Annotated in this window: 57 protein-coding genes and 1 tRNA gene (1 of these 58 cut by a window edge); 25 read left to right on the top strand and 33 right to left on the bottom strand. The window is 59.6% G+C overall.

What is annotated here, in order from left to right:
* Window positions 1-282: 282 nt before the first annotated feature.
* The 7 genes from KTN04_RS06755 to KTN04_RS06785 all read right to left on the bottom strand — a co-directional run bounded on the left by KTN04_RS06755 (window position 283) and on the right by KTN04_RS06785 (window position 6,280).
* On the bottom strand, window positions 283-1,146 hold the full coding sequence (locus tag KTN04_RS06755; protein WP_254262423.1) for a hypothetical protein: 864 nt from the start codon (window positions 1,144-1,146) through the stop codon (window positions 283-285).
* Between the two features lie 27 nt (window positions 1,147-1,173).
* Entirely contained in the window at window positions 1,174-2,691 is a 1,518-nt protein-coding gene (locus KTN04_RS06760; RefSeq protein ID WP_217334462.1) for a molybdopterin-dependent oxidoreductase, read from the bottom strand.
* 13 nt (window positions 2,692-2,704) lie between these two features.
* Window positions 2,705-3,232, bottom strand: coding sequence for a hypothetical protein (locus tag KTN04_RS06765; protein ID WP_217334463.1), 528 nt, complete (start codon window positions 3,230-3,232; stop codon window positions 2,705-2,707).
* A gap of 949 nt (window positions 3,233-4,181) precedes the next feature.
* Window positions 4,182-4,258, bottom strand: a tRNA-Met gene (locus KTN04_RS06770).
* A 53-nt stretch (window positions 4,259-4,311) separates the two neighbouring features.
* Window positions 4,312-4,683 (bottom strand): PilZ domain-containing protein, encoded by a 372-nt coding sequence (locus KTN04_RS06775; RefSeq protein ID WP_217334464.1) that lies wholly within the window; start codon window positions 4,681-4,683, stop codon window positions 4,312-4,314.
* Complete coding sequence (locus KTN04_RS06780; RefSeq protein ID WP_217334465.1) at window positions 4,683-5,483, bottom strand: OmpA/MotB family protein; 801 nt, start codon at window positions 5,481-5,483, stop codon at window positions 4,683-4,685. Before KTN04_RS06780 ends, KTN04_RS06775 begins: the two co-directional genes overlap by 1 nt.
* Window positions 5,480-6,280: a motility protein A gene (locus tag KTN04_RS06785; RefSeq protein WP_217334466.1), complete on the bottom strand. Its 801-nt coding sequence runs from the start codon at window positions 6,278-6,280 to the stop codon at window positions 5,480-5,482. The genes KTN04_RS06780 and KTN04_RS06785 overlap by 4 nt, the downstream gene beginning before the upstream one ends.
* Before the next feature lie 72 nt (window positions 6,281-6,352).
* On the opposite strand from KTN04_RS06785, the gene KTN04_RS06790 reads away from it, so the two are divergent.
* Entirely contained in the window at window positions 6,353-7,219 is an 867-nt protein-coding gene (locus KTN04_RS06790; RefSeq protein ID WP_217334467.1) for a DUF72 domain-containing protein, read from the top strand.
* Window position 7,220: 1 nt separating this feature from the next.
* Here the strand turns inward: KTN04_RS06790 and apaG are convergent, their stop codons facing one another.
* Genes apaG through KTN04_RS06815 form a run of 5 tightly spaced genes read right to left on the bottom strand, consistent with a single transcriptional unit; the run spans window position 7,221 to window position 13,126 of the window.
* The gene (gene apaG, locus KTN04_RS06795; protein ID WP_217334468.1) at window positions 7,221-7,607 is read right to left on the bottom strand and encodes a Co2+/Mg2+ efflux protein ApaG; all 387 of its coding nucleotides are present in this window, start codon (window positions 7,605-7,607) and stop codon (window positions 7,221-7,223) included.
* A 16-nt stretch (window positions 7,608-7,623) separates the two neighbouring features.
* Window positions 7,624-8,451 (bottom strand): 16S rRNA (adenine(1518)-N(6)/adenine(1519)-N(6))-dimethyltransferase RsmA, encoded by an 828-nt coding sequence (gene rsmA, locus KTN04_RS06800; protein WP_217334469.1) that lies wholly within the window; start codon window positions 8,449-8,451, stop codon window positions 7,624-7,626.
* A 4-nt stretch (window positions 8,452-8,455) separates the two neighbouring features.
* Entirely contained in the window at window positions 8,456-9,448 is a 993-nt protein-coding gene (gene pdxA / locus KTN04_RS06805) for a 4-hydroxythreonine-4-phosphate dehydrogenase PdxA (protein ID WP_217334470.1), read from the bottom strand.
* 2 nt (window positions 9,449-9,450) lie between these two features.
* Window positions 9,451-10,740: a peptidylprolyl isomerase gene (locus KTN04_RS06810; RefSeq protein WP_217334471.1), complete on the bottom strand. Its 1,290-nt coding sequence runs from the start codon at window positions 10,738-10,740 to the stop codon at window positions 9,451-9,453.
* A complete protein-coding gene (locus KTN04_RS06815) occupies window positions 10,727-13,126 on the bottom strand; it encodes an LPS-assembly protein LptD (protein ID WP_217334472.1) in 2,400 nt (799 codons plus the stop codon). Before KTN04_RS06815 ends, KTN04_RS06810 begins: the two co-directional genes overlap by 14 nt.
* Window positions 13,127-13,745: 619 nt before the next feature.
* Here KTN04_RS06815 and KTN04_RS06820 point away from each other — a divergent pair.
* From KTN04_RS06820 to djlA, 3 genes are read left to right on the top strand one after another with little or no spacing between them, the layout of a single operon-like run.
* Window positions 13,746-14,780 (top strand): aminoglycoside phosphotransferase family protein, encoded by a 1,035-nt coding sequence (locus KTN04_RS06820; protein ID WP_217334473.1) that lies wholly within the window; start codon window positions 13,746-13,748, stop codon window positions 14,778-14,780.
* The gene (gene murU / locus KTN04_RS06825; RefSeq protein ID WP_217334474.1) at window positions 14,780-15,478 is read left to right on the top strand and encodes an N-acetylmuramate alpha-1-phosphate uridylyltransferase MurU; all 699 of its coding nucleotides are present in this window, start codon (window positions 14,780-14,782) and stop codon (window positions 15,476-15,478) included. The genes KTN04_RS06820 and murU overlap by 1 nt, the downstream gene beginning before the upstream one ends.
* Window positions 15,475-16,296 carry a co-chaperone DjlA gene (gene djlA / locus KTN04_RS06830; RefSeq protein ID WP_217334475.1) on the top strand — a complete coding sequence of 274 codons (822 nt, stop codon included), beginning with the start codon at window positions 15,475-15,477 and terminating at the stop codon, window positions 16,294-16,296. The genes murU and djlA overlap by 4 nt, the downstream gene beginning before the upstream one ends.
* On the opposite strand, the gene KTN04_RS06835 is transcribed toward djlA, so the two are convergent.
* Window positions 16,271-17,263, bottom strand: coding sequence for a DUF3530 family protein (locus KTN04_RS06835; protein ID WP_217334476.1), 993 nt, complete (start codon window positions 17,261-17,263; stop codon window positions 16,271-16,273). The genes djlA and KTN04_RS06835 overlap by 26 nt on opposite strands.
* A gap of 88 nt (window positions 17,264-17,351) precedes the next feature.
* Between KTN04_RS06835 and rpe the strand changes: the two genes are divergently transcribed.
* The 4 genes from rpe to KTN04_RS06855 all read left to right on the top strand — a co-directional run bounded on the left by rpe (window position 17,352) and on the right by KTN04_RS06855 (window position 21,300).
* Window positions 17,352-18,026: a ribulose-phosphate 3-epimerase gene (gene rpe, locus KTN04_RS06840; RefSeq protein ID WP_217334477.1), complete on the top strand. Its 675-nt coding sequence runs from the start codon at window positions 17,352-17,354 to the stop codon at window positions 18,024-18,026.
* Window positions 18,026-18,706 (top strand): phosphoglycolate phosphatase, encoded by a 681-nt coding sequence (locus tag KTN04_RS06845; RefSeq protein WP_217334478.1) that lies wholly within the window; start codon window positions 18,026-18,028, stop codon window positions 18,704-18,706. The genes rpe and KTN04_RS06845 overlap by 1 nt, the downstream gene beginning before the upstream one ends.
* A gap of 122 nt (window positions 18,707-18,828) precedes the next feature.
* A complete protein-coding gene (locus KTN04_RS06850; protein WP_217334479.1) occupies window positions 18,829-19,326 on the top strand; it encodes a DUF3015 family protein in 498 nt (165 codons plus the stop codon).
* A gap of 78 nt (window positions 19,327-19,404) precedes the next feature.
* Window positions 19,405-21,300, top strand: coding sequence for an Lnb N-terminal periplasmic domain-containing protein (locus KTN04_RS06855; RefSeq protein ID WP_217334480.1), 1,896 nt, complete (start codon window positions 19,405-19,407; stop codon window positions 21,298-21,300).
* A gap of 242 nt (window positions 21,301-21,542) precedes the next feature.
* Here the strand turns inward: KTN04_RS06855 and gatB are convergent, their stop codons facing one another.
* From gatB to gatC, 3 genes are read right to left on the bottom strand one after another with little or no spacing between them, the layout of a single operon-like run.
* Window positions 21,543-22,997: an Asp-tRNA(Asn)/Glu-tRNA(Gln) amidotransferase subunit GatB gene (gene gatB, locus KTN04_RS06860; protein ID WP_217334481.1), complete on the bottom strand. Its 1,455-nt coding sequence runs from the start codon at window positions 22,995-22,997 to the stop codon at window positions 21,543-21,545.
* A 2-nt stretch (window positions 22,998-22,999) separates the two neighbouring features.
* Window positions 23,000-24,457: an Asp-tRNA(Asn)/Glu-tRNA(Gln) amidotransferase subunit GatA gene (gene gatA / locus KTN04_RS06865; protein ID WP_217334482.1), complete on the bottom strand. Its 1,458-nt coding sequence runs from the start codon at window positions 24,455-24,457 to the stop codon at window positions 23,000-23,002.
* A gap of 26 nt (window positions 24,458-24,483) precedes the next feature.
* Window positions 24,484-24,771, bottom strand: a complete 288-nt coding sequence (gene gatC, locus KTN04_RS06870; protein ID WP_217334483.1) for an Asp-tRNA(Asn)/Glu-tRNA(Gln) amidotransferase subunit GatC — start codon at window positions 24,769-24,771, stop codon at window positions 24,484-24,486.
* A gap of 199 nt (window positions 24,772-24,970) precedes the next feature.
* On the opposite strand from gatC, the gene KTN04_RS06875 reads away from it, so the two are divergent.
* From KTN04_RS06875 to KTN04_RS17270, 6 genes are all read left to right on the top strand, one after another.
* Entirely contained in the window at window positions 24,971-26,008 is a 1,038-nt protein-coding gene (locus KTN04_RS06875; protein ID WP_217334484.1) for a rod shape-determining protein, read from the top strand.
* Window positions 26,009-26,132: 124 nt separating this feature from the next.
* Window positions 26,133-26,930, top strand: a complete 798-nt coding sequence (gene mreC, locus KTN04_RS06880; protein ID WP_256449068.1) for a rod shape-determining protein MreC — start codon at window positions 26,133-26,135, stop codon at window positions 26,928-26,930.
* Window positions 26,923-27,408, top strand: a complete 486-nt coding sequence (gene mreD / locus KTN04_RS06885; RefSeq protein WP_217334485.1) for a rod shape-determining protein MreD — start codon at window positions 26,923-26,925, stop codon at window positions 27,406-27,408. Before mreC ends, mreD begins: the two co-directional genes overlap by 8 nt.
* A gap of 5 nt (window positions 27,409-27,413) precedes the next feature.
* Window positions 27,414-27,992, top strand: coding sequence for a Maf family protein (locus tag KTN04_RS06890; RefSeq protein WP_217334486.1), 579 nt, complete (start codon window positions 27,414-27,416; stop codon window positions 27,990-27,992).
* Window positions 27,993-28,047: 55 nt separating this feature from the next.
* Window positions 28,048-29,517: a ribonuclease G gene (gene rng, locus KTN04_RS06895; RefSeq protein WP_217334487.1), complete on the top strand. Its 1,470-nt coding sequence runs from the start codon at window positions 28,048-28,050 to the stop codon at window positions 29,515-29,517.
* A 12-nt stretch (window positions 29,518-29,529) separates the two neighbouring features.
* Entirely contained in the window at window positions 29,530-33,132 is a 3,603-nt protein-coding gene (locus KTN04_RS17270) for a YhdP family phospholipid transporter (RefSeq protein WP_217334488.1), read from the top strand.
* 48 nt (window positions 33,133-33,180) lie between these two features.
* Here KTN04_RS17270 and yjgA read toward each other — a convergent pair whose 3' ends face one another.
* From yjgA to KTN04_RS06960, 12 genes are all read right to left on the bottom strand, one after another.
* Window positions 33,181-33,696, bottom strand: a complete 516-nt coding sequence (yjgA, locus tag KTN04_RS06905; RefSeq protein ID WP_217334489.1) for a ribosome biogenesis factor YjgA — start codon at window positions 33,694-33,696, stop codon at window positions 33,181-33,183.
* A gap of 11 nt (window positions 33,697-33,707) precedes the next feature.
* On the bottom strand, window positions 33,708-35,057 hold the full coding sequence (gene mgtE / locus KTN04_RS06910; protein WP_217334490.1) for a magnesium transporter: 1,350 nt from the start codon (window positions 35,055-35,057) through the stop codon (window positions 33,708-33,710).
* Window positions 35,058-35,120: 63 nt separating this feature from the next.
* On the bottom strand, window positions 35,121-35,390 hold the full coding sequence (locus tag KTN04_RS06915; protein WP_217334491.1) for an HPr family phosphocarrier protein: 270 nt from the start codon (window positions 35,388-35,390) through the stop codon (window positions 35,121-35,123).
* The gene (gene rapZ / locus KTN04_RS06920; protein WP_217334492.1) at window positions 35,383-36,267 is read right to left on the bottom strand and encodes an RNase adapter RapZ; all 885 of its coding nucleotides are present in this window, start codon (window positions 36,265-36,267) and stop codon (window positions 35,383-35,385) included. The genes KTN04_RS06915 and rapZ overlap by 8 nt, the downstream gene beginning before the upstream one ends.
* Window position 36,268: 1 nt before the next feature.
* Window positions 36,269-36,730: a PTS sugar transporter subunit IIA gene (locus tag KTN04_RS06925; protein ID WP_217334493.1), complete on the bottom strand. Its 462-nt coding sequence runs from the start codon at window positions 36,728-36,730 to the stop codon at window positions 36,269-36,271.
* Between the two features lie 21 nt (window positions 36,731-36,751).
* Window positions 36,752-37,042, bottom strand: a complete 291-nt coding sequence (gene hpf / locus KTN04_RS06930) for a ribosome hibernation-promoting factor, HPF/YfiA family (RefSeq protein ID WP_217334494.1) — start codon at window positions 37,040-37,042, stop codon at window positions 36,752-36,754.
* A gap of 52 nt (window positions 37,043-37,094) precedes the next feature.
* Window positions 37,095-38,609: an RNA polymerase factor sigma-54 gene (locus KTN04_RS06935; RefSeq protein WP_217334495.1), complete on the bottom strand. Its 1,515-nt coding sequence runs from the start codon at window positions 38,607-38,609 to the stop codon at window positions 37,095-37,097.
* 48 nt (window positions 38,610-38,657) lie between these two features.
* Window positions 38,658-39,395 carry an LPS export ABC transporter ATP-binding protein gene (gene lptB, locus KTN04_RS06940; protein ID WP_217334496.1) on the bottom strand — a complete coding sequence of 246 codons (738 nt, stop codon included), beginning with the start codon at window positions 39,393-39,395 and terminating at the stop codon, window positions 38,658-38,660.
* Window positions 39,395-39,901: a lipopolysaccharide transport periplasmic protein LptA gene (lptA, locus tag KTN04_RS06945; protein WP_217334497.1), complete on the bottom strand. Its 507-nt coding sequence runs from the start codon at window positions 39,899-39,901 to the stop codon at window positions 39,395-39,397. The genes lptB and lptA overlap by 1 nt, the downstream gene beginning before the upstream one ends.
* Window positions 39,891-40,454, bottom strand: a complete 564-nt coding sequence (gene lptC / locus KTN04_RS06950; RefSeq protein ID WP_217334498.1) for an LPS export ABC transporter periplasmic protein LptC — start codon at window positions 40,452-40,454, stop codon at window positions 39,891-39,893. Before lptC ends, lptA begins: the two co-directional genes overlap by 11 nt.
* On the bottom strand, window positions 40,448-40,993 hold the full coding sequence (locus tag KTN04_RS06955; protein WP_217334499.1) for a KdsC family phosphatase: 546 nt from the start codon (window positions 40,991-40,993) through the stop codon (window positions 40,448-40,450). The genes lptC and KTN04_RS06955 overlap by 7 nt, the downstream gene beginning before the upstream one ends.
* Window positions 40,993-41,964 carry a KpsF/GutQ family sugar-phosphate isomerase gene (locus tag KTN04_RS06960; RefSeq protein WP_217334500.1) on the bottom strand — a complete coding sequence of 324 codons (972 nt, stop codon included), beginning with the start codon at window positions 41,962-41,964 and terminating at the stop codon, window positions 40,993-40,995. The genes KTN04_RS06955 and KTN04_RS06960 overlap by 1 nt, the downstream gene beginning before the upstream one ends.
* A 189-nt stretch (window positions 41,965-42,153) precedes the next feature.
* Here KTN04_RS06960 and KTN04_RS06965 point away from each other — a divergent pair, with 189 nt between their 5' ends.
* From KTN04_RS06965 to hisD, 9 genes are all read left to right on the top strand, one after another.
* The gene (locus KTN04_RS06965; protein ID WP_217334501.1) at window positions 42,154-42,963 is read left to right on the top strand and encodes an ATP-binding cassette domain-containing protein; all 810 of its coding nucleotides are present in this window, start codon (window positions 42,154-42,156) and stop codon (window positions 42,961-42,963) included.
* A gap of 2 nt (window positions 42,964-42,965) precedes the next feature.
* Window positions 42,966-43,748, top strand: coding sequence for a lipid asymmetry maintenance ABC transporter permease subunit MlaE (mlaE, locus tag KTN04_RS06970; protein WP_217334502.1), 783 nt, complete (start codon window positions 42,966-42,968; stop codon window positions 43,746-43,748).
* A 1-nt stretch (window position 43,749) separates the two neighbouring features.
* The gene (gene mlaD, locus KTN04_RS06975) at window positions 43,750-44,208 is read left to right on the top strand and encodes an outer membrane lipid asymmetry maintenance protein MlaD (RefSeq protein ID WP_217334503.1); all 459 of its coding nucleotides are present in this window, start codon (window positions 43,750-43,752) and stop codon (window positions 44,206-44,208) included.
* Between the two features lies 1 nt (window position 44,209).
* Complete coding sequence (locus tag KTN04_RS06980; RefSeq protein ID WP_217334504.1) at window positions 44,210-44,872, top strand: MlaC/ttg2D family ABC transporter substrate-binding protein; 663 nt, start codon at window positions 44,210-44,212, stop codon at window positions 44,870-44,872.
* A complete protein-coding gene (locus tag KTN04_RS06985) occupies window positions 44,853-45,149 on the top strand; it encodes an STAS domain-containing protein (RefSeq protein WP_217334505.1) in 297 nt (98 codons plus the stop codon). The genes KTN04_RS06980 and KTN04_RS06985 overlap by 20 nt, the downstream gene beginning before the upstream one ends.
* 98 nt (window positions 45,150-45,247) lie before the next feature.
* Complete coding sequence (locus KTN04_RS06990; RefSeq protein WP_217334506.1) at window positions 45,248-45,487, top strand: BolA family protein; 240 nt, start codon at window positions 45,248-45,250, stop codon at window positions 45,485-45,487.
* Window positions 45,488-45,506: 19 nt separating this feature from the next.
* Entirely contained in the window at window positions 45,507-46,769 is a 1,263-nt protein-coding gene (gene murA, locus KTN04_RS06995) for a UDP-N-acetylglucosamine 1-carboxyvinyltransferase (protein WP_217334507.1), read from the top strand.
* Between the two features lie 16 nt (window positions 46,770-46,785).
* Entirely contained in the window at window positions 46,786-47,436 is a 651-nt protein-coding gene (gene hisG / locus KTN04_RS07000) for an ATP phosphoribosyltransferase (protein WP_217334508.1), read from the top strand.
* The gene (hisD, locus tag KTN04_RS07005) at window positions 47,433-48,737 is read left to right on the top strand and encodes a histidinol dehydrogenase (protein WP_217334509.1); all 1,305 of its coding nucleotides are present in this window, start codon (window positions 47,433-47,435) and stop codon (window positions 48,735-48,737) included. Before hisG ends, hisD begins: the two co-directional genes overlap by 4 nt.
* A 79-nt stretch (window positions 48,738-48,816) precedes the next feature.
* Here hisD and KTN04_RS07010 read toward each other — a convergent pair whose 3' ends face one another.
* Complete coding sequence (locus KTN04_RS07010; protein ID WP_217334510.1) at window positions 48,817-49,965, bottom strand: trypsin-like peptidase domain-containing protein; 1,149 nt, start codon at window positions 49,963-49,965, stop codon at window positions 48,817-48,819.
* 83 nt (window positions 49,966-50,048) lie between these two features.
* Here KTN04_RS07010 and KTN04_RS07015 point away from each other — a divergent pair, with 83 nt between their 5' ends.
* Entirely contained in the window at window positions 50,049-50,810 is a 762-nt protein-coding gene (locus tag KTN04_RS07015; protein ID WP_217334511.1) for a Nif3-like dinuclear metal center hexameric protein, read from the top strand.
* Between the two features lie 42 nt (window positions 50,811-50,852).
* Here the strand turns inward: KTN04_RS07015 and KTN04_RS07020 are convergent, their stop codons facing one another.
* A complete protein-coding gene (locus KTN04_RS07020) occupies window positions 50,853-51,413 on the bottom strand; it encodes a YhcB family protein (RefSeq protein WP_217334512.1) in 561 nt (186 codons plus the stop codon).
* 273 nt (window positions 51,414-51,686) lie between these two features.
* Here KTN04_RS07020 and KTN04_RS07025 point away from each other — a divergent pair, with 273 nt between their 5' ends.
* A complete protein-coding gene (locus tag KTN04_RS07025; RefSeq protein WP_217334513.1) occupies window positions 51,687-53,219 on the top strand; it encodes an HDOD domain-containing protein in 1,533 nt (510 codons plus the stop codon).
* Here KTN04_RS07025 and KTN04_RS07030 read toward each other — a convergent pair.
* The 3 genes in view from KTN04_RS07030 to KTN04_RS07040 are tightly spaced (at most 5 nt apart) and all read right to left on the bottom strand, a layout consistent with a single transcriptional unit that may run on beyond the window.
* Window positions 53,216-53,788, bottom strand: coding sequence for a cob(I)yrinic acid a,c-diamide adenosyltransferase (locus KTN04_RS07030; RefSeq protein ID WP_217334514.1), 573 nt, complete (start codon window positions 53,786-53,788; stop codon window positions 53,216-53,218). The genes KTN04_RS07025 and KTN04_RS07030 overlap by 4 nt on opposite strands.
* A complete protein-coding gene (ppk2, locus tag KTN04_RS07035) occupies window positions 53,785-54,615 on the bottom strand; it encodes a polyphosphate kinase 2 (RefSeq protein ID WP_217334515.1) in 831 nt (276 codons plus the stop codon). Before ppk2 ends, KTN04_RS07030 begins: the two co-directional genes overlap by 4 nt.
* 5 nt (window positions 54,616-54,620) lie before the next feature.
* On the bottom strand, window positions 54,621-55,504 hold the 3' portion of the coding sequence (locus tag KTN04_RS07040; RefSeq protein ID WP_217334516.1) for a ketopantoate reductase family protein. Its footprint extends 19 nt past the window's final position; 884 of the gene's 903 nt are visible here — the last part of the coding sequence; its start codon lies beyond the right edge, outside the window; the stop codon is at window positions 54,621-54,623.

Here is a 55,504-nt window from a genome sequence, read left to right on the forward strand (position 1 = left end):
GCCGATGGTAGTGTGGGGCTTCCCCATGTGAGAGTAGGTCATCGCCAAGCATTTATTCAGTGAAAACCCCGGTCTCGTTGAGATCGGGGTTTTTGTGTTTGGGGCCGGGGCCCACGCTTGGCGTAGTAGAGTGCGTTCATTCAACTGTTTTGCCGATTCACCAGGCTTGGTGTTATATACTACCCAGCGACAACCTTGCGGCTATACATTGTCCATGATCAGGGAAAGGCGATCAGGCAGCAATAAGTGTGCTAACTCACGCTAACCGCCTGATCGCAAGCGCTAGTTATCACGCTTCAACGCGTGAAGTGGCTCTGGGTTACGGATACGGTGTGGACGAAAAAAGGTTCCGCGCTCTGCTTTCTCTGCTTGTTTTAGTGCAGACTCGGCTATAGATGCAGGTGAGGCCAGCCCCAGTGCTTGAAAGACGGCCTTTGTGTTTGCTGCCCGTGCCTCAAAGGCGTGTAAGGCAGCTAAAGTGTCGTTACCGAGACGTCCCTTAGACTCAAAGTACTTGAGTCGCGGGTAGCGCCCTGCCAGCACTACTCCCCAGTTAAGGGCGGGGTTCCACCATGAATTGACTTCACGCCCTTGGCCGCTCTGGTGCTGCTCTATCACGTCATTCAGTGCGCCGTTCAGTAGTTTCAGGTCGAAGTCGGTGCCCGGTACAGGGTCTTCACCATAGGCGTTAACGCCGGTTTTTGATGGGCCGGTGCGCGTATCACGATAGCGGGCGAGGGTCATCATATCGCTTGCCAGCACGGGTTCGTTCACCGGCAGGCGAACGGCATCAGGGTCGCCCATCAGCTGGCCCCAGGACATACGAATAAAGGTGTGCTGATCTTCCATGCCGGGGTGAGTGCACCTTAGGCCAATGGCATAGGCTTCTAGGTCTTCCTGCATAAACTGAAACCCGGTGTAACGCGCCCAGCGCACCACAAGAAATTCATGGGGGGCGGCACCGGGCAGATGAAAGTTCACCTCCTGCAGGTAGTTCAGCACTATTTGCACCTGTTCGTCCGACAGCTCAATATCTTCGTGCAGCGGATACATCCCTTCAAAGGTGTTGCGCACGGGCCTGGGCAGCGCGGCCATGTAAGCATCCAGCTCGGCCTGAGTCGTTGGGCGTGTTTTTTTCAGCGTCATAAAACTCTTTCCTTTTTTCACGAACGCTCAGATCAGCTGGTTGCGATCGAAGAAGTCGGTGTCTTCAAAGTAGCCACCGCGGCCCTCAAGAATAATGTCGTAGCGGTTGACCACCTCAATACGTTCCAGCCACTTCAGGCTGCGAAATCCGGTCGAGCTTTCCAGGCGTAGCCGCACCGGGGCGCCATTTTTGGCCGGGATCTCGCCCTCGTCGTTAAGCTCAAAGGCAATCAGCGTCTGAGGCATACGAGCCTCCACCATGGGGGTAGACTCGTAATAAGTTCCCCCCTCATACAGGGCATCGTCGCGGCCCATGTTCTGAAAGCTGGTGTATACCACGTCGGTGGCACCGGGCAGGGGCTTCACCAGATCCAGCAGGTCAGCCACGGCAATGCCGCGCCAGCGCCCGATGGAGCTGAAGCCCTGCACACAGTGGTGCAAGGTGGTTTGTGAGTGGCCTGCGGCGAGCTCGCGCAGCTCTGCAATGGTCAGCGTCATGGGGTGTTCAACGTAGCCGCCGATCTCAAGCACGTAGTCGTCCTCATAGCAGTTGGCCATCAGTGCCAGGTACTCGGGGGTTTCGGGTGGCCGTCCACTGCCACGGAAGTTGTGGGTGGCGTTATCAAGCCCCACGTCTTTACCGGTGATATTGGAGCGGTCGTAGTGCATGCGTGCGGGTAGTTTGTACAGCAGGTTGGACCACGGCCGCACAATCCGGTTATGCAGCTTTTCAACGGCACGACCGTCCGCCAGGGTCCAGCGCGTGACAACCACATGCAGAGCAATAACGAGAGCGAGGCCGAGGGTGAAAATGACGCCACCCAGCACTGGGTTGTTGGAGTGGCCCAGCACCATCTTTGAGGTCTCGTGCAGGTAGCCGTGAAGAAAGACCAGGGGCAGATGGACGGCGAAGAAGGCGACATAGCCAACCAGGCACAGAAAGTGCGTGCTGCGGATTACCTGGCGGCCACCGAGTAGTCGGGTGATGCGTGAAAAATGGTTGGCAATGGCCGGAGACTGAAAGGCGCCGGTCAGAATGACTAAAGGCGTCAGTATTAACACCACAAAACCGTAAGACAGTTGCTGCAGGGCATTAAACACCATGCCATCGGTGGGGTGGGGCATGGTGAAAGCGAGATAGGCCAGCATATCGTGCCCCGCCTGAGTGAAGGTGTCCCAGCTGGTGGGCACGTAGCGCCGCCACTGGCCGGTAACCAGCAGTAATATGAAGTAGATTATCCAGCAGGTTATAAAGCCGGTCACAGTGATGAAATGCCAGTAACGGCCCAGACCAAGCTGGCGTTGGCCGGGAAGCGAAATGCGGGGAGAGTAGTCACTGTCTTCGCCGCCCACCGTGTAGTACTTGTGCTTGGGCTCCTGCTGAACGGTAAACTTGGCCCAGGAGGTACCAGGCACTGTGTGCTGGGAACGGTAAAGCTTGGGGTAGGTAGCCAGAATTTCCAAGCCTGATCGAACCAGAAAGGAAATGAAGATGATGTTGAGGAAGTGCTCTATACGAAGCCACCACGGAAATCCGAGATCCATTGATAATCCCTTATCAGTCTAAAAAGTGTTGGTGGTCGGGAGCGGCGACTATCATGCCGCAACGTAGTGCCCAGGAAAGCACCAGGTAAGCGAGGGATGCCAGCAGCGTCAGGTTCCAGATGGCGGCGGAAACAACACTGGCCCCGTTCCAGACATAGGGCGCATTACCCAGCAGGCCGCCAAGGTAGATAAGCAGTGAAGAGAGCGCGATTGGCACGCCCCATTTCCAGATGCGGGCAGAGGTGAGTAAACCCACGGCAACGAACAGAGCAGCAGCCCCGCACACACTCCACAGCGCATGGGTCGCGTACAGAAAGGGCTCATGGTTGGATAAGGCAACAGATGCGGAAGCCCCGCCAATCACCGCGATTACCGCGATGATCAGTAGGCGGGTGGTGCGCGGCAGATTGATGCGAATATAGCGCCAAAACGGAGCGCGCTTTTTGCCAGGCTTAATGTGTTCAAGCACCGGCTGAGTCGCGTTTGGGGTGCCCCGAAAGTCTACGCCGGCGCGCAGCGCAGGGGAGTTTTCATCTTCCATTGCTATGTATTACCTCCATTTTGCAAAATCCCGCGTAAATCCTTGCCCAACCGGGCTGAGGTACAAACGTACGTTGCGTGGCAACGTTGACAATGCGTTAGAATCTGTATTGTGTAGTGGCCTACTAGTACCGGACAGTCAATTACGTTTTTCTTCTGCCACTGCCACTGCCACTGCCACTGCCACTGCCACTGCCACTGCCACTGCCACTGCCGGTGCAGTCCCTGACTGCATTGATACGGCCGCTGCCAATTGTACCGCTCCATGATATGGAAGCTAATGTCGAGCTGGGCTTTGATGGCTGTTATGTAACCTTTAAATGAAGTAAACGGGTTCTACTCCCCCTTACTGGAAATTCTTCTGAAAAGAGGCTGGACTTGTCCCGTTATGGTAGACAGCCTCAGCCTGTGATTTGACCCTAGTCTAGGGGTTGCCATGAGCACCCAGCGCTATACCCCGGAATATATAGATGAAGCCGTCTGGCAAGTACTGGAGCGAGGCTACAGCGTGAAGCCAATGTGGCGACAGCCAAGGCCTTTCAGGAGAGCGCTTCCCCATAAATGAAGAAGCAGCTTGCCTGAAACGTGCTGGCCCGGATTAAAAAGGAACACAGGTTTTCGCGTGAAGCGGCGATGTTTTTCGCTGAAGAGTCGCCCCCAGATATCAGGCCGTTCAACACTGTCGCAATCACTTCCGGATATAACCAATGTGCCGGTGCTTGAAGGTCTCAACCAGTGAATTTTACGCGTGGGTGTCCAACCCGGTAAAGCGCAGTCAGCGCCCGTTAAAGCGTATTTGCAAGATTTATGCGGGACATGATACAGAGTTATGAACAACTAGCCTTTGAACAGGATGCGATTTTTCGTCACAGGGGTTGTCACAAACAGAGCATAGGAAAGAACAACGAAAAAAGGCAGACCGGTAATTACCTGATCTGCCTCTTAAAATTTGGTAGCGGGGGCTGGATTTGAACCAACGACCTTCGGGTTATGAGCCCGACGAGCTACCAGACTGCTCCACCCCGCATCAACTTGATGACGTGTATATTAAGGATGTGAGGTACTAACGTCAAGCTTTTATTACGAATTTTTATTCCTGTGGCGAATTTGCTCGGCTTGGTACCAAGTAATGAACTCTGACAGCAGACGCTGTTCACGCGCCGGCAGCTCGCTGAAGTCGGCACACCATAGAGTTCCGCTCTTGCGAACCAGGCGCAGTGTGCAGTTGATTTGATGAATCTGCTTGCCCGTCCGGAACTTGAGGCGGGCCGGGTAATACTGCAGTGTAAACAGTGCTTCCGTAGTGAAGGCCATACCGGTGGCAGACAGGTTATCGACCTGTACGAGTTCACCGTTCACCTTTGCACGCAGGGGGGCGTCTGGCAGGATGCTCAGTCGAAAGGCGCGACGTCCGCTGTCGGCCATGTCGGGTAGGCGCAGTTTGGGTTTCATCAGTCCAAAGCCCGTTTTTCGAGTACAAATTCAATGCGCCGGTTGATGGCGCGGTTCTGGGGCGATGTATTCGGTACCAGTGGCAGCGACGAGCCGTAGCCGGTTGCTGTCAGTCGTCGCGGGTTGATGCCGGCATCAACCATGTAGCGCAGCACCGTGGTAGCACGCACGGCCGACAACTCCCAGTTGGAGGGGAACTGGGCGGTACTGATCGGAATATCATCCGTATGCCCCTGTATCTCTAATTTATAGTTCGGATTCTGCACCAGCGTGTCCAGCAGCCCGTCCAGCATGGGTAGCATGGCGCGATTGAAGGTGGCGTCACCCGAACCGAACAGCAGGCCACCCTTGACCCTCAGAGCCAGCTTGCCATCCTTGGGCGTACCGATTTCAATGGCGTCCTGCATCTTCATCTGCTCAAAGGCGTTTTCCAGATCATCGTTCAATTGCTGCCAGTCCAGTTGTACCGCGCGTGCCTGTAAATCCTGCGCCGATTCCTTGCGATCTTCACTGCAGCCCTGCTTCTGGGGGGACTGCAGGATGGCGTCGTTGATATCACTGGGCGTACTGGTAGGGGCATTGTGGTCCAGCGGCACGATGCTGTTGGGTGCACCGGAGACAGCACGTTGAAACGCTGACTGGAAAGAACGTACAGCATCTGCAAAACGTTCTCTTTCCAGGTTAGACATGGAGAACAGCAGCACGAAAAATACCAGCAGCAGCGTCATCAAATCGGCATAGGTCATCAGCCAGCCCGGGCTGCCGGATTCATCGGTCAACTCGCGGCGACGGCTGCTCATGAGCCGGCAGCCTTGTTGTCGCTGGGCTTGCCGCTCTTGCCGATCTGGATCGGTTTGCGCTGTGCTTCCGGCAGGTAGGAGGCCAGCTGCTCATAGACATGCATGTAGTGATCGTTGGTGAGGATGCTGATACAGCCTTCACGGATGATCTCCAGGTTTGTGACCTCTGTCAGCGTACGGGCATGCAGTTTGCCAGCGATGGGCAAAAACACCATGGTGGCCAGCAGCGAGCCGTAGAAGGTGGTCAGCAGGGCAACGGCCATTGCCGGTCCGATGCTATCCGGGTCTGATAGTTGGCTGAGCATCTGGATCAGGCCGATTAGCGTGCCCAGCATGCCGAATGCCGGGGCATAGGAAGCCATCTTTCGAAACACGTCTTGTACTGAATGATGACGGGCAATCAGCGAGTCGATTTCGTTCTGCAGGGTGTTGCGGATGACCTGCTCCGAGGCGGCCTCGGCCAGCAGGTTGCAGGCACGCTTGAGCACATGAGAGTCACTGTCCACATCACCCAGCTTGAGCAAGCCATGGCGATGCGAGACCCGGCTGAGTTCCAGCATGGTATCGATCATTTCCTGGGGATTAGTGTTGTCCCGGGTGAACACGATCCAGGCGGCTTTGAAGCCGTTGAGGACATCTTTGAAAGGCACGGTCAGCAAAGTGGCGGCGATGGTGCCGCCGGCCACGATCATCATGCCGGGAACGTTGAGGAAGACATCGGCATTGCCGCCCAGAAAAATAGCGCTGATGATCAGCGCCAGACCTGAGATAATGCCAAGAAGCGAAGCGAAATCCATGAAGTTGAATACCCCGTGACGGCCGGCGTGGAGGCTGGTGGAATCAGGGCTGAGTATAACAACAGTGAGACGATGACGTCAGACTACTTTATTGGCCTGCCGCAATGGAAACATCCGCAGTGGGTACAATCGATCCTGCCGGACCCGGAACAGGGTGACCTGGCCCAGTATGCGGCCAGCTTCAGCTCCGTTGAGGGCAATACCACTTTCTATGGCCTGCCGGCCGTGTCGACCGTGGCCCGCTGGCAGGCCGAGACTCCGCCGGGATTTCGGTTCTGTTTCAAGTTTCCCCAGAGCATCAGTCACCAGAGCGGGTTGCGTCATGTTGATGACGAGGTCACGGCACTGCTGACACGGCTGCAGCCGCTGGCCGAGCGGCTGGGACTGCTGTGTCTGCAGTTGCCATCGCGTTTTGGCCCCGAACATCTGCCCGAGCTGGCCCGTTTTCTGACAGCGCTGCCGGCCGGGGTGCGGTATGCGGTGGAAGTGCGTCATCTGGCCTTTTTTCAGCGCGGGGATGCCGAACAGCGTCTGAATGCGCTGCTGGCCGACGTGGGGGCAAATCGGATCAGTTTTGATACCCGGGCTCTGTTTGCTCATCCGCAGCCGGATCCGATCACCCAGGAAGCGCTGGCTCAAAAGCCGCGCCTGCCGTTACGGGTACTGGCAACGGCGGATGCGCCGATGCTGAGGTTCATCTCACCGCTGGATCTGCAGCAGGGGCAACGCTGGTTGGCGCCCTGGGTTGAGCAGGTGCTGCGCTGGATAGGCGAGGGCAAAACGCCCTTCGTCTTCATGCACACGCCCAGCAATGCGCAGGCGCCCGAGCTGGCACGCTGGTTTGCCAACGAGCTGCAGAAACGGCAGCCGCGCCTTGCGGCCGGATTCGAGGACTGGGCCGGTCGCCGCGTGGTGCGGCGCCAGCCGGGTCTGTTCTAACTCAGTGCAGCGCGTTGGGCTGCGCCAGAGTGAAGGCCGGGATCGGTGTTTCGAAGGGGGTGTCATCGGCAGCGGTCATGCGATAGGCGCCCTGCATGCTGCCCACTTCAGTCGCGAGAACGGTACCGCTGGTGTATTCGTAGGTCTGGCCGGGCTCGATCACCGGCTTTTCACCCACCACGCCTTCGCCTTCGACTTCCTGCACATGCTCGTTGCCGTCAGTGATCCGCCACTGGCGACTGAGAAGTTGTACGCTATCGGCATTATGGTTGGTAATGCTGATATGGTAGGAAAACACGAAGCGGTGCGCATCCGGCTCGGACTGGTCGGGCAGGTAGGCGGTCACAACATTGATCTCGATATTGCGGCTGTACTCGGTAGCATCCATCAGTTCGTGACTATCCTCAGTTCGGTTCGCAGGGGGTATCAGCGGCATCACTCAATGCGTCGCTGATGGCGACAAATTGGGCCAAGGTCAGGCGCTCGGGGCGCAGGCCGGGGTCGATGCCCAATGCCTCCAGCCGGTCGGCGCTGATCAGCGGCTTGAGATTGTTGCGCAGGGTCTTGCGGCGCTGCCCAAACGCGGTGCGGACGACATTCTGCAGCTGCTTGACGTCTTTGGCCGGGTACGGTGGCTGTGCGTAGGGCACCAGCCGCACGATGGCGGAGTCAACCTTGGGGGCAGGTGAGAATGCACCGGGCGGCACGATGAACAGCGGTTCAACGCGGCAGTAGTACTGCGCCATGATGCCCAGGCGGCCGTAGTGGTTGTCCCCTGGGCCGGCGGCCAGTCGATCCACCACTTCCTTCTGCAGCATGAAGTGCATGTCCTGAATCAGGCCGTTGAAGCTGAGCAGGTGAAAAATCAGCGGCGTGGAAATATTGTAGGGCAGGTTGCCGACGACACGCAGCGGGCGTTCATCCTGCTTCAGGGCCGTGAAGTCGAATTTCAGTGCGTCGGCTTCATGGATATTGAAGGTATCCGCATAGCGAAAAAACTGGGTACGCAGCACCGGAATGAGATCACGGTCCAGCTCGACAACATCCAGCTCACCCTGGCAGGCGTCCAGAAGCTCTTCGGTCAATGCGCCCAGACCCGGTCCGATCTCAACCATATGCTGGCCGTGCTGCGGGTTGATGGCACGAATAATGCGACCGATAACGCCCTGATCATGCAGGAAGTTCTGGCCAAAGCGCTTGCGGGCCTTGTGGCCGGCGGGTTTGTTACTCATCGAATCAATTACCTGATTGGTGGCGCGCCATGTCCAGCGCGAACTGCAGGGCGGTTTGCAGGCTGCCGACATCGGCCTGGCCGCTACCGGCCAGATCCAGTGCGGTGCCGTGATCAACCGAGGTGCGGATAATCGGCAGTCCCAGCGTAATGTTAGCGGCACGGCCAAAGCCCTTGTATTTGAGGACCGGCAACCCCTGGTCATGATACATGGCCAGCACGGCATCGGCATCACGCAAGTGGTGTTCGGTAAACAGGGTGTCGGCCGGTAGTGGGCCGATCAGATCGGCACCATTGGCACGAAACTCCTCCAGCACCGGTGTAATGGTATCGATCTCCTCGCGCCCCATGTGACCGCTTTCACCGGCATGGGGGTTAAGGCCGGCGACCAGCACGCGCGGGCGCCTGAGGCCAAAAGAACGCTGAAGGTCCTGTAGCAGCACGGCGATGATCTCGCGCAGCAATGGCTGGGTGATGGCGTCTGCCACATCGCGCAGGGGCAGGTGGGTGGTGGCCAGAGCGACCTTGAGCCCTTCGGTGGCCAGCATCATCACGACCTTGTGGCTGCCGGTCATGGCTTCGAGAAATTCGGTATGACCACTGAATGGGATGCCAGCATCGTTGATTACGCCCTTGTGTACTGGGGCCGTGACCAGCGCATCAAAGGTGCCGGCCTGGCACCCCAGCGTTGCCTCGCGCAGGGTGCCGAGTACATACGCGGCATTGGCCGAGTCCAGTTGGCCTGGCTCGCTGGGCGCGGTCAGAGTGACGTTCTGGCAGTACAGGCTGCCCGGTGGCGCCGGCTGAGCCGGATCGGTGGCATGGAAGGGCAGTACCCTGAGTGGCAGCCCCAGCCGGTCGGCGCGATCCTGCAGCAGTGTCGGATCGGCCACGGCGACCAGCTGGCAGGCGTGTGCCTGTTGAGCCAGCTGGACGCAGAGCTCAGGACCGATACCAGCCGGTTCACCGGGCGTGATGGCAATGCGTGGGCAGTTCACGATCAAATCTTGCGCTCTATGTAGGCCTGGGAACGGATCTCACGCAACCAGTTGCTCAGTTCTTCGGTAAACTTGCGTTGGCGAATGCTGCTGCGTGCCTGGGATTCAAGCATCTTTTCACCTAGATCCTGGGTGCGGTAGTCCTGCACTTGCAGAATGTGCCAGCCGAAACGGGATTCGAAAGGTTCACTGACCTGCCCCTTGGCGGTACTGTTCATGACCTGTTCAAATTCGGGCACCATCTGTCCATTCTGGGTCCAGCCAAGATCGCCGCCCTGGGAGCCGCTGGCTGCATCATCGCTGTAGCGACGCGCCAGGTCATCAAAGGGCTGACCTTCCAGCAGGCGTTGGTACAGAGTGTTGATCTCACGACGGGTCTGTTCCGGGCTGCGGATTTCGTTCGGGGTCAGCAGGATATGACGTACCTTGGTCTGTTCGACCAGCTGTACCTTGCCGCCACGCTTGTCTTCCACCAGCAGCAGGTGGAACCCGCCAGGGGTGCGGATCGGCTGACTGATCTCGCCTGGGGACAGGCGGCGGATGGCGTTGGCCAGAGCTTCCGGCAACTCGGACTCCCGACGCCAGCCCAGCTCACCGCCCTGAAGGGCATTCGGTGCGTTGGAAACCGCAATGGCCAGCTCGCTAAAGGGCTGGCCCTGTTCCAGCTGCTGGCGTGCGTCTGCAGCCTTGGCTTCGGCCTTGCGAATCATGTCTGGCGTGGCGTTTTCCGGCAGAGCAAAGAGGATATTGCGCAGGCGGTATTCGGCCTGGACCTGCTGCTGACCCAGTTCGGAATCAAGAAAGTTCTGCACTTCCTGATCCGAGACGCTGATGCGGCGGTTGACGCGACTCTGTTGTACCTGGGTCAGCAGAATTTCACGACGAATCTGTTCACGGGCCTGGGCATAATCCTGACCTTCGGCAACCAGGGCGTCGCGGAACTGGGCCAAGGTCATGTTATTCTGCGCCGCGATGCGATTCAGAGCCTCGTTCAGCTGGCGCTCGGATACACGCAGCCCTTGACGTTCGGCGATCTGCAGCTGGATACTTTCCAGAATCAGCCGATCCATGACCTGGTCGCGGAGCACATTTTCAGGGGGCAGGCGTGTACCCTCTCGGGCGGCGATCTGCTGGCGCACCAGCTCCAGGCGCTGCTCCAGCTCGCTTTCGAGCACAATATCCTCATTGACAACCGCAGCGATACGGTCGAGTACTTCAGCCTGCACGCTGGCCATCGGAGCCGTTAGCAGCAGTAACGTCAGCAGGGGCCGACGAAGTTTAGAAAGCGCCATTGTCATCCTCATCATATCCGGTGATTTCTCCCAGGTATTCGCGTCCCTCGCCCTGGCCGAATGCACCCAGGCCACGCAGAACAAACTGCAGGAAAATACCGCTGTCGGTTTCAAACTCTTCTACGCTGCCGACAGTGTCAGGGTCGATAACCCAGCTACGACCGGTCAGGCGGACCTTCCAGCAGCAGCTGGCATATTCAAGGCCCAAGAGGGTTTCCAGGTTTTCATTGTTGTCCAAGTCTTGCTGCCAGCGGCCGTAGCCGGTCCAGCTGTTGCTCAAGGGCCAACGGAAAGCCAGATCCAGCTGCTGGTTGCCGTCCAGTGCATCCTTCTCAACGTCATCACGGTAGCTCATGTACAGCAGGCGCTTGTCACCCGGCGTGTAGCTGAGCTTGTAGTTGTGCTCGAGAAACTCGTAGCTGTCGCGGTCCAGTTCGCCGTTGTGGGTCAGGCGCAGATTACGGGTAAAGTTCCAGTTAGCCAATGTGGCAAGATTGGAGCTGCTTTCAGTCCCCCCGCTCAGGCTATCACCCGGCCGGCCGGCATGTTCGCGGTCGGCCAGATAGTGCGCTTGTGCCGCCCCCAGGCGAAGTTTTTCGATGCCCTGGGCAGAGTAGATGGCACTGGACAGGCCCAGAGTGGCCTGTCGAGTATCGGCCACGCGGTCGCTACCGCTCCAGCCGGTCTCGTGGAACAGGTTGTAGTAGGTGAAGTCCAGCTGAGAGGAGTCAAAGCGCGGAATATCCGCCTGGTCATCGGCATCCACGTCGGCATGCAGCAGAAACAGGCGTGGCTCCAGCGTCTGGGTGTACTCACCATCGGCCAGTGCGAAATCACGCTCCAGCGTCAGTCCCGAGTCCAGGCTGAGAATGCCGGCACTGATAGAATGGCTACCGTTGAGGTGCGCATGACGATCATTTTCAAGATCGTAAGACGAATGCCACAGTGTTGCCGCCGGGCGGAGATACCCCCAAGGGGCGTCCAGGTTCAGGCTCATGCGCGGGCGCAGGTGCACTCGGCTGCCTTCAGTACGGTCCAGGCCGGTCAGGTTACGACCGTATTTACCGTCAAGGTCGCGCTGGAATTGGACATATTCAGCCTGATAGTCCGCATACAGGCGATTGCCGGTTACATGTTGCCCGCTCAACAGAACCTGAGGCAGCTTTTCATAGGGCGCAGTGCCCCCGATGGTCTGGTAGCTTTGGGTGCGCAGCGTGAGACTGGCCCCTGGCATCAGGTAGCGCAGGTCGAACAACTGGTCTAGATGGTCATCCCGTTGAATCGCGAGGCTGGTCCCCAGGTCCTCGAAGTAATCATCGTCGCTGACACGGGTAAAGTTGACGTGACTGTACATGTTGCTGACGGGCTGGCCGCTGTGCTCGAATCCGATCAACCAGCGGTCATCGCCATGGCGGCGGTCACTGCCCAGCCAGGAATTGCTGAGTCTGTTGCTGGACCAGTGGTTCAGGTAGCGGAACTCGTTTTCCAGCATCAAGCCGCGTTCGCCGATATGACGCAGCGTCAGCGTATCGTCGTAGTTGTCGGCCAGGTTGAAGTAATACGGAATGGCAACATCGAGGCCGTCACTTTTGGAGTAACCGATGCTGGGATACAAAAAACCCGACTGACGACGATCATCGATCGGGAATGACAGGTAGGGCGTGTAGAGCACCGGAACGCCAGCAACATCTAGGGTCGCGTGGCGGGCGGTACCGCGGCCGGTTTCCGGGTCGAGTTCGATTCGGTCGGCGGCGATCTGCCAGGCGTTACTGTCAGGCTCACAGTAGGTTACGGCGCCTTCGTCAAGCCGGATGCGCCGATCACCGAAACGGGTGATCTGTTCGGCCTGGCCGCGCATGTGCTCCTGGTGCAGCACATATTGGGCATTGTAAAAACGCGTATCGCCACTGAGCATGTTGGCATCGGCCTGCTCACTCAGTAGCAGCAGGCCGGGCTCTCGGTACTTGATCTGTCCATACAGGCGCGCGTTGTTGCTGCTCTGGTCGTATTCGCCGCGGGTACTGGTAATCAGGCGGCCTCCGCGCTGAATCTGAATACCGCCTTCGAGTTCCGTGATGCCGCCGATAATGCTGGATGAGTTCAGGGCCTGAATGTAGACCGGCTGTTGATTGAGAGGACGGTCATCATCGATGTAATCGAAATTCGGTTCGATGTAACGCCCGCGGCAGGCGCCGGGGGCATCGCCCGGTGTATAAGCATACCAGTCCAGTGCGGCGGCTGCCGCCGGTGTCAATGGCCGGGATGCAGTGGTTGTACTCGCAACGGCCGGTGTGCGGCTTGCCACCTGTTTACACTCCCAGTCATGATCACCGGCTTGACACTCCCACTCGGGCTGTCCTTTGGTGCTGGCGGGACGAGTGGCCATTCGGGTCACGTGGGAGGTTGCAGGCGTCGAGTCAGACCGATTGCAGGCCCGGTTTGTTCCAGCCGTTTCACAGGACCTGCTGACTGTAGCGTCGGCTGGGCGTGTCTGCAAAGGGAGTGGAGAAGGAGCCTCTTTCGTGGCTCGTGCCTGCGTCGGCCATTGGACTGGCGGCGATGTATGCTGGGAAGCCGGGCGTGAATGCCTGTCGGATGACGACGATGGCGGCACGGTATCAGAGCGGCGTGAAGCAGGAGGGTTTTCAGGTGCCCCTGGTTCAGATGGTACCGGGCGAGCAGTATCTTTCAGGCGGTTGCTGCCCTCTTCAGAGAGGGGCTGCTGCTGGAGCAACTGTTCGTCGACTTCACAGTCCCATTCGCCGGAGGGGGTGAGATTGCAGCTCCACAAGCGCTCGGCGCTTTCCTGTGCCTGCAGTGTCTGAGCACTGATGGCGGCGGCTACGGCCAGTGTGAGTTTGAATCCAGCGCGGGTGTTAAAGGGCATCAGGTCGCTATCCAGTTGCGGTCGCAGGCCGGTTTCACGCCAGCCCGTAAGTCGAGTACCATATCGGACCATGCATGATAAAGCATTCACAACTTCAAGTGCTAGAGGATAAAAGCGAATGGGGCAGCGGCTGAAACAGCTTTCACAATGGGTCCAGCAGCAGGCATCGGACCAGGATATGCAGGTCTCTGCGGAGCTGGAGCCGGTCTCGGGTGATGCCAGTTTTCGTCGCTATTTTCGTGCCCGTGGCGAAGCGGGCAGCTGGATTGCCGTGGATGCGCCGCCTGCGCACGAGGACTGCGAGCCCTTTATTGCCATTGCCCAGGGCTGGCTGTCCCAGGGCGTTCCAGTGCCGCGGGTGATCGCCAGTGATCTCGAGCAGGGCTTCATGTTGCTGGATGATTTTGGTGATCAGTTATTGTTGCCGGCGCTGGATGATGGCAGTGCCGAACGTCATTATGCACAGGCATTCGAGCTGCTGCGCCAGATCCAGCGAACCACCAATCCGCAGCTTCCGCCTTATGACCAAGTCATGCTGGCACGCGAGATGGCGCTGTTTCCCGAGTGGTTCCTGACCCGCCTGCTGGGGCTGGAACTGTCGGACGAAGAGTACCGCCTGAACGGCCTGGTGGCGCGCCTGCTGATCGAGTCGGCTCTGGCCCAGCCTCGGGTCAGTGTGCACCGTGATTATCATTCGCGCAATCTGATGTTGCTGGAGGACGGCAGCCTGGGTGTGATCGATTTTCAGGATGCGGTGCAGGGGCCGGTAACCTACGACCTGGTATCCCTGCTGCGGGACTGCTACATCGATTGGCCGGACGAGCAGGTTGGCTTCTGGGTGGAAGCCTTCCGCCAGCGCCTCGGCAAAGATGGTGTCGACGTGGCCGAAGCCGGCCTGTTCCGACAGCAATTCGACCTCATGGGCATGCAGCGCCATCTGAAGGTGCTGGGCATTTTCAGTCGCCTGTCGCTGCGGGACGGCAAGGATGGCTATCTGGACGACCTGCCGCGCACCCTGGCCTATGTGTACCGGGCCTCGGCCCGTTATGAAGAGCTGGATACCTTTACCCGCTGGCTGGAAAAACGGGTGATTCCGGCGCTGCAGGCGCATCCCCACTTCGCGCAGCAGTCGCTGGCGCACTGGTGGCATTAATGAAGGCGATGATTCTGGCGGCGGGGCTGGGCACGCGGATGCGGCCGTTGACGCTGCATACGCCCAAGCCGCTGCTTAAGGTGGCGGGCAAGTGCCTGATCGAATACCACATCGAGCGCCTGGTCGCGGCCGGTATCAACGATATCGTCATCAACCATGCCTGGCTGGGTGAGCAGATCGAAGCGGCTCTGGGCGATGGGCGTCGCTACGGCGCTCGCATCGTCTACTCGCCCGAGTCGGAGCCGCTGGAAACCGGCGGTGGTATTCGTCAGGCGTTGCCCCTCCTGTGCAGCGAGGGTGAACCGGCTTTTATGGTACTGAACGGCGACCTGTTCAGTACCCACCCGCTGGCGCCTCTGAGTCACCTTGCTCCCCCTCCCGGCGGTGCCCATCTGGTATTGACGGACAACCCCGAGTGGCATCCTGAAGGTGATTTTGCCCTTGAAGTTGACGGGCGCGTGACATCTTCCGGGGGCGACTGGCTGACCTTCAGCGGCATCAGCGTGCTGACCCCCGGACTGTTCGCCGACCGTGACGAAGGCGCCTTTGCGCTGGCCCCTTTGTTGCGCGAAGCCATGGCGGCCGGGCGGGTCTGCGGTGAGCGGCTGCAAGGATACTGGCAGGATGTGGGAACCCCCGAGCGTTTGCAGGCACTGGACAGGGCTTTGCGCAATGGCACCATAATGGAGGCGTCATGACGGATTTGATCGAGCAACTCAAGCGGTTTCGCACCGGACTTGTCATCGGTGGCCTGATCGGTCTGCTCAGCGGCGGCCCGGTCGGGCTGCTGCTGGGCGGTACGCTAGGCTTTCTGTTGCAGCGAGGCCTGAGCCGCAAGCTGCAGGCCTACAATCCGCAGCAGCTGTTTTTTCGTGCCACCTTTTGTGTGATGGGACGGCTGGCAAAGGCAGATGGTCGGGTCAGCGAGTCGGAAATTGCCTTTGCCCGCGAGGTCATGACCCGCATGGGGCTGAGTGAAGAGCGCCGCCGCGAGGCTATCGGCTGCTTCAACGAGGGCAAGGACGAGGCCTTTGATATCGCCGAGGTGCTGCGACCGCTGGCGATTCTGCTGCGTCAGCGCTCGGCGGTGAAGCTGATGTTTGTCGAGATCCAGTTGCAGGCTGCCATGGCCGACGGCGATGTCAGTGCCGCCGAACAGGCGGTGCTGCAGCAGGTTTTTGCCCAGTTGCAGTTCACGCCGCAGGAGGTGGAGCTATTGATGTCGCGCATGAAGGCTGAAGACGCCTTTCGCCGTCACAGCTGGGAATCGCACCAGGCGGGCGGTTTTCAGAATGATGCCGTGCTGCTGAAGGAGGCCTACGGGGTGCTGGGGGTGAGCGAAGCGGCCACCGATGCCGAGGTGAAAAAGGCTTGGCGTAAGCTGATGAGCCAGCACCACCCGGATAAGTTGATGGCCAAGGGGCTGCCGGAAGACATGGTGCAGCTGGCCAAGGAAAAAACCCAGGAAATCCAGGCCGCCTATGATCGCATCAAGTCGGCCCGCCGGATGCGTTGATCGCTGCGCTGCCCGGAGGCGCCTGTACTCTGGGCACTGGCGTCTCCATCTTGCCTCTGAGTTTGCGGCTGTCATCCAGTATGATTCGCTCCAGCAACCCGCGTACATGCCGAGTCAGCCAAGGCATATCCCCCTGCCAGCCACGAAAGACACCGGGCAATCGGCTCTGGTGGTAGTGCTTGAGGTCGGCGCGGCGGGCCAGCAGGCGCCGTTGACGGGCGTTGGGCTCGGCATCCGGATAGCCGGGCATCGGGGCGTGGTAGAGGTCGATCAACGTGCGCCGGCCGACCAGAGGCAGCAGGGTGTGCAGCGGTTGCCTGGCGCCGGGCGAGGGGCGCGGGTCGATCAGCATCAGGTTAACGCCATCGTCCTTGCCCTGTGCCCAGTCGACACCCCAGACCGCACTGCGACCGATGCCGGTGATGATACGTTGCCTCAGCTCGGGGGCGCGTCGCCCCAGGGTGTCGTGTGCCTCCTGCAGGCGCTGGGCCATCTGCTGCTCGAATGACAGTACAGTCGGGCCGCTGGCGGTGGCGCTCGAGCCTTCAGCCGCTGCCGGGGCCGATGCTGAGTCGGCGGCAGGCGACGTCCGAGTCGGTACTGGGCTATCGGGCAGCTCGGGCGGTTCGACGGCAATCACGGTCCAGCCGTGCTCCGGCAAATAGGCGGTGAGGGCGCGGACCTGTTCAAGCCAGGCTTCGGCACTGCCGGGGTCCGGCAGCAAGAGCACGGCTCCCGAAGGCTTCGGGGTCATGGCAGGCCGATACAGCAAACGAAACCGATTGCCCTCGATATCCACGTCAATCAGCTCGTGGCCCAGCCCCAGCTGCTGCAGGATGCGGGCCTGGGGCACCGGTATGCCGGCACCGTGGCGCTCCGGCTCGGCTGCCGAGGCGAGAGTGGACAGGCACAGCAGGCTGGCGAATATCAAAGCGTGTGTAGGCATGTTGCGATTATCGGCGCTCATGGTGCCGACCGCAAGCGGAGACAGCGGCTGAACATGCCGGGCGGCTTGGGGTACAATGGCGCAATTGTTAACCAGCACACGAGTTCCCATGGCCGACTTCAAGATTGCTCCGTCTATTCTCTCCGCCGACTTTGCCCGTCTGGGTGAAGAAGTTGAAAACGTACTGGCCGCCGGTGCCGATATCGTCCATTTCGATGTCATGGATAATCACTACGTACCCAACCTGACCATCGGCCCAATGGTATGCAAGGCGCTGCGCGACTACGGCATCACCGCGCCGATTGATGCCCACCTGATGGTCAAGCCGGTGGACCACATGATCAGTGAGTTCATCAAGGCGGGTGCGTCCTACATCACCTTCCATCCGGAAGCCTCCGAGCATATCGATCGCTCCCTGCAGATGATTCGCGATGGCGGCTGTCAGTCCGGTCTGGTGTTCAATCCGGCCACGCCGCTGCACTACCTGGACCACGTCATGGACAAGGTCGACATGATCCTGCTGATGTCGGTCAACCCAGGCTTCGGTGGACAGAAGTTCATCCCGGCCACGCTGGACAAGCTGCGCCAGGTACGCCAACGCATCGATGACAGCGGTTTCAATGTCCGTCTGGAAGTAGACGGTGGTGTGGGCATCGGCAACATTGCCGAGATCGCCGCCGCTGGTGCCGACACCTTCGTGGCCGGTTCGGCCATCTTCAACACCGAGGATTACGCTGCTACCATCGCGCAGATGCGTGCCGAGTTGGCGAAGGTTTCGGGCTGATGCGCACTTTGTTCAATGGCGAGCTGCCCGCCTGCGTGATGTTCGACCTGGACGGCACGCTGGTGGACAGCGCGCTGGATCTGACTGCCGCTGTGGATAACATGCTGCAAGCTCTGGGGCGTGAGCCGGCAGGTGAAGCCAAGGTGCGCCAGTGGGTGGGCAACGGGGCTCAAGTGCTGGTACAGCGTGCGCTCAGTGGTGATATGCACCCGGCGGATAGTGCGGTGGAACCTGAACTGTTTCAGGTGGCATTTGAAGTCTTCCTGGCCGCCTATACCCAAAGCAACGGCCGTTACAGCAGACTTTATCCGGGCGTGAATGAGCTGCTGATCCATTTACAGCAGGCTGGTGTGCCCATGGCGGTGATCACCAACAAGCCGACGGCATTTACCATGCCGCTGTTGAAAGCATTGAAGATCGATCACTACTTCGGCCAGGTACTCGGTGGTGACAGCCTGCCGGTGAAAAAGCCCGATCCGCTGCCGTTGCTGACGGTTCTGGAAACAAACAGCTGCCCGCCGGAGCAGGCGCTGATGCTGGGGGATTCCCGCAACGACGTGGCCGCCGCCCGTGCCGCGGGCGTTCCGGTAGTCTGCGTCAGCTACGGTTACAACCACGGCGAGCCGGTGGCAAGCTGCTCGCCGGATCGGGTTGTGGATAGTCTTGCTTCACTGATGTGAAGGCAACCAAGGGATGATTGAGTTTTACTGATGTTTTGACTATGATCGCGTCCCCATTTGGAGACGCTTGGCCGATATCGGAAATGAATATTGGCAGAAGTGTCTGATACAAGGAGTTTTAAATGAACCTGAAAGCGATCACCCTGGCCGCTGCTGCAGCTGCTGTTATCTCGACCCCGTCCCTGGCTGAAACCAAGGCGACCGGCTCAGGCCCCAATCCTTTCACTGATTGTGGTATTGGCGCTGCGTTGTTTCAGGACGTGCACTGGGCTGCCGTAACATCCAATGTGATCTGGGACCTTGGTACTACGGCTGTCACCTCGGCTACGGCAAGCCCGGAAACTTGCAGTGCGCGCAAAGTACAAACAGCCCAGTTCATTCTAGACACGTATGAGAACCTGGCTGAAGATACTGCGCGTGGTTATGGTGAGCACCTGACAGCCGCCATGAACACATTTGGCTGTGCTGCAGATAAGCAAGCTATTATCAGCATGCAGCTGCGTCAAGCAATGGCACATGAAGTAGCCAATCCAGAATATGCTGAGCAGTCTTCACATGAGAAAGCTCAGCGCTACTACCAAGCACTTGATACGGCTTCGGCAGGCCGTTGCTCCGCCTGAACCCGACAGGCACAAGGGCATGCACAGCATGTCCTTTTCTTTGTGACATCCTGAGTCTCTCTGCTTTTGGAAACCTCTGTGTTCAAGTTACTTTTGCCGACGTATATCCTGCTTTTGTTGTCGGCAAGTTCAATTGCTTCAGCAAACGATCCGGCAGCTTATCATGTGTATCTTGTGGAAGAAGCACGTGAGAAAAGACTTGCACACTCCACCGTTTGGCTCAAGCTTCTACACTATGAACCTGTGGGGTTAGCAGGTAAAGGTCTGGAAAGCGCTATACACTCGCCCGAATTCTTTATTGCCCCTGATGGCCGCCATGAACCAGAAGCCGAGCTGACAGCGATGCTGGCCGGGATGCTGGAAGACGTCAGCGCAGATGGGCCTGACCAACATCCGATCTGTCGATTTCCTGCCAGAGCTGCTTGGCTTACCGAGCAACTTGAAATTCCCGAGGAGTGGATTCCCGTTACCCGTTGTCCAGAGTTTGACGACTGGTCCTTCAATGGAACCACGGACTCTATCAGTGTGGTATTTGCCACGGGTTATCTGGGGAACCCGGCTTCTTACTACGGGCATACACTTCTAAAGCTGAACTCCAGCCTCCAGCAGAAGCAGACCAGCCTGCTTGATGTGAGCGTTAACTATGGTGCGATAGTACCGGATAATGAAAATCCCCTGGCGTATATTGTCAAAGGTGTAACCGGGGGCTATGACGGTGGATTCAGTCACATTCAGTACTACTTTCATACTCACAACTATGGTGAGAATGAATTGCGTGACCTCTGGGAGTACAAACTTGACTTGCCCCAAGAGGCGGTTGATCTGATCGTTGCCCATGCGTGGGAAGTATTGGGGCGCAAGTATACGTATTATTTCTTCCGCAAGAACTGCGCCTACCGGATGGCTGAACTACTCCAGGTTGTTGAAGGGGTTGATATTATCCCTGAAAATCGCCCCTTTACCATGCCGCAGTCATTGATCAGCAAACTGGGTTCTGCCGACAGGGTGGGAGCGCCGCTGGTTAATCAGATCATTTACCACCCGTCGCGTCAGTCGCGACTGTACAGCCGGTTCAGGGCGCTGTCTGATCAGCAGAAGGCGCGCGTCAGGCTGGTGATTGACAGTGAACAAGACATGTCGCAATGGGCGGGGCTACTGAGCCATGTTGAGGTAGACACCCTGCTCGACTACTACCAATACCTGATCAAATCCGAATCAGGTACGGTTGCTGAAGCGAAAGAGCGCTATCGACAGGTTCTGTTGTATCGCTACCGCATGCCCCCGCAGCGCAAGGCGGAAGTTGCTGCGGCCAAGTTGTCGCCTGATCAGTCGCGCAGGCCTAGTCGTGTTGAGCTCTCCGGGATCCATTCATCCAGTCAGGGCAGTGGTTGGGGGCTGGCTCTAAGACCTGCTTATTACGATGCTTTGGATGGGGACGAGGCTCATGTTGGCAACTCCGCTTTATTGATGGGAGAGTTGTCTTTACAGGTGATCGATGATAATTGGAAAATTGATCGTTTTGATCTGATCAATATCGAGAGTGCTAATACACAGGTAACAGGGCTCCCCGGAGATGGGCGCGAAGCCTGGATGTTAAGGGCAGGTTGGGTAAGGCCTGACCTTGCATGCACGGGTTGTTTGTCACCACGTATTGAAGGCGCGTGGGGACGCGCTTTGACCCCGGTTGAATCTGTTGATATGACAGCGATGGTGGGGGCTGCGCTGCAAGATAAGCGTTATGGACAGGCATTGTTGGATGCCACTGTCAATATGCGTGGAGTTGCGCGCATCAGTGACACAGCCACTCTGTTACTGGAACGAGTTGTGCGGATGCCTTTCCACGGCCAGGGGACGACCAGGAGAGAGGATAAGGTGGTATTGAGATACATGTTTGAGCGCAATGCCGATATCAGGCTTCGCTATCGAGCGGATCAAACCACCGAGCTTTCTCTGGGGGTGGGCTTCTACTTTTAGTGGAGAGGCTCAACAGCTCTGATTTCCGGGGAGCCTTACAAAGGATGGCCGGGGGCTTGTTTGCTGACGTTCTTCCAAGCGATAGCATCGGTAAGTGTAATACCTGTACGCTTGAAGTATGTCTGGGCGGCCGTGGCGTAGCCGGTTACGAGCCGCGTATAGTTGGTTCCAAGGCGAGATATCAATAACAAAAAAGCCAGCCCCTTGGGGGGCTGGCTTTTCAGTATTCAAAGCGGGTGGGCTCAGTCGCAGAGCGCGTCCAGCTTCTGCTTCAGAATACCGGTAACGGCACCCGGGTTGGCCTTGCCGCCGGTGGCTTTCATGACCTGGCCCATAAAGAAGCCGATCATCTTGCCGCGCTTGTCCGGCTCGGCCGCCTTGTACTGCTCGACCTGCTTCTCGGCGTTGGCGATCACTTCGTCGACGATCTTCTCGATGGCGCCGGTATCGGTAACCTGTTTCAGGCCCTCGGCTTCGATGATCTCGTCAGCTGTGCCGCCCTTGCTCCACATCAGCTCGAACACCTTCTTGGCGATGTTGCCTGAGATGGTGTTGTCCTTGATGCGGACCAGCAGGCCGCCGAGCTGTTCGGCAGAGACCGGGCTGTCCTTGATATCGGTGTCGTTCTGGTTGAGGAACTTGGCCAGCTCACCCATCACCCAGTTGGCGGACAGCTTGGTGTCACCGGACAGCTTCACCACCTGCTCGTAGTAGTCGGCCTGAGCACTGTAAGCGGACAGCACGCCGGCGTCGTATTCAGACAGGTTGTATTCGCTGATGAAGCGTTCACGGCGGGCATCCGGCAGTTCCGGCAGCGTTTCGCGGATCGCTTCGATGTAGCTGTCATCGATAATGACCGGCAGCAGGTCCGGGCAGGGGAAGTAACGGTAATCGTTGGCTTCTTCCTTGGAGCGCATGCTGCGGGTTTCGTTTTTGTCCGGATCGTACAGGCGGGTTTCCTGCACTACCGTGCCGCCATCTTCGATCAGGTCAATCTGACGCGCCACTTCGGTGTCGATGGCACGCTCGATAAAGCGGAAGGAGTTGATGTTCTTCAGCTCGGTACGGGTGCCCAGCTTCTCCTCGCCTTTCGGGCGGATGGATACGTTACAGTCACAGCGCATGGAGCCTTCGGCCATGTTGCCGTCGCAGATGCCCAGCGTGGTCACAATCGCGTGGATCTTGCGCGCGTAGGCAGCCGCTTCCTTGGAGGAGCGCATATCCGGCTCGGATACGATCTCCACCAGCGGAGTACCGGCACGGTTCAGGTCGATGCCGGACATGCCATGGAAGTCTTCGTGCAGGGATTTGCCCGCATCCTCTTCCAGGTGGGCGTGATGCAGGCGCACGCGACGCTGGACACCGTCATCGGTTTCGATATCAACAAAGCCCGGGCCGACAATCGGCTCGGCCAGCTGGGTGGTCTGGTAGCCCTTGGGCAGGTCCGGGTAGAAGTAGTTCTTGCGCTCGAATACGGAGCGCTTGCCGATCTCGGCGTTGACCGCGAGGCCGAACATCACCGCCATGCGCAGGGCGTTCTCGTTGAACACCGGCAGGGTGCCCGGCAGTGCCAAGTCAACGGCGCAGGCCTGGGTGTTGGGCTCGGCACCGAAGGCGGTGCTGGCGCCGGAGAAAATCTTGGTTTTGGTCGACAGCTGGACGTGAATCTCCAGGCCGATAACAACTTCCCATTCCATGCTTACACCTCCACTCCGGCCGGGATCTGTTTATGCCAGTCAGTTGCCTGCTGGAACTGGTGTGCCACGTTGAGCAGCTTCGACTCGGCGAAGTAGTTGCCGATGATCTGCAGACCGACCGGCAGACCGTTGCTCTGGCCACAGGGCACGGAAATGCCCGGCAGGCCGGCCAGGTTCAGTGACAGGGTGAAGATATCTTCCATGTACATGGAGACCGGATCGCTGCTCTTTTCGCCCAGCTTGAATGCGGTCTTGGGCGTGGTCGGCCCCATGATCACGTCGACATCGTTCAGCACATTGACGAAATCCTGCTGGATCATGCGACGAATCTGCTGCGCCTTGTTGTAGTAGGCGTCGTAGTAACCGGCGGACAGGGCATAGGCACCGACCATGATGCGGCGCTTCACCTCGGTGCCGAAGCCTTCGCCACGGCTGCGCTTGTACAGGTCTTCCAGATCCACCGGGTTGTCGCAGCGGTAGCCGTAGCGCACGCCATCGAAACGGGACAGGTTGGAAGATGCTTCGGCCGGGGCCAGGATGTAGTAGGCCGGGATGCACAGCTCGGTGTTGGGCAGGCTGACCTCTTTTACGGTCGCACCTAGCTTTTCGAATTCGGCCACGGCGTTACGGACCTGCTCGGCAACACCGGCATCCAGCGCGGCGGAGAAGTATTCTTTCGGCAGGCCGATCTTCAGGCCCGCCAGTGGCTGGTTCAGCTTGGCGGTGTAGTCTTCAACATCACGCTCGGCGCTGGTGGAGTCCATGGGATCGAAACCGGCCATGGCGTTCAGAATCATGCCGCAGTCTTCGGCGGTCTGCGCCATGGGACCGGCCTGGTCCAGCGAAGAGGCGAAGGCGATCATGCCGTAACGAGACACGCGGCCGTAGGTCGGCTTGAGGCCGGTGATGCCGCACAGGGCTGCCGGTTGGCGGATGGAACCGCCGGTGTCGGAGCCGGTGGCGGCCGGGGTCAGGCGTGCGGCCACGGCGGCGGCGGAACCGCCCGAGGAGCCGCCTGGTACACAGTCGGTGTTCCAGGGGTTGCGGGCCGGACCATAGAAGCTGCTCTCGTTGGAGGAACCCATGGCGAATTCGTCCATGTTCAGCTTGCCCAGCGTCACGGTGCCGGCATTTTTCAGGCGGCTGACGATGGTGGCGTCGTAGGGAGAAACAAAGTTGTCCAGCATTTTGGAGGCGCTGGAGGTGCGCACGCCCTGGGTACAGAACAGGTCCTTGTGCGCGATCGGCAGGCCGCACAGGGCGCCGCCGTTACCGGCTGCGCGGGCTTCATCAGCCGCCTTGGCCTGGGCCAGTGCCTGTTCTTCGGTCAGGGTAATGAAAGCGTTGTAGCGGCTGTCCAGCGCGTTGATACGCTGCAGGTAGGCCTGGGTCAGCTCGGTACTGCTGTAATCGCCGCGCTCCAGCCCCTGGGCCAGCTCGGCAAGTGTCTTGTCAAACATGTTGATGTCCTTGAACCTGAGGCGGATTATTCGATGACCTTGGGCACCAGGAAGAGGCCTTCCTCGGTGGCGGGCGCTACGGCCTGCAGCGCCTCGCGCTGGTTGGTCTCGGTCACTTCATCGGCGCGCAGGCGCTGCACGGCATCCAGCGGATGCGCCAGGGGCTCTACGCCTTCGGTGTTGACGGCCTGCATCTGATCTACCAGGTTCAGGATGCTGTTGAGTGAATCGCTGTAGCTGTCGATATCGGCGCTATCGATCTGCAGGCGCGCCAGATGAGCTATCTGCTCCACTTGGGATCGGTCCAGTGACATGGGTCCGTTTCTCGCTCTGGTCAGTCTTCCGCTTAAGGGTTCCTTAACGCTCAAGGCCCCGCCGCGATTGAATTTGTAAAGGGTGAATGGCGCATACGATAGCATGTTTGAACCTTGCTCAAAATCCCTGCCGTTGTTAGAGTTGTGAGCTTTCCGACTAGCGGCCGCTGCGGCAATTTCCAAGGTATCTACAGTCAACATGTTCAAGAAAATTCGAGGCCTGTTCTCCAGTGACCTTTCCATCGATTTGGGAACGGCCAATACACTGATTTATGTGCGCGATCGCGATATTGTCCTGGATGAGCCCTCGGTCGTGGCGATCCGTGTCAACGGCAACCAGAAGTCGGTAGCGGCGGTTGGCTCGGATGCCAAGCGTATGCTCGGCCGTACGCCGGGCAACATTACCGCAATTCGTCCGATGAAGGATGGCGTTATCGCCGACTTCCATGTCACCGAAAAGATGCTGCAGTACTTCATTAGCAAGGTGCACGATAATAGTTTCATGACCCCCAGCCCCCGCGTGCTGGTGTGCGTACCCTGCAAGTCCACCCAGGTCGAGCGTCGCGCTATCAAGGAATCGGCCATCGGTGCCGGGGCCCGTGAGGTGTACCTGATTGACGAGCCGATGGCGGCCGCGATCGGTGCCGGTTTGCCGGTGGATGAAGCCAGTGGCTCCATGGTGGTGGATATCGGTGGCGGTACCACCGAGATTGCGGTGATCTCCCTTAACGGTATTGTCTATGCCGAGTCCGTGCGTGTCGGCGGCGACCGTTTTGACGAGGCCATCGTGACCTATGTGCGCCGCAACTATGGCAGCCTGATCGGTGATGCCACGGCCGAGCGCATCAAGCAGGAGGTTGGCTCGGCCTACCCGTCCAGCGATATTCTGGAAATCGACGTGCGCGGCCGTAACCTGGCTGAAGGGATCCCGCGCAGCTTCACGCTGAACAGCAACGAGATTCTGGAAGCGCTGCAGGAGCCGCTGTCTTCCATCATCCAGTCCGTCAAGAGTGCGTTGGAACAGTGCCCGCCCGAGCTGGCGGCGGATATTGCCGAGCACGGCATCGTGCTGACCGGTGGCGGCGCTCTGCTGCGTAACATCGACCGCCTGGTCAGTGAGGAAACCGGCCTGCCGGTCATCGTGGCCGAGGATCCGCTGACCTGTGTTGCCCGTGGCGGTGGCAAGGCGCTGGAGATGCTGGACAAGCATGCCTTTGAAATTCTGACATTCGAGTGATGGCCGGTGCTCGAGTGGCTCTTTCCTGAAAGCCCTCATTACGCCGGAGCAGCGCTGTCTAGCCCGGAGGTGAGGTATTAAACCGATTTTCCGAGGCGGTTCCCCGCGTCGCCTATTTCTGCTGCTGGTTATTTTGGCCGGTCTGCTGATGGCGGCTGATCTGCATTGGCCGAAGATGAAAGAAGGGAGGGCCTGGCTGTCGCTGCTGGTGACACCGCTGCAGTGGCTGGTCGATATACCCACACGTGTGGCGGACGGAGTGTCGGATGTGGTGGTTGATCGCGCCAGTCTGCTGCGTGAAAACGAGGCACTTAAATCCGAGGCGCTGGTGCTGGAGCGCAAGGTACAGCAAATGGCGGCACTGACCGCCGAAAACATTCGCCTGCGCGAGCTGCTGGCGGCCGGAGACCGTTTGGATCCTGAAACCCGCCTGGTCGAGCTGATTGGCGTCAACCCCGACCCATTTCAGCATGAAGTGATTCTCAATCAGGGCTCGGAAGACCATGTCTTTGACGGGCAGCCGGTGCTGGATGCTGGCGGGGTTATGGGGCAGGTGGTATCCCTGGCGCACTATACCAGCCGCGTAATGCTGATTACCGATGCCCGCTCCGCGATTCCGGTTGAAGTCAACCGTAACGGCTTTCGCTCGGTTGCACTGGGCAAGGGGGTGATGGATGAGCTGGAGCTGGAGCATGTCCCCGACACTGTCGATATTCGGGCCGGTGACCTGCTGGTGACGTCGGGATTGGGCGGACGTTTCCCGCGGGGCTACCCGGTGGGGCGCGTACACGAAGTAATCCGTGACCCGGGCCGTCCGTTTACCCTTGTCAAGGCCGTGCCGACTGCCCGTTTGGACCGTAGCCGCCATCTGCTGCTGGTGGAATACCGGTCTTCGGCCGATGTGGAGGCTGTGGATGACTGAGCCCCAGGGCGGCGGTTTCATCATCTTTGCGACCTTTCTGGTCGGGCTGGTGCTGAGCCAGATGCCGCTGCCGGACATGCTGGCCTGGGCTCGGCCCGAGTGGGTTGTGCTGATTCTGATCTACTGGGTCATGGCACTGCCGCATCGGGTGGGGCTGGGCAGCGCCTTTCTGCTGGGCGTGCTGCTGGATGTCGTGCGTGGCAGTGTGCTGGGCCTGAGTGCGCTGTCGCTGACGGTTATCGCCTTTTTTGTGGTCATACTCTACAAGCGCCTGCGCATGTTTCCGTTGTGGCAGCAATCGCTGATGGTGCTGGTGCTGGTAGGCATCAATCAGCTGCTGTTCCACTGGATGCAAAGCATTACTGGCACCACCGGTGATTCCCTGCTGTTTCTGCTGCCGTCGCTGGTCAGCGCTCTGGTCTGGCCCTGGTTGTACCTGCTGCTGCGTGCCGTGCGTCATACTTTCTACCTACAGTGATTCTTATGCCTGAATTGATTCTAGCGTCCGCCTCTCCTCGTCGCCGTGAGCTACTGCACCAGATTGGGGTGCGCTTTCGTTGTGCCCCGGTCGACATTGATGAAACGCCGCAGACGGGGGAGTGCCCGCAGGCCTACGTCGAACGCCTTGCACTGGGTAAGGCGCAGGCTTGCCAGGCACAGCATCCGGGTGCGGTCGTGCTGGGATCGGATACCAGTGTGGTGGTGGATGCGCAGATTCTGGGCAAGCCGATTGACGAAGCGGATGCTGTGCGCATGCTGATGCAGCTGTCCGGGCGCCGTCACCAAGTGATGACGGCAGTGGCTCTGGTCAAGGCCGGTCGTCAGGAGGTTGAGACAGTCGTGACGCAGGTCGACTTTGCCGAGCTGGATGAAGCGCGCTGTCGGGCCTACTGGCAAACCGGTGAGCCTTGCGACAAGGCGGGCGCTTATGGCATACAAGGATTGGGGGCAGTGCTGGTTACATCCATTGAAGGCAGTTATTCCGCCGTAGTGGGGTTGCCGTTGCAGCAGACAGCCGCATTGCTGCAGGCGTTTGATATTCCCGTCTGGGAACAGGTTTGACCCGGTCGTACACACGGACAAACGCAATAATAACAACAGCTCGAGGATGCACAGGATGGGGGAAGAGATTCTGATCAACTTCACGCCGATGGAAACGCGCGTGGCAGTGATCGAGAATGGTATGCCGCAGGAAATTTACGTGGAACGGGCCAAGCGGCGCGGCATTGTCGGCAACATCTATCAGGGCAAGGTGGTACGGGTACTGCCGGGTATGCAGGCGGCCTTTGTCGATATCGGCCTGGAGCGGGCGGCGTTCATCCATGTGGATGAAGTGGTGGATCAGAGCCTGTCCAGCGAGCAGCGCAACGCTACGTCCATTGCCCAGGTACTGCGGGAAGGACAGTCACTGCTGGTGCAGGTGACCAAGGATCCGATCGGGACCAAGGGCGCCCGCCTGACCACCCATATTTCTATCCCTTCGCGGTATCTGGTGCTCATGCCGGGCAGTACCCACATCGGTGTTTCCCAGCGGATTGAAGACCCCCAGGAGCGGGATCGCCTGCGCAGCCAGATGCTGGAGCTGATGCAGGATGAATCCAGCACGGCCGAGTGGGGCGTGATTCTGCGCACGGTGGCCGAAGGCATTTCCGAGGTAGAACTGGCCAGCGATCTGCAGTTTCTGCGCCGGCTGTGGGAATCCATCCGTCAGAAGATCAAGCAGGTGAAAGCCCCGGCAATCGTGTACGAAGACCTGCCGCTGAACATGCGTGCTCTGCGCGACATGGCGCATGCCGGTGTCGAGCGTATTCGCATCGATTCGCGTGAGACCTTCCAGCGTGCCCAGAGCTTCGTCAAGGCGCTGGTGCCCGAAATCGAGTCCAAGCTGGAGTATTACCCCGGCGAGCGACCGATCTTTGACATGTTCAATGTCGAAGAGGAGATGCAGAAGGCGCTGGGCCGCAAGGTGGAGCTCAAGTCCGGCGGCTACCTGATTTTCGATCAGACCGAGGCGATGACCACAGTGGACGTGAATACCGGCGCCTTCGTGGGGCATCGCAACCTCGAAGAAACCATTTTCAAGACCAACCTAGAGGCGGCAACCGCCATCGGTCGTCAGCTGCGCCTGCGCAACCTGGGTGGCATCATCATCATCGACTTCATCGACATGGAAGATGCCGATCATCAGCGCCAGGTGCTGCGTACGCTGGAGCGCGTTCTGGAGAAGGACCATGCCAAGTGCAAGGTGACCGGCGTATCCGAGCTGGGGCTGGTGGAGATGACGCGCAAGCGCACCCGCGAGAGCCTGGAGCAGGTGCTGTGCGAGCCCTGCAACCACTGTCAGGGGCGCGGATCCCTGAAAACGCCGGAAACGGTTTGTTACGAAATCTTCCGGGAGATCCTGCGCCAGCATCGCGCCTACGATACCGAAACCTACCTGGTGCTGGCAGCACAGTCGGTGGTGGACCATCTGCTGGATGAGGCGTCCGACTACGTGGCCGAGCTGGAGGACTTTATCAACAAGACAGTGCGCTTCCAGGTGGAGCCGCTGTACACCCCCGAACAGTTTGATGTCGTCTTGCGTTAAGCAGGGGGTTGTGTGCGTCGCCATTTGAGCCGAGCATGGTGGTTCAGCGTCGTCCTGCTACTGTTACTGGCACTGCTGCTGACCAGCGTGCGCCTGGGACTGCAATCCATTGACCGCTGGCGGCCTGAAATTGAATCCCTCTTGAGCGATACCCTAGGCGTGCCGGTCGCCATCGAGCAGCTGCACGGGCAGTGGAACTATGCCCTGCCTGTGGTGCAGGTGCAGGGGCTCCAGGTGCGTGCCGGTGGTGGTGCCGGCCCTCAAGGTTGGTTGCGGCTTGAGCAGCTGATTCTTGAACTGGATCCCTTTGCCTCTTTGTACCATCTCAGCCCGGTCTTCCAGCGTTTCGAGGCGCGTGGTGCCGCCCTGCGCTGGCATCAGCGTGGAGGCGCCTGGCTGCACCGCCCGGGTGCGGCACCCGGTGCCGACCCCGATAGCCACGGCGGAGTGGCGGAACCGGTCTGGGAGCGGCTGGTTGGTATACTGCAGCAGCAGCCCTATGCCGTTATCCGTGATGTCGAGCTGACACTGGTGCCGGAGGAGGGGCAAAGTCTGGTGATCTCGCCGGCTGACCTGGAGCTGGAGAACGCGCTCCGTGAGCACCGTCTCAGCGGCCTGTTCCGCATACCGTTGCTGGGCGAAACGGCGGAAATGCGTTTTGTTGTGGAAACCGATTCGCTACAAACGGCTTCGGCGCTGGATGCTCGTTACCGCCTGTATCTGGAGCTGGAACAGCTGGGACCGGAACTGTTCCAGCTGTTCGGGCAGGAGTGGGGCGTCGAGCAGCTGGGGTTGGATATGCGCATCTGGGCGGAGTTCGATCGGCGCCAGTTGCGCAACGCTCAGGCGGAGGTGTCTCTGCAGCGGTTGGCGTTGCAGCAGGCGGACGTTCCCTATCCCCGTTCAGCCCGCTTCAATGCCAGCCTGCAGCCGCGCGGGCAGGACTATCAACTGCAGGTACGTCAGCTGCAGCTGGGACACGAGCAGGGCACGTTCGAGTTGCCGCTGTTGATGCTACAGGGGCCGCTGTCACGGCAACCCGAGCGTGTGCAGGCAGGCATTGAAGCACTGGACCTGTCTGCATTGTCTGCCTGGCTGGTACAGGCACCGGGCATGCCGATGCAAGCCTCAGAGCTGCTGCGAAACCTGCAGCCGGGGGGGCGCTTGTACCGTCTACGGCTCGACAAGCCCGCCGGCGTCGATTGGCGCCAGCTGCAGCTGAGTGCCGACCTGGAGCAGCTTGAAGTGCAAGGCTGGCATGGCGCGCCGGCACTGAGTGGCGTCAATGGTCGTTTGGAAGCCGGGTTTGACCGGGGGCATATCGATCTGGTCAGTGAGGATTTCGGCCTTCATTTCCCGCAGCTGTTTCCTGACCGGTGGCGCTACTCTGATGCCCGTGGCCGCGTACGCTGGCAGCTGGATGAGCGAGGCGTGCGTGTAGCCAGTGAGCGCCTGCAGCTGCGTGATCGGCATGTGCAGGCGTCCGGTCGCTTCAGTATCGATCTGCCCTTTGAGCGCAGTTGTCAGAGCGAATTGGTACTGATGATCGGCATGACCGACAGCGATGGCTCCCAGGCGTCTATCTATACCCCGGCACGTGAAGTGGGCGAGGGGCTGCATCGCTGGCTGCAGCAGGCGCTGCAGGGCGGGCGGCTGCGCCAGGGCGGGTTACTGCTGCGTACGGGAACGCGCAATAACGGTCAACCGCGTACGCCGGTGGTCCAGTTGTTCTTCGACGTGGCCGAGGGGGAACTGGCATACCAGCCTGGCTGGCCCATATTGACCGAGGCCGACCTGTTCGTGCTGGTGCGCGATGCTGGCCTGGCCATCAATATCAATGCAGCTCGCATGCTGCAGAGTCGTATTCCGTCAGGTTGGGCCTACCTGGCGCCCGGTGAACGGCGCCTGCAGGTGGAGACCTGGCTGCAGGGACCGGTGACGGACCTGGATCATCTACTCAAGCAGACGCCACTCTCCGAGCGACTGGGTGAGAATATTCATGATTGGCAGCTGGACCAGGGGCAGGCTGAAACACGGCTAGGACTCAGCATTCCATTGCAGACGGATGCCGCGCCGCACGCAGACGTAAGGGTCAACCTGAACGGGGTACGCCTGCGGGGGGCGGGGCGCGTTGAGGTGACGGACCTGACGGGAGAATTGCTGTACCGGCAGGACAAAGGGCTGATCGCAGACAGGCTTCAGGGACGCTTTCTGGAGCATCCCGTTCAGGCACGTATCCACACTCAAGACCGGCGCTATCGGGTTGAGCTGAGTGGAAGTACCCGAATTGAGGCATTGCAGGCGTGGCTACAGCAACCGGCCTTCAGTGTTGCGAAAGGAATGTTGCATTGGCAGGGCGTGCTTGATATCTGTGCCGATGCATCCTGTCCGCAGCTGCGCTTAACTTCCGAGCTCAAGGGCGTCGCGCTGGATCTGCCCGGTATTCTGGCCAAGTCATCCGAGCAGTCGGCACCGTTGGAGCTGGAACTGAAGCTGGCGGGTGAGCGGGCAGGCTTGAGTCATCTGCGTGCCCGGCTGCCGGCAGATGGCATTGCGCCTCTTCAGGTCAGTGGTCGAATGCGTGACACGGGCGCAGTTGAGTTGCAGATCCAGCATCCGGATATAACAGGCCGGGTGCAGCTGGCGACACCGGAGCAGCCATTGCGGCTGAACCTGGCGCACCTGCAGCTGGACGCGCTGTGGTCGGCGTCCGAGCCGGTGAGCGAACGGGTATCCGACGCTATGTCCAAGCGCGCGCCGGCAGACTCCGTGGCGTCTGCTACCGGAGCCATACCGGCACAACTGCCGGTGATTGTGATCGATATCGAAGACCTCTGGCATGGTGCCCGACCCGTTGGTGCCTGGAGCGGCCGACTGCAGCCGGTTGCTGATGGGGTGGCGATCCAGTCACTGCAGGGACGCCTGGCTGAACTGTCAATAGAAGGCGAAGCGCACTGGCAGCAGGGGAGCGATGAGCATACGGCGCTGGCGCTCGCGATGACCGGTGGGGATTTCGGCACGCTATTGACCCGCTGGGGGCTGGAGCGGGTGCTGGAAACGGCATCGCTCGATAGCCGCCTGCAATTGAGGTGGTCCGGTGCACCCTGGGCATTTTCGCTGGAGAGTCTGACGGGGGAGTTGAAGTTTGATACGGGTGAAGCCCGTCTGATCGAGGCATCGGATGGCACCAATATCCTGCGCGTATTCGGTATCCTCAATTTCAATTCGTTGGCACGCCGTCTGCGGCTGGACTTTACCGACCTAGTGAAGAAAGGTGTCAGTTTTGACCGCATTAGCGGGCATTACCGGATAGAGAAAGGTGTGGCCAGTACTTTGGCGCCACTGCAGATGGAAGGGCCGTCGGCCAATATGACGCTGCAGGGGCGGGTCGACCTGGCCGCCGGCCAGTTGGACAATACCGTTCAGGTAACCTTACCGGTCAGCAGCAACGCGCCGCTGGCTGCCGTGCTGCTGGGGGCTCCTCAGGTGGCCGGCGCTGTATTTGTGATCGACAAGCTGATCGGCGACAAGCTGGAACGCTTCAGCACGCTCAGTTATACGCTGAGTGGCGACTGGGACGACCCCAGCCTGGAACTGCAGACCGGGTCACGCTGACCGGGTCACGCCGGTCGCTGCCCGCCAGCCTTCACGGCGTTGCAGCCATTACACGTCATACAGCTCACGGATGTAGCGAAACAGCTTGCGTGCCTGCGTGGGGGGCTGTTCGCGTTGGCGCTCGCGCTGGGCATTGCGCACCAGTTGACGCAGGTGCTGAATATCGGCGTTGGGATGGTCATCGATGAAGGCCTGCAGAGGTTCGTTGCCACCATCAATCAGGCGTTCGCGCCAGCGCTCCATCTCGTGAAACAGCTGGTTGTGTGCTTCGCTGGCGGAGTCGAAGCGATCCACCACGGCCTGAATGGCGTCGGCATCAGCGGTGCGCATCAACTTGCCGATATACTGCAGGTGGCGACGCTTGGCACCGTTGGCCTTGATCCGGGCATATTCCTCGATGGCGGCCCGCAGCTGGTCGTCGATCGGTAGCTTGGTTTGCTGGTCCGGTCGCAGTTCGGCCATGCGCTTGCCCAGTCGCTGCAGGTCTTCTGCTTCGCGCTTGAGCTGTGATTTGCTGGGCAGCAGGTCATCGGTGTCCGGCTGGTTGGAGTCAAAATCGGTCATAACGTATTCCATCAGGCGAAAAACAGGGTGGCCAGGCCCAGAAAGGCAAAGAAGCCGACCACATCGGTAATAGTGGTCAGCAGCACACTGCCGGCCAGGGCCGGGTCGATACCCAGCGACTTGAGAATCATCGGCAGCAGGGTGCCAGCCATGGCACCGGCCAGCAGGTTGATGACGATGGCAAGGGCGATTACCACCCCGACCGTCATGTCCTGAAACCAGAGCACGGCGACCACGGCCACCACCAGTGCCCAGAGCAGGCCGTTGAGCGCGCCAACGATCAATTCACGGTTGAACAGCCAGCCGATATTGGAGCGCTCCACGTGGCCCAGTGCCTGGCCGCGAATCACCAGCGTCAGGGTCTGGCTGCCGGCGATGCCACCCATGGAGGCCACAATAGGCATGAGTACAGCCAGTGCTACCACGCGGTCCAGCGTATCCTCGAACAGGCCAATGACGGCCGAGGCGATGAAGGCCGTGATCAGGTTGATGCCCAGCCAGACTGCACGGCGTCGGGTCGTCTTCATGACTGGCGCAAAGGTATCTTCATCCTCGTCCAGGCCGGCCATGCTCATCAGCGAGTGGTCGGCGTCTTCACGAATGACGTCTACCACGTCATCGATGGTGATACGGCCCAGCAGGTGGCCGTCGGTATCGGTGACGGGGGCCGAGATCAGGTCCAACTGTTCAAATAGGCGCGCGACCTCTTCATCCGGCATATCGGCGGCAATGGCATCGACATCGGTGTTCATCACCTCGCGCACCATGACATCCGGGTCGGTGGTCAGCAGGCGGGTCAGAGGCAGCACGCCGATATAGGAGCCCTTGCGGCTGACCACGAACAGAGTGTCGGTGGTTTCCGGGATTTCCTTGTGGCGGCGCAGGTAGCGCAATACCGTTTCCACCGTGATATCCGGGCGGATGGTCACCGTATCGGTGTTCATCAGGCCGCCGGCTGTATCCTCGGGGTAGGACAGAACCTGCTCAACCCGGCTGCGGTTTTCCGTATCCATGATCTGCAGCAGCTCTTTCATCACCCGGTCAGGCAGCTGTTGCAGGATGTCGGCCATGTCATCCGTTTCCAACGATTCGGTGATCGCCAGTACTTCCGACGCTTCCATGCGGCTGAGAATTTCGGCCTGGGCATCATCACCCAGATACTGCAGCACTTCGCCTTCCAGTTCCTGGTTGAGCAGGTTCCAGAGGATCTGACGTTCTCGGGGCGGCGTCTTCTCCAGCAGGTGAGCCACTTCGGCGGGGCGCAAGCCCTTGTTGAGCATGAACCTCAATTGCTGCAGCTCCCCCACTTCCAGCGCGGCGCTGAGTGTTTCCAGGTTGGAGGGGATTTCTGGCTGGCTCATGGGCAGGTCTCATTTGCGGGCGAATAACGCGGTGTACAGTGGCGCGGGAGTAGCGGAGACTGTTTATTCGGGTTCGTCGAAACGGTTATTGATCAGTGCTTCCAGGGCATCCAGAGCCGCCTGTTCATCCTCGCCTTGGGCACTGAGCTGCAGTTCGGTCCCCTTGCTGGCCGCCAGCATCATTACGGACATGATGCTTTTGCCGTCAATTTCACGGTCGTCACGGCTGATGCGTATGTCGGCTTGAAACTGGCTTGCTGTTGTCACCAGCTTGGCAGCGGCGCGGGCGTGCAGGCCCAGCTTGTTGATGATGGTCAGTCGCTTTTCAATCATGTTGGTGTCCCGCGGCAGGCTGACTCAGTTCACGGTGCAGCACCTGAACATTATCCATATGCGCGCGGAAATAACCAGCCAGTTGCTCGGCGACATGAACGGAACGGTGCTGTCCGCCGGTGCAGCCGATGCCGATGGTGATATAACTGCGATTGTTGGCCTGAAATCGGGGCAGCCACTTGTGCACGAAATGGCGAATGTCCGCGATCATGTCGGTGACTTCATCCGACGCGTTGAGAAACTCGATCACTTCCCGGTCACGTCCGGTGAAGCGTCGTAGTTCCGGCACCCAGTAGGGGTTGGGCAGGGAACGCACGTCGAAGGTAAAGTCCACGTCCAGTGGGACGCCGTGCTTGAAACCGAAAGACTTGAACTGCAGTGACAGAGGCTGTTCGCTGCGGCCGGCAACACGCAGTTTAACCTCGTCACGCAGCTCATACAGGGACAGGCGTGTGGTATCGATGCGCAGGTCGGCCTGGTTGGCGATGGGCTCCAGCAGCTCGCGCTCGGTGCGGATGGCCTGTTGCAGGGTCTGACCACCGGCCGTGAGCGGGTGGCGGCGTCGGGTGGCATTGTAGCGGCGCAGCAACGTGGCTTCACCGGCATCCAGAAACAGGATTTCGATGCGCAGGCCGCTGGTCTGGCGCAGCTGCAACATGATGTCGGGGAACTGTTGCAGGTTACTGGGCAGGTTACGAGCATCAATACTGACGGCAATGGTTTGCCCCGGCTCCTGTTCGGCCAGCATCAGGCGTGTCAGTTCGGGCAGCAACAGGGCCGGCAGATTATCGATACAGTAGAAACCGACATCCTCGAGTGCCTGCAATGCAGTACTTTTGCCCGACCCGGAGCGGCCGCTGAGAACGACCAGACGCATATCAGCCCTCCTGGCACAGTTGTTGTACGCGCTCCATGAGGCTCTGGGAATCTACACAGGCCCGCAGAGCGTCGCGGGTTTCGGAATGGTTGAACAGTTCAGCCAGGCCCGCCAGTGTCTGCAGGTGTTCCTCGGCGCCCTGCTCGGGCACCAGCAGCAGGCACACCAGATCCACCGGACGGTTGTCGATGGCATCGAAGTCGATGGGTGACTCCAGCGTCATCAACATGCCGATGGCTCGGTCGACGCCGGCCATGCGGCAGTGTGGAATGGCGACGCCCTCACCGATACCGGTGCTGCCCAGGCGCTCGCGATTAATAAGGCCGCTGAAGATGTCTTCAGCGGCCGGACCGTTCAATTGCTCGGCAATCGTCTGGCTCGCGAGCTCAAGGGCTCGCTTCTTGCTGACCACATCCACATGGCAGAGTGTTCGGGATGGGGTCAGCAGTTCAGATAGTTGCATGTCGTGACGTGCTGCTACCGGTTATTTGTGGGATTTCATCTTTTCTTTGTGCTTGATCACCTGGCGATCAAGCTTGTCGACCATGCCGTCGATGGCGGCGTACATGTCGTCATGTTCGTGTGCAGCGAACACTTCGCCACCGGCCAGATGGATATCGGCTTCGGCTTTCTGGCGCTGTTTCTCAACACTGAGTGTGACCTGTGCATTGGTGATGTTATCGAAGTGGCGCTCCAGACGGTCAAACTTGGTACGAACGTATTCGTTAAGGGCGTCAGTCAGTTCGACGTGATGGCCAGTGATGTTGATCTGCATAGGTTTTTCTCCTCGTCATGGACACGTTCTTTCGGCGTGCCTTTCACTCTCATTAAACCAGACGCTTGCGCTCATTAGAAGGCGGAATGTTCATTGCCTCGCGATATTTTGCCACGGTGCGTCTGGCTACATTGATTCCCTGTTCTTTTAACAGCTGTGCGATCTTGTTGTCACTCAATGGCTTGACGGTATTTTCGTTATTGACCAGTTTCTTGATCAGCGCCCGGATTGCGGTTGAAGAGGCGGCACCACCATCGGCCGTACCGACGTGGCTTGAGAAAAAGTATTTGAGTTCGAAAATGCCTCTGGGCGTGTGCATGTATTTCTGCGTGGTCACGCGGGAGATGGTGGACTCGTGCATGTCGACCGCTTCGGCGATGTCATGCAGGACCATCGGCTTCATGCCTTCCTCGCCCTCTTCGAAAAAATCGATCTGGCGGGCCACGATTTCAGTGGCGACCTTGAGCAGTGTCTCATTGCGGCTGATCAGGCTTTTGAGAAACCAGCGCGCTTCCTGCAGGTGGTTCTTGAGGTAAGTGTTGTCGGCACTGTTGTCGGCGCGTCGAATCAAGTCGGCATACTGGGTATTGATCTTCAGTCGGGGGGACGCTTCGGTATTAAGGCTGACATTCCACTGCCCCTGGATTTTGCGTACAAGGACATCCGGGATGACGTACTCGGACTGTTCACAGCTGATCAGTGTACCCGGCTTGGGGTTCAGGCTCTGGATCAGACTGATTACCTGCTGCAGGCTGTCTTCCTTGAGGCGTAGACGGCGCATCAGGGTGCGGTAGTCATGGCTACCCAGCAGGTTCAGGTGGTCGCGTGCCAGGCGCATGGCTTCGCGATGAAGTGGTGTCGACTCGGGCAGCTGGCGTAGCTGCAGCTGCAGGCACTCGCTCAGATCGCGGGCGGCCACTCCGGCGGGGTCAAACTGTTGAATGCGGTGCAGGACGGTTTCGAGCTCTTCCAGGTCGGTATCGGCAAACTGCTCGGGCTCGCTGTTCTGAAAGTGTTCAAACAGCTCTTCCAAGGTGGTGCGCAGATAGCCATCGGCGTCTACGGCATCAATCAATGTCAGGGCGATCAGGCGATCCCGGTCACTCATCGGAGTCAGGTTGAGCTGCCACAGCAGGTGGTCCTGAAGGTCATCTTCGGCGCTGTCGTTGTCGCCGGGATCCCAATCCGAGTCGCGCTCGGGGCCCGGTGTGCTCTGATGCTGAAAGGTGTCATCCCATTGACTGTCGGTGGCCAGCTCTCCCGGAATGCGGTCTTCGCTCCAGCTGTCTGCACTGCTGCTATCGTCCCAGGGATCACCGTCATCGGCACGGTCGCCATCGGTTGCGGTCGCTTCGGCGGTGTCTGGTGTAGCGGCGGTTTCGTGTGTGGGCTCAGGCGTTTCGGCGTCGTTTTCCTCATCGACTTCCAGCAGCGGGTTGCTATCCAGCGCTTCCTGGATCTCCTGCTGCAGGTCCAGAGTGGACAGCTGCAACAGGCGAATGGCCTGCTGCAGCTGGGGCGTCATGGTGAGGTGTTGGCCGATCTTGAGTTGTAACGATTGCTTCATATCTACACTGCTCGATGGACCGATTCAAGGGTCTGGTCTGGGGACAGTTCAGAGCGAAAACTGTTCGCCCAGGTAGGCACGGCGAACCTGCTCGTTGTGAAGGATTTCATCCGGTGTGCCCTGGGCGAGAATGCCGCCCTCACTGACGATATAGGCCTGCTCGCAGATATCAAGTGTCTCGCGTACATTGTGATCGGTAATCAGAATGCCGATATTGCGCGACTGCAAATGACGAATGGTCTGCTTGATATCGTTGACTGAAATGGGATCGACACCAGCAAAGGGTTCGTCCAGCAGGATGAAGTCGGGCTCGGTGGCCAGAGCACGGGCAATTTCGACCCGGCGCCGCTCACCGCCGGACAGGGCCATGCCCATGCTGTTGCGCAGATGGGTGATATGGAACTCTTCCAGCAACTCCTCCAGTAGCAACTTGCGTCGGCTGGCATTCAGGTCCTTGCGTGTTTCAAGAATGGCCATCAGGTTGTCGTGCACGCTCAACTTGCGAAATACGGACGCTTCCTGCGGCAGATAGCCGATGCCTCGACGGGCACGCTCATGCATGGGTAGGCGGGTAATGTCATCCTGATCAATGCGAATCTGGCCTTGATCGGCGTTGATCAGGCCCACGATCATGTAAAAACAGGTGGTTTTGCCGGCACCATTGGGTCCGAGCAGGCCGATGATCTGGCCACTGTTCATGGTCAGTGATACATCGCGGACGACTTCACGCCCCTTGTAGCTTTTGGCCAGGTGGAGGGCCTGGAGCTGTTTAACCTGTACCGTCATCACTTGTCCTCGGGCTTAGGCTGAATCACCATCTGTACACGCTGACCCGATTCGGAGTCACTGCCAAAGGCATTCACGATCGCCTTTTCCATGTTGTAGACGATACGCTCACCGGTAAAGCTGTCCTGCCCCTGGTCGACACGCGCGGAACGGGTAATAGTGACTTCCTGTTGATTGACTCGGTAGTCCATGCGTTCGCCATAGGCCTTGGTCAGGGGCTGGTCATGGCTGGGTTGCTGTTGAAACTGAGCGGGCTTGCCGGTGGAGATGATGCGTTGCACGCCGGCATCGCTACGGTGAAGTTCCACGCGTGCGCCGCGAATGACCATGGTGCCCTGCACGATTTCGACGTTGCCGGTATACACGGTAATACCGGTACGTTCGTTCAGGGTGGCGCGGTCGGCGCTGATGCGGATCGGCTGCTGGCGGTCTTCCGGCAGCGCCTGTGCCAGCAGGGGCAGGCCGAGCAGGGTGGTCAGCAGTATGGCTTTTAAGTTATTGCACATGGTATTCACCCTTTACGCCCGAGAGCAGGTCTATCCGTTGTTGATCGAAAAACACGTCCATGCCGGTAGCTGATGTCGAGTCGCTGCCGCGCTCAACCATGACTTGTGCATCGGTGTGCGCAAAGTCGCGTGGCGGATACAGCGTCAGCGTGTCGGTATGCAGGCGGGCCGGCAGACCCGAGGCCGGATTATCATGAAGCTGCACCCCCCCTGCAAGCAGGACTTCGTTCTGCGAGTCAGGCAGGATGCCGCACTCGGCCTGGATGCGATATTCGCCGCCATCCGCACCGGGGACCCGTGTCAGGGGCATGGTCAGTTCCATCTGCTCTCGCGCCGGGAAATGTCGCATCAAAGGAGTGGTCATGATCTGGCCGGTACGGCCGTCGTCCTGCCAGCGAGTGATTTCGGCGCCACGCACAAAAAAGTCGACAGCTTCAACCCGAGGTGCCGTCGCCGACGGTAGCGTTTCCTGTGGAGTATGCAACCCCCACCATAGCAGGGGGGCTGAAATCAGTACCGCCGCAGTTAAAAGACGCTGACGCTGACTCAGCATCCACGGTACTCCGCGTAGATTGCCTCCAGCTTACCCTGGGCGGCCAGGATTAATTCACAGAACTCGCGTGCGGCCCCCTTGCCGCCGGCTGCGCCCGTGACCCAATCGGCCTCGCGGCGCACCAGCGGGTGGCCATTGGGAACGCAGGCACCGAAGGCGCTGGCGCGGATGGCAGCCAGGTCCGGCAGGTCATCACCAATATAGGCGGTACCGGCCGCATTATGGCCACTCTGTTCCCAAAGTTCGCCCAGAGCGACCAATTTGTCTTCCCGGCCTTGGCGCAGATAGGTGATGCCCAACGCTTCGGCGCGGTGTTCCACCTGGGGCGAGCGGCGGCCGGTGATGATGGCCGTTTCGATGCCGCAGCGTTGCAACAATTTGATGCCAAGACCGTCGAGTGTATGAAAGCTTTTGACCTCGCGGCCATCGGCCAGGAAGTTGAGACGACCATCGGTCAGGATGCCATCCACATCGAAAACCGCCAGGCGAATGGCGCCCAGAGCATCACGTACCTGTGGGGAAAGACTGTCCAGTTGCATCAGATGACTCCTGCCTTGAGCATGTCGTGCATGTTGAGTGCGCCGACCGGGCGCTCTTGATCGTCCACGACCAGCAATGCGTTGATTTTGCGTTCCTGCATCAGGCTCAGGGCTTCGGCAGCCAGGATGCCGGGGCGGATGCGGGTGGCGTCCGGTGTCATGACCTCATGGATCTGCGTGGCTGCCAGATCCACCGCCAGGTCCAGCGTGCGGCGCAGGTCGCCATCGGTGAAGATGCCCAGTAGTTTGCCATCGGCATCTGTAACGGCGGTCATGCCCAGGTGCTTGCGGGTTACTTCCAGCAGCGCTTCTCGCACCGGGGTGTCGGCCGATACCACCGGAATTTCCGCGCCGGTGTGCATGATGTCGTCCACCTTGAGCAGCAGGCGTCGTCCCAGGCTGCCGCCGGGGTGAGAGAACGCGAAGTCCTCGCTGCTGAAGCCACGCGCTTCGAGCAGAGCGATTGCCAGTGCATCGCCCAGCACCAGCTGCGCGGTGGTGCTGGAGGTGGGGGCCAGGCCCAGCGGGCAGGCCTCGCGGTCGACCGGAATGTGCAGGTTGATGTCGGCACTGCGGGCCAGCGTGGACTGGCTGTTGGCGGTGATGCTGACCAGCGGTGCGCCCATGCGTTTGATCAGTGGCAAAATGGTCACGACTTCCGCGGTTTCGCCGGAGTTGGACAGGGCCAGTACCAGGTCATTCCCGGTAAACATGCCGAGGTCACCGTGGCTGGCTTCGCCGGGGTGAACGAAAAAAGCCGGCGTGCCGGTGCTGGCCAGGGTGGCGGCGATCTTGTTGCCGATATGACCCGATTTACCCATGCCGGTCACGATGACACGGCCCTTGCAGTTGAACATCAGCTCACAGGCGCGGCTGAAGTGGTCATCCAGATGGTTCAGTAGCTCCTGCACGGCCTCAATCTCCAGCCGAATGGTCTGGCGGCCGGATGTAAGGTAATCAGTGGCTGTCATGGGGTTGATGCCTGCCTTGAATTGAATTGCAAAAGCGTATTCTACCCCAGACTTCAGCCAAGCACGAAACCCCGTGCAGGGCGTTTAGATTCACGTTTGCATGTGACAATGGTATATTTCGCTGTCAATTTTTGCGCCGCCACGCCACCGTGACGGCCGGATGAACGGAAGCAGGAGTGCCCGGCTACAATGAAGCCTGAGGACGATATTATTATTGATATCAGCGGGTTGAGCTTTGCGCGTGGTGACAGGGCCATCTTCGACGCTGTTGATATTCGCATCCCGCGCGGCAAGGTTACGGCCATCATGGGGCCGTCCGGTACCGGCAAAACGACGCTGCTGAAGCTGATCGGTGGCCAGTTAAGACCGGATCAGGGGCGCATCTGCCTGGACGGTACCGACATTCCCTCTCTGGGGCGGCGCGAGCTGTTCGAAGTGCGTGAGCGCATGGGTATGCTGTTTCAAAGCGGCGCTCTGTTCACCGACATGAACGTGTTTGAGAACGTGGCCTTTCCGCTGCGGGTACACACCGCACTGCCAGATGACATGATTCGCGATATCGTGCTGATGAAGCTGCAGGCGGTGGGGCTGCGGGGGGCCCGTGACCTCATGCCCAGCGAGCTGTCCGGCGGCATGGCCCGCCGTGTGGCGCTAGCCCGCGCCATCGCGCTGGACCCGGATATTGTCATGTACGACGAGCCCTTTACCGGACAGGACCCCATCGCCATGGGAGTGCTGGTCAACCTGATTAGGCGCCTGAACCAGGCGTTGGGGCACACCAGTATTATTGTATCGCACGATATCAAGGAAACCCTGGGCATAGCCGACTACATTTACCTGCTGTCCGATGCCCAGGTGATCGCCCAGGGGACGCCGGCCGAGTTGGCGGATATCGACTCCGAGCAGGTCCGGCAGTTCATGCAGGGGCTGCCGGATGGCCCCGTCCCTTTCCATTACAAGGCGCCTGATTTTCATCAGGACCTGCTACAGGAACTCTGATCATGCTGGAACTTGTGCAGCGACTGGGCCACCGGGTGCTATCGCGCCTGGCGGCCATGGGCCGCGCCGGGCAGATTCTGCTGCAGTCACTGGTGGCCGCTCCGCAGCCGATGACCATGCTGCCCCTGGTGCTGAAACAGATCTATTTTGTCGGCGTACTGTCATTGGTCATCATCGTTGTGTCCGGTGGTTTCATCGGCATGGTGCTGGGGCTGCAGGGGTATACCATCCTAGTTGACTATGGCTCCGAGCAGGCCGTCGGCCAGATGGTGGCCCTCAGCCTGGTGCGCGAGCTGGCGCCGGTGGTGGCGGCGCTGCTGTTTGCCGGCCGGGCCGGTTCAGCGCTGACGGCGGAAATCGGCCTGATGAAGGCCACCGAGCAGTTGGCGAGCCTGGAAATGATTGGAGTTGACCCGCTGCGCCGCATCGTGGCGCCACGCCTGTGGGCCGGTTTCATCTGCATGCCGATTCTGGCCATCATTTTTGCCGTGGTCGGGATCTGGGGTGGTTCTCTGGTAGCCGTGGACTGGCTGGGTATCTATGAAGGCTCATTCTGGGCCAACATGCAGCAGTCGGTGGATTTTTATGATGATGTGCTCAACGGCGTCATCAAGGCGGTGTGCTTTGGCATCGTGGTGACCTGGATCGCCGTCTTCGAGGGGTATGACTGTATCCCGACCTCAGAAGGAATCAGTCAGGCAACGACCCGAACCGTGGTGTACTCATCGCTGGCCGTCCTGGGTCTGGACTTCGTCCTGACAGCATTGATGTTTGGAGAACTTTAAAATGCGTATGCGAACCGTTGAAATCGGCGTCGGGGCCTTCATGCTGGCCGGCATGCTTGCACTGATCGTGCTGGCGTTGAATGTCAGTGGGCTGAATCTGTCCGAACAGAGTGGCGGCTACAAGGTCTATGCCCGGTTTGACAACATTGGCGGGCTGACGCCACGCGCCAAGGTGGCCATGTCGGGTGTACAGATTGGCCAGGTTACGGCGATCCGCATCGACCGAGACCTGCTGATGGCAGAAGTGGAAATGGAAATTTTCGACGATGTGGATTATCTGACCACCGACAGCTCGGCCAGTATTCTGACGGCCGGCCTGCTGGGCGAGCAGTACATCGGTGTGGTGCCGGGGGCAGAAGACGAGATCCTGGCGGACGGTGATTATATCCGGGACACCCAGTCGGCTCTGGTACTGGAAGAGCTGATCGGCAAGTTCCTGTTCAATAAGGTGAGTGAATAATATGAAGCTGAAACAGTGGATGGCAGCCGTGCTGCTGGCGGTCACCGCCCTGATTAACCCGGTGCTGGCCCAGGCCAGCTGGCAGGAAGCGAGCGAGGTCGTGGATGCGGCCACGCGTGACATGCTGGCGCTGATGGAGCGTGAAGAGCTGACGCGTGCCGAGAATACCGAACAGCTGATGGGCGAGATTGAAACCGTGATTGCACCGGTGGTCGATTTTCCCTATATCGCCAAGCGCGTCATGGGCAAGTACTACCGTCGTGCCACGGACGAAGAACGTGCGCGTTTTGCCGACGTGTTCAAGACAACCCTGCTGCGCACCTATGCCAAGTCGATTGCCGGTTTCGAGCTGAAGCAGTACCGCATCGAGTCGCCGGCCGGTGAAAGCCCCGAGCCCGACAAGCAGATTGTCAATGTTAGTGTTAGTGCCGGCAACGGCGAGACCTACACCTTGGTGTACTACATGCTGAAGCAGGAGCAGGGCTGGACATTGGTCAACGTACTGGTGGATGGCATCAACCTGCGCATCACCTTCCGCAACCAGTTTGCCGACCTGTATCAGCAGAACCGCACCATCGGCAAGACCATTGAGGCATGGGCGATCAAAATGCAGGATGTGAAGCTGGAAAAAACGGACGGTCAGGATGACAGCAGCGAAGGTTGAGCGCAGCGGGGATGCGCAGGTCGCGTTGAGTGGTGATCTGACCTTCGCCACGGTGCTGCAGATCCGCACTCCGCTGCTGCAGCAGCTCAAGGCGTGTGGCGAGGCGTGCGTGCTGGACTTGTCCGCCGTCGAGCGTGTGGACAGCTCGGCGCTGTCACTCTGGCTGGTGTGCCAGCGTCAGGCACGCCGGCTCAGCCAGCGGCTGACGCTGTGCGGCGTGCCGGAAGACTTTCATTCGATCGCCGGGCTGGTTGGCCTGGCCGATGGGCTTGACTGATCCCGGCAGGCCGGCCGGGGTGCAATCGCCTTTTGCTGCCCGTTTGGGTATCATTTCGCCAGTTATTTTTAACCAGATTCAAGGCACGGGAGTCCCGCATGCAGGCTGAAGACGTCAAACAGATCCTGGAACAGCAGCTTGAAGGCTGCACCGTATACCCCGAAGGTGAAGGCTGTGATTTCAAGGTCACGGTGGTGGGTGAAGTGTTTGCAGGCCTGACCCCGGTCAAGAAGCAGCAGCTGGTTTACGGCTGCCTGAATGACCAGATTGCCAGCGGTGCCATCCACGCCGTGACGATCAAAACCTATACACCGGAACAGTGGGCGGCACTGAGCTGATCCCGCACAGGAACCCCTGATGGATAAACTGATTATTGAAGGTGGCGCCTGCCTGAACGGCGAGGTGCGTATTTCCGGTGCCAAGAACTCGGCGTTGCCAATCTTGGCGGCAACGCTGCTGGCCGACGAGCCGGTGACAATCAGCAACCTGCCGCACCTGCATGACATTACCACCATGCTGGAACTGTTGCGTCGCATGGGTGTTGACCTGGTGGTCGATGAAAAACTCAGCGTGGAGCTTAATGCCACTACTATTACCGACCTCTGTGCCCCGTACGAGCTGGTCAAGACCATGCGTGCCTCTATCCTGGTGCTGGGGCCGCTGCTGGCGCACTTCGGGCGTGCCGAGGTTTCCCTGCCCGGTGGCTGTGCCATCGGCAGCCGTCCCGTTGATCTTCACATCCGTGGCCTTGAAGCCATGGGGGCCGACATCCAGGTGGAAGGCGGTTACATTCGCGCCACCAGCAACGGTCGCCTGAAGGGGGCCCGCGTATTCTTCGACGTGGTGACGGTTACCGGTACCGAGAACATTCTCATGGCGGCGGCACTGGCAGAGGGTGTGACCACCATCGAAAATGCGGCCCGCGAGCCGGAAGTAGTCGATCTGGCCAACTGCCTCAACGCCATGGGCGCAGATGTGCGTGGCGCCGGCACTGATACCATCACCGTACACGGTGTGGAATCACTGAAAGGCTGCCGCTACTCGGTACTGCCGGACCGCATCGAAACCGGGACCTTCCTGGTCGCGGCCGCAGCGACCGGTGGTCGCGTCAAGTGCAAGAATACCCGCCCGGACATTCTGGATGCGGTGTTGCAGAAGCTGACCGAAGCTGGTGCCGAGATCGAAACCGGTGAGGACTGGATCAGCTTGGACATGCACGGTCAGCGCCCCAAGGCGGTGAGTGTGACCACGGCACCCTATCCGGCGTTTCCGACTGACATGCAGGCCCAGTTCGCGGCGCTGGACGCGGTGGCCATCGGCGTCGGCAAGATTCGTGAAACCGTGTTCGAGAACCGCTTCATGCACATGCAGGAGATGATCCGCATGGGGGCGGATATCTCCATCGAAGGCAACACGGCCATCATCGAAGGCGTGCGCCGACTGCAGGGGGCGCCAGTCATGGCAACCGACCTGCGCGCATCTGCCAGCCTGGTGATCGCGGCACTGGTGGCCGAAGGCGAGACCTGTATTGACCGCATTTATCATATTGATCGCGGTTATGAATGTATCGAAGAAAAACTGCAGCTACTGGGCGCACGTATCCGTCGTGTACCTGGTTAAGTGAGCGAAGAGGCCCATGACACAACAGCTGACCATCGCCCTGTCCAAGGGGCGCATCCTGAAAGAAACGCTGCCCCTGCTGGCAGCGGCTGACATCGTGCCTGCCGAGGATATCTTCAGCAGCCGTAAACTGATCTTCGATACCAACCATGACCATATTAAGCTGGTGGTAATTCGCGCCACCGACGTACCGACCTACGTGGAGTATGGCGGTGCGGATATGGGCATTGCGGGTAAGGATGTGCTGATGGAGCATGGCGGTGCCGGGCTGTATGAGCCGCTGGATCTGGAAATCGCCAAGTGCAAACTGATGGTGGCGGGCATGAAGGATGCCGCACCGGTTGAGGGGCGGATGAAGGTGGCGACCAAGTTCGTCAACCTGACCAAAGAGTATTTTGCCCGCCAGGGTCGTCAGGTCGACATCATCAAGCTGTACGGTGCCATGGAGCTGGCACCGCTGATGGGGCTGGCCGACCGCATTGTGGATATTGTCGATACCGGCAACACCCTGCGTGCCAACGGCTTGGAGCCAATGCAGCACATTGCCGAGATCAGCTCGCGCCTGGTGGTGGGGCAGCCCTCCATGAAAATGAAGCACGCGCTGATTCAACCGATTCTTGATCAACTGCAGCAGGCGATCGATGCACGCCGGGAGAACGCCGAATGAGTCTTGCCATTCAACGTCTTGATGCCAGTCAGAGTGATTTTGATCAGCAGTTGAACCGGCTGCTGGCTTGGGAAAACGTGTCTGACGACAAGGTTAACGGCATCGTCAACGAAGTCATTGATCGTGTGCGCACCGAAGGTGACGCGGCCTTGGTCGAGTACACCAACCGCTTCGACCGCACCACGGCCACCGGCATGCAGGATCTGGAGCTGGGCCAGGCACGCCTGCAGCAGGCGCTGGATGGTCTGCCGGCCGAGCAGCGCAGCGCACTGGAAAAGGCGGCGGAGCGTGTGCGTGCTTACCATGAGCGCCAGAAGGGCGAATCCTGGCAGTACACCGAAGCGGACGGCACTATGCTGGGACAGCAGATTACGCCGATGGACCGTGTCGGCATCTATGTGCCTGGTGGCAAGGCCGCCTATCCGTCATCGGTGCTGATGAACGCGCTGCCGGCTCACGTGGCCGGGGTGAAAGAGATCATCATGGTTGTGCCCACACCGGAAGGCGTGGTCAACGAGCTGGTGCTGGCCGCTGCGGCGCTGGCCGGCGTCGATCGGGTCTTTACTCTGGGCGGCGCTCAGGCCGTGGCGGCCCTGGCCTATGGTACCGAAACAGTGCCGGCGGTGGACAAGATTGTCGGCCCGGGCAATATCTTTGTGGCCACGGCCAAGCGGGCGGTATTCGGTACCGTGGGCATCGACATGATTGCCGGTCCGTCCGAAATTCTGGTGGTGTGTGATGGCCAGACCGACCCTGACTGGGTGGCGATGGACCTGTTCTCTCAGGCCGAGCATGACGAGGATGCCCAATCGATTCTGGTCTGTCCGGATGCCGATTACATCAACCGGGTGGAGGCCAGCATCAACAAGCTGCTGCCGACCATGGAGCGTGAGGAGATCATCCGCATTTCGCTGGAAAACCGCGCCGCGCTGATCAAGGTGGCCGATATGGATCAGGCGGTCGAAGTCAGCAACCGCATCGCGCCGGAACACCTGGAATTGTCGGTGGCCGACCCCGAAGCCCTGCTGCCGCAGATCCGTCACGCCGGAGCCATCTTCATGGGCCGTTACACGGCGGAAGCGCTGGGGGACTACTGTGCCGGCCCGAACCACGTGCTGCCGACCTCTGGTACGGCGCGCTTCTCCTCGCCGCTGGGCGTTTATGATTTCCAGAAGCGCTCATCGCTGATCATGTTTTCAGCGGATGGTGCTTCGGAGATGGGCAAGGTGGCTTCCGTGCTGGCACGGGGCGAGAGTTTGACCGCACACGCACGTTCGGCCGAATATCGTATCAAGGACTGAGTCCCGCGGGCTCTGGCATGAAAAAAGCGCCCTGAGGCGCTTTTTTTGTATCGGAGATAAATACCGTGCTTGTGCCGCTTCAGTTGCGTCCTCGGGGACGCTCGCCCACGGTGGCGTTCAGGCTCATTTCATGACCGTTGCGCAGAATGCCCAGCTCGATGACGTCGCCGGGCTTGAAACCGGCAATGCGGTTCATTGCCGGACGGCTACCGACAATCGGCTGACCCTGAATCTGCAGCAGTACATCGCCCGGCTGCAGGCCCGCCTGATGTGCCGGCCCGTTACGGAAGATGCCGGCAATAATCAGTCCGGGGCGATCGCCCACATCAAAGGACTCCGCCAGTTGTGGCGTCAGCTCCTGAATCTCGACGCCCAGCCAGCCGCGGATAACGCGGCCATGGTTGATCAGGTCCTGCATCACTTGGCGGGCCAGCGTGGAGGGAATGGCAAAGCCTATACCCTGGGAGCCGCCGGATTTGGAGAAAATAGCCGTGTTGATGCCGATCAGGTTGCCATGGGCATCGATCAGTGCGCCACCGGAATTGCCGGGGTTGATGGCGGCATCGGTCTGAATGAAGTCCTCGTAGGTGCTCAGGCCAAGCCGGTTGCGCCCGGTGGCACTGATGATACCCATGGTTACGGTCTGGCCGACGCCAAAGGGGTTGCCGATTGCCAGCGCCACATCACCGATGCGCAGTTCATCGCTGGCCAGAGTGATGCTGGGCAGGTTGTCCAGATCGATTTTCAGCACCGCCAGATCGGTTTCCGGGTCCAGGCCGACTACTTCGGCCAGAGCTTCGCGGCCGTCCCGCAGGGCTACCACGATGCTGTCGGCTCCGCTGATGACGTGATTGTTGGTGACCACATAGCCCTGCTCGTTGAGGATGACCCCCGAACCGAGGCTGGATTCGATGCGCTCACGCTGCGGCAGCTGGTCACGGTTGAAAAAATTGCGGAAGAAAGGATCGTTGAGCAGCGGGTTGACCGGCTGACGTACCAAAGTACGGGTGTAGATGTTGACCACGGCCGGCGCGGCACGATCGACGGCGTCAGCATAGGAAACGACCCCTTGTCCTGGTGCGGGCATCGGCGGATCAACCGCCGCCGCTTCACGGATTTCGACTCGGTTGACCGGTGGCGTTATCAGCTGTGGATAGAACTGAAGGATGAGCACCGCGGCAAGAACACCGGTAATGACTGGCCAGATCAGGTAGGAGACTTTACGCATCGGCTTGCTTGCACCTGTAAATCATTTCAGTATTCGTCATTATACGTTTACAGCCTTGTCTTGAACAATGAGGGGGGAAGCTCATGGCCGTTTCAACCGATCAACTGGTGCGTTACTGCGATCAACTGCTGCAGACCGAGCGCTTTCGAGATTATTGTCCCAATGGCCTGCAGGTCGAGGGCAAGCCGCAGGTGCAGCGGGTCGTGACCGGTGTCACGGCCTGTCAGGCGTTGCTGGATGCGGCGCTGGAGTGGCAGGCAGATCTGGTGCTGGTGCACCACGGCTATTTCTGGAAGGGGGAGCCTGCTGAAATCACCGGGATCAAGCGCCGCCGCCTGCAAACGCTGCTCAGCACCGACCTCAACCTGATAGCCTACCACCTGCCGCTGGATGCTCACCCTGAGCTGGGCAACAACGCTCAACTGGCCAGGCGCCTTGGCATTAGCCTGGAGGGTCCGCTGGAGCCGGGGCAGGATCCGGCGATTGGTAATATCGGCCGACTGGACGTGCCGCTCTCACCAGCGGCCTTTGCCGAGCGGGTCGAACAGGTGCTTGGGCGTGCGCCGCAGATGATCAGTGGCGGTGGGGAATGCATCGAGCGAGTGGCGCTCTGTACCGGTGCGGCGGAACGCATGATCGATCAGGCCTTGGCGCAGGGGGCGGATCTGTATCTGAGCGGTGAAATCTCGGAGCCGGTGGTGCACGTGGCACGTGAGGCGGGCATTCATTATTGTGGGGCGGGACACCATGCTACCGAACGCTACGGTGTGCAGGCGCTGGGCGAACACCTGGCGGAGCGATTTGACATCGAGCACCGTTTCATCGATATCGATAACCCGGTGTAATGGTGTGGCAGCACCGGTTCAGGCCGGTGCTGCCACCAGGATTCAAGTCCGTGCCTTTTCCTGGGGCTTTACATCCGGTTCGTCGTCGGGCTCCGCGTAGGCGGTGGCATCACCAGCACCGGCCGGGCGCTGGGGCTCATCGTCCTGATTGTCATGCTTAAAGCCGTATTCCTCCGACAGAGTGCCGGCCTCATCCGCCTTTTTCGGTGCATAGTCACGCGGCGGCTCGGGCAGTTCTTCCTGCTCGCTGTTGTCCAGCGCATCAGTGACCGTGGGAATGGCGTCGTTCAGCGCCGGACGCAACTCGTGCTGCAGTGCGGCAGATGCCGGCAGCCCAGGGCACAGGGTTTCGGCGCTGCTGGCCAGGTGCTGATGTACTTTTCGGTACTGTTCGGTCAGGCCGTTCACCAGCTCGGCCGTCGTTTCGAAATGGTCGCCGACATGACGCTTGTACTGTTCCAGCTCGGCACGGGCGCACTCCAGTTCATCACTCAGGGCCTGTTCCTTGCTGCTATTGCCGCCGGAGCGGCCCAGCAGAAAACCGATCAGGGCGCCGATGCCCAGAGCAACAAGCGTTACCAGCCATATATTCGTTTGTTCCACGTATCAGTCCTCGGTCACACAATCTGTTCATTGGGCATCTTAAAGCAAAGTCGCCATGAAACCCACGCATGCCATCATTATCGCTGCCCCGGATGCACTGTCCATTATCGGTTGGTCGTGTGGCGGTCATGATGGCCATGCCTCTTCCATGAACAGAGCCGAACTTTGTTATACTGGCGCCTGAAAGCAACACCGTTTCGGGAAAACCCGCTAGCGGCAATTAAAGGTTCGCGATGACCCGGCCCCGGTCATCCTGTTTGGGACAAGCTGAAATTGAAGTATCAGGATACCTTGAACGCGATTTATGCGCGTCTGGACCGGCTGGGCGACCTCCCGGTATTCAGTGCCACGGTCAACCGCATTCGCCAGGTCAGCAGTTCCCGGCAAAGTGACGCCATGGCGCTGGCCATGGCCGTGATGAAAGATGCCAACCTCTCGGCCAAGCTGCTGAAAATCGCCAACACGCCGACCTATAACCGCAGTGGCGGTCAGATCAGTGCTGTTTCCCGCGCCGTGGTGCTGATCGGTTTCGAGCGTATCCAGAATCTCTGCGTGACCCTGAAGCTGATTGAAAGCTTTCGCAGCGAGCAGCCGGACTCCGGCGTGGAACAGCTGTTGATCAGGGCGTTTCTCAACGCGTCTCTTGCACGCGAGATGGCCGCAGCCAGCGGGGCGCTGGATATAGAAGAAACCTATATCTGCGGGCTGTTGTATGGCCTGGGTGAAATCATCGTAGCGTTTACCCTGCCGGATGCCTACCGGGACATGCTGGCGGCGCGCGAGCGGGGCCGTGACCGCTGGTCGCGCATTCAACTGCAGCAGCTGGGCGGACATTTTAGCGATATCGGCCAGGACCTGGCGCAAAGTTGGGGGTTCCCCAAGACGGTCGTGCAGGCGATGGACCCCCTGACAGCAGACCAGCTGCGCGGCAGCGGTCGTCTTAATCACTGCCTGGCCGTGGGCTGTCATGACCTGTTGGAGCGTGTTTATAGCCGTGATACGTCGAATGAACTGGAGTATTCCACGCTGATGAATGAGCTGGCCGAGTCGACAGGGCAGCCGCTGGAAGGGCTGGACCAACACATCAGTGAAGCGTTTCGTCAAGTGTGCGACCTGGCCGATGAATATGGCCTGCCGCATCGCATCATCAGCCCACAGCTGACCGATTCGGATGATGCCGAACTGGACGAGATGACCCGCAAGCTTGCCTACTACGTGCATTCGCGAGAAGCGCGTCACCGTGACCCCGTGGTTGAAGTGGAAGTGGCGGAACCGCTGCCGTCCGAACAGACGCGCCTGATGGAGCAGCAGCTGCACCATCTGCAGGCGATGAATACGCTGATTGCCGCACCGGGCAGTGCGGCCGAAATCCTTCAGGCGGCCGTTTCGGCCGTTGAAGCCTCTTCGGCGCTGGAGCGGGTGGTGTTTTGCCAGCTGGGCCCCAACGGCCAGGAACTCAAGGCCCGCTTTGTAGCCGGGAAAGATACGGGCAGCGTGAAGCAGTTTTTTCAGTTGCACCGTCAGATGCCGGATGTGTTGCTGTTCTTCCGTATTCTGGAAAAACGCATGACGCTGCTGGTGCCGGACAGTGAAGAACCTGGCTGGCGCGAGCGCCTGCCGGAGCACTTTCTGGAAACCGTGGATCCCAAGGGGTTCATCATGGCGCCGCTGGTCGTTAATGATCGCGCATTGGGGCTGATCTATGCGGATCGTGGCACCCTGGTGGAAGATCAGGACTTCAAGGTCTTCAACCAGTTTATGGTACAGGCGCGGCTGGGGCTGGAAATGCTGCAGAGCCGGCGTTAAGCCGACTCGGGTTGGCGTGGCTGCCAGAGCACGTCCTGTCCGCCGTCACGGCGGCTTAGCACTCGGGCGCAAACAAACAGCAGGTCAGAAAGCCGATTCAGATAGGCAATGCCCTCAGGGTTGACGCCTTTTGTATCGACTTCCGCCAGGGATACGGCCCGGCGCTCGGCCCGGCGGCAGACACTGCGTGCCAGGTGGGCGCGAGTTGCCGCAGGACCACCGCCGGGCAGGATGAACTCCTTTAATGGCGGCAGCGCGGCGTTGAGTCGATCCAGCTCCGTTTCCAGCCACTCGACCACCGCCGGTGTGATCACCCGGTAGTCGGGGTCTGCCACCGCCAGCTCTCCGCCCAAGTCGAACAGGTCGTTCTGGATGCGCTGCACCAGAGGGGCGAGAGGGTCGTCAGCGGCCAGCTCGGCAGCCAGGCAGCCCAGCAGGCAGTTCAATTCATCCACATCCCCCAGGGCCTCGATACGGGGATGGGTCTTGGCGACACGGTTGCCATTGGCCAGTGCCGTGGTGCCCTTGTCACCGCCGCGAGTATAGATGCGGGTCAGACGGTTGCTCATGAAGTCTCCTTGGAATGTTTGACGAGCGGGTGCTGCTGCAGCCCGGTGTGTGCCGGCTGCACAATCAATGGGTCAGGCTCCAGTGCCAGCTCCTCGTTGGCGTCCGGGTAGGGCAGCTGGCTGAGGATATAGCGCATGGCGTTGAGGCGGGCGCGCTTCTTGTCATCCGACTTGATGATTGCCCAGGGGGCGTCGGCGGTATCGGTATGAAAGAACATCGCTTCCTTGGCTTCGGTATAGGCGTCCCACTTGTCCAGTGAGGCCAGATCCATCGGTGACAGCTTCCAGTGCTTCAGCGGATCCGTACGGCGTGACTGGAAGCGTCGAAACTGTTCCTCGCGACCGACCTCAAACCAGAGCTTGAACAGGCGGATACCGCTACGCACGAACATGCGCTCCAGTTCAGGTGTCTCGCGCATGAACTCCAGATATTCCGAAGGGGTGCAAAAATCCATCACCCGCTCGACTCCGGCCCGATTGTACCAGGAACGGTCAAACAGGATGATTTCACCGGCCGAGGGCAGATGCTTGATGTACCGTTGGAAGTACCACTGGCTCTTTTCGCGTTCGGTGGGCTTTTCCAGTGCGACCACGCGTGCCCCGCGTGGGTTCAGGTGCTCCATGAAGCGCTTGATGGTGCCGCCCTTGCCGGCCGCATCACGGCCTTCGAAAATGATCAGGATTTTCTGGCCGCTTTCGCGGACCCAGCGCTGTACCTTGAGCAGTTCGATCTGCAGCAGGCGTTTGTCTGCTTCATACTGATCACGCTTGAGTTTCTTGGTGTAGGGGTAGGGTGCTTCCTGCCCTGGTGTATGTGTGTTGCTCATGAGGTTCAGTCCTTGGGGCTCATGGCCCGTATCGCCTGTAGAAGTGACTGGTTCACTGGTACGTCGATGCCCTGCAGCTGGGCCTGGCGGCACAGAAAGCCTGTGATCTGTTCGATTTCACTGCGCCGGCCGTGGCGGATATCCTGCAGCATGGACGACAGGTTTTTGCCGGTGGCACTGGCAACGGCCGCCGCGCGCTCTGCCAGGGGAGCGTCAAAGAGCCTGATGCCGGCGGCTGTCGCGACCTGTTCGACCTCCCGGCAGGTACGCTGCATCAACTCCAGGCGCGCCGTGTCGGCGAGCAGGTCGCCGTTGGGGCAGTCGAACAGGGCGGTCAGTGGATTGATGGCACAATTGATGGCCAGCTTGCGCCACAGGTGTGGCTGGATGTCGGTACAGGGGTGCAGGGCGATGGCCAGTGCGTTCCAGCCCGGTGGCTGTTCCGGGGTGTGCGCCGTCAACGGCCCGATATGGGTGTCGCCGCGACTGACACAGTGCAGCCGGTGACGGGTTTCCAGCCAGGCGCCGGCGGTCGTCGTGCCAGCCCATACGCGGCAGCCGTGCAGCCGTTCGACCACGGCCTGCTGCTGGCCCATGCCGTTCTGCAGCAGGACTACATCGGCTCCCGGTTGCAGCCGAGGCTGTATGGCTTCAACGGCACTCAGGGTATCATAGGCCTTGGTTGCGACCAGCAGGTGCCGAATGGTGGCTGCTGTGTCCGGGGTTTCCAGCTGGCAGTGGACCTGTCGTTGCTGGCCCGCTTCGGTTATGTCCAGCACGCCGTCCCGGGGCCATTGCCGAAGGGTCGTGTGGTTGCGCAATAGCAGGCTGACTCCGTGCCCTGCGCGGGACAGAAAATCGGCCCATAGACAGCCGATGGCGCCGGCGC

It is taken from the genome of Marinobacterium weihaiense, from assembly GCF_019061305.1.
GTDB classification, from domain to species: Bacteria; Pseudomonadota; Gammaproteobacteria; order Pseudomonadales; family Balneatricaceae; genus Marinobacterium; species Marinobacterium weihaiense.

Bases quoted from the DNA above. Each gene is read 5' to 3' on its own strand.
- KTN04_RS06755 (WP_254262423.1), bottom strand. From the start codon at position 1,146: ATGACGCTGAAAAAAACACGCCCAACGACTCAGGCCGAGCTGGATGCT.
- KTN04_RS06760 (WP_217334462.1), bottom strand. From the start codon at position 2,691: ATGGATCTCGGATTTCCGTGGTGGCTTCGTATAGAGCACTTCCTCAAC.
- KTN04_RS06765 (WP_217334463.1), bottom strand. From the start codon at position 3,232: ATGGAAGATGAAAACTCCCCTGCGCTGCGCGCCGGCGTAGACTTTCGG.
- KTN04_RS06775 (WP_217334464.1), bottom strand. From the start codon at position 4,683: ATGAAACCCAAACTGCGCCTACCCGACATGGCCGACAGCGGACGTCGC.
- KTN04_RS06780 (WP_217334465.1), bottom strand. From the start codon at position 5,483: ATGAGCAGCCGTCGCCGCGAGTTGACCGATGAATCCGGCAGCCCGGGC.
- KTN04_RS06785 (WP_217334466.1), bottom strand. From the start codon at position 6,280: ATGGATTTCGCTTCGCTTCTTGGCATTATCTCAGGTCTGGCGCTGATC.
- KTN04_RS06790 (WP_217334467.1), top strand. From the start codon at position 6,353: ATGACGTCAGACTACTTTATTGGCCTGCCGCAATGGAAACATCCGCAG.
- apaG (WP_217334468.1), bottom strand. From the start codon at position 7,607: ATGGATGCTACCGAGTACAGCCGCAATATCGAGATCAATGTTGTGACC.
- rsmA (WP_217334469.1), bottom strand. From the start codon at position 8,451: ATGAGTAACAAACCCGCCGGCCACAAGGCCCGCAAGCGCTTTGGCCAG.
- KTN04_RS06810 (WP_217334471.1), bottom strand. From the start codon at position 10,740: ATGGCGCTTTCTAAACTTCGTCGGCCCCTGCTGACGTTACTGCTGCTA.
- KTN04_RS06815 (WP_217334472.1), bottom strand. From the start codon at position 13,126: ATGGCCACTCGTCCCGCCAGCACCAAAGGACAGCCCGAGTGGGAGTGT.
- KTN04_RS06820 (WP_217334473.1), top strand. From the start codon at position 13,746: ATGGGGCAGCGGCTGAAACAGCTTTCACAATGGGTCCAGCAGCAGGCA.
- murU (WP_217334474.1), top strand. From the start codon at position 14,780: ATGAAGGCGATGATTCTGGCGGCGGGGCTGGGCACGCGGATGCGGCCG.
- djlA (WP_217334475.1), top strand. From the start codon at position 15,475: ATGACGGATTTGATCGAGCAACTCAAGCGGTTTCGCACCGGACTTGTC.
- KTN04_RS06835 (WP_217334476.1), bottom strand. From the start codon at position 17,263: ATGAGCGCCGATAATCGCAACATGCCTACACACGCTTTGATATTCGCC.
- rpe (WP_217334477.1), top strand. From the start codon at position 17,352: ATGGCCGACTTCAAGATTGCTCCGTCTATTCTCTCCGCCGACTTTGCC.
- KTN04_RS06845 (WP_217334478.1), top strand. From the start codon at position 18,026: ATGCGCACTTTGTTCAATGGCGAGCTGCCCGCCTGCGTGATGTTCGAC.
- KTN04_RS06850 (WP_217334479.1), top strand. From the start codon at position 18,829: ATGAACCTGAAAGCGATCACCCTGGCCGCTGCTGCAGCTGCTGTTATC.
- gatB (WP_217334481.1), bottom strand. From the start codon at position 22,997: ATGGAATGGGAAGTTGTTATCGGCCTGGAGATTCACGTCCAGCTGTCG.
- gatA (WP_217334482.1), bottom strand. From the start codon at position 24,457: ATGTTTGACAAGACACTTGCCGAGCTGGCCCAGGGGCTGGAGCGCGGC.
- gatC (WP_217334483.1), bottom strand. From the start codon at position 24,771: ATGTCACTGGACCGATCCCAAGTGGAGCAGATAGCTCATCTGGCGCGC.
- KTN04_RS06875 (WP_217334484.1), top strand. From the start codon at position 24,971: ATGTTCAAGAAAATTCGAGGCCTGTTCTCCAGTGACCTTTCCATCGAT.
- mreD (WP_217334485.1), top strand. From the start codon at position 26,923: ATGACTGAGCCCCAGGGCGGCGGTTTCATCATCTTTGCGACCTTTCTG.
- KTN04_RS06890 (WP_217334486.1), top strand. From the start codon at position 27,414: ATGCCTGAATTGATTCTAGCGTCCGCCTCTCCTCGTCGCCGTGAGCTA.
- rng (WP_217334487.1), top strand. From the start codon at position 28,048: ATGGGGGAAGAGATTCTGATCAACTTCACGCCGATGGAAACGCGCGTG.
- yjgA (WP_217334489.1), bottom strand. From the start codon at position 33,696: ATGACCGATTTTGACTCCAACCAGCCGGACACCGATGACCTGCTGCCC.
- mgtE (WP_217334490.1), bottom strand. From the start codon at position 35,057: ATGAGCCAGCCAGAAATCCCCTCCAACCTGGAAACACTCAGCGCCGCG.
- KTN04_RS06915 (WP_217334491.1), bottom strand. From the start codon at position 35,390: ATGATTGAAAAGCGACTGACCATCATCAACAAGCTGGGCCTGCACGCC.
- rapZ (WP_217334492.1), bottom strand. From the start codon at position 36,267: ATGCGTCTGGTCGTTCTCAGCGGCCGCTCCGGGTCGGGCAAAAGTACT.
- KTN04_RS06925 (WP_217334493.1), bottom strand. From the start codon at position 36,730: ATGCAACTATCTGAACTGCTGACCCCATCCCGAACACTCTGCCATGTG.
- hpf (WP_217334494.1), bottom strand. From the start codon at position 37,042: ATGCAGATCAACATCACTGGCCATCACGTCGAACTGACTGACGCCCTT.
- KTN04_RS06935 (WP_217334495.1), bottom strand. From the start codon at position 38,609: ATGAAGCAATCGTTACAACTCAAGATCGGCCAACACCTCACCATGACG.
- lptB (WP_217334496.1), bottom strand. From the start codon at position 39,395: ATGACGGTACAGGTTAAACAGCTCCAGGCCCTCCACCTGGCCAAAAGC.
- lptA (WP_217334497.1), bottom strand. From the start codon at position 39,901: ATGTGCAATAACTTAAAAGCCATACTGCTGACCACCCTGCTCGGCCTG.
- lptC (WP_217334498.1), bottom strand. From the start codon at position 40,454: ATGCTGAGTCAGCGTCAGCGTCTTTTAACTGCGGCGGTACTGATTTCA.
- KTN04_RS06955 (WP_217334499.1), bottom strand. From the start codon at position 40,993: ATGCAACTGGACAGTCTTTCCCCACAGGTACGTGATGCTCTGGGCGCC.
- KTN04_RS06960 (WP_217334500.1), bottom strand. From the start codon at position 41,964: ATGACAGCCACTGATTACCTTACATCCGGCCGCCAGACCATTCGGCTG.
- KTN04_RS06965 (WP_217334501.1), top strand. From the start codon at position 42,154: ATGAAGCCTGAGGACGATATTATTATTGATATCAGCGGGTTGAGCTTT.
- mlaE (WP_217334502.1), top strand. From the start codon at position 42,966: ATGCTGGAACTTGTGCAGCGACTGGGCCACCGGGTGCTATCGCGCCTG.
- mlaD (WP_217334503.1), top strand. From the start codon at position 43,750: ATGCGTATGCGAACCGTTGAAATCGGCGTCGGGGCCTTCATGCTGGCC.
- KTN04_RS06980 (WP_217334504.1), top strand. From the start codon at position 44,210: ATGAAGCTGAAACAGTGGATGGCAGCCGTGCTGCTGGCGGTCACCGCC.
- KTN04_RS06985 (WP_217334505.1), top strand. From the start codon at position 44,853: ATGACAGCAGCGAAGGTTGAGCGCAGCGGGGATGCGCAGGTCGCGTTG.
- KTN04_RS06990 (WP_217334506.1), top strand. From the start codon at position 45,248: ATGCAGGCTGAAGACGTCAAACAGATCCTGGAACAGCAGCTTGAAGGC.
- murA (WP_217334507.1), top strand. From the start codon at position 45,507: ATGGATAAACTGATTATTGAAGGTGGCGCCTGCCTGAACGGCGAGGTG.
- hisG (WP_217334508.1), top strand. From the start codon at position 46,786: ATGACACAACAGCTGACCATCGCCCTGTCCAAGGGGCGCATCCTGAAA.
- hisD (WP_217334509.1), top strand. From the start codon at position 47,433: ATGAGTCTTGCCATTCAACGTCTTGATGCCAGTCAGAGTGATTTTGAT.
- KTN04_RS07010 (WP_217334510.1), bottom strand. From the start codon at position 49,965: ATGCGTAAAGTCTCCTACCTGATCTGGCCAGTCATTACCGGTGTTCTT.
- KTN04_RS07015 (WP_217334511.1), top strand. From the start codon at position 50,049: ATGGCCGTTTCAACCGATCAACTGGTGCGTTACTGCGATCAACTGCTG.
- KTN04_RS07030 (WP_217334514.1), bottom strand. From the start codon at position 53,788: ATGAGCAACCGTCTGACCCGCATCTATACTCGCGGCGGTGACAAGGGC.
- ppk2 (WP_217334515.1), bottom strand. From the start codon at position 54,615: ATGAGCAACACACATACACCAGGGCAGGAAGCACCCTACCCCTACACC.